Genomic DNA, 57,021 nt, shown 5'->3' with positions numbered 1-57,021 from the left:
ATTGGGTCTCCCATCGATCGCTGCTGTCGTGTTCGCGCATCGCCCGCCAGTAGGGTTCGAACACGAACCGGTTCTCGATCATCGTGCGGATCGGACCAGTGAACTTCTGGAACGCCGCGTCCTGCAGGCGGCCTTGGTGATCGTTGGCCAGCACTCTGCCGATGAACCCGCGCGTCTGCTCGCGCTCGCTTTGTTCGAAGCCGAAGTCCGCCGCATAGGCGGCATTCAATGAGATCCACAGAAAGATGAACTGCGCGTCCAAGTCCGCCGTTTCCTGCTCGGCCCGCGCCAGCCAGCTGATCGCGCGATGGATCCTCACCCGCAGGTTCTCGGGCTGGTTATCCCTGACTTGTCGGTGTTTGGCCTTGAGCGCTTCCGCATTGAACGTCATGACATTTCCCCCTGGACCTGTCGCAGTGTGTGAGACGTCTTTGCTGCATCGTCGCACCTGATGTCAACCACAAGGGGAGAGTGACATGAGCGACCGCAGCCACATCAGCGTGATCCTGGACCGCACGGGGTCCATGCAGGACATTCGCGATGACGTCGTCGGGGGATTCAACGCATTCCTCGCAGCCCAGCAGGCCAGCCCCGAACCGGCGACGTTTACCTTGGTGCAATTCGACTCCCAAGATCCGTACGAGGTGCTGCACCGCGGCGTCGCCATTGCCGATGTGCCCCCGCTCACCTTGGCGCAGTACGTGCCTCGGGGCACAACGCCGCTCTACGACGCCATGGGACAGGGCATCCTCGAGCTGGAGGCGGGCTTGGCAGGGATGGCTGACGATGAGCGGCCCAACAAAGTGATCTTCGTGGTGGTCACCGATGGGCAGGAGAATGCCAGCCGCGAGTTTGATCGGGCCCGTGTGACCAAGTTGATCGCAGCGAAGAAGAAGCTCGGCTGGGATTTCGTTTTCCTCAGCGCTGATCTTGAAGCATTCGAAGATGCGGAGCGCATGGGGGTTGAACTCTCGTCCCGGCTGATGTTCAACAAGTCCAAGCAGGGCAACGATCGAGCCTGGTCAGCGGCCTCAGCGAGGATTCTCGATCGGCGGTCCGGCGTTTCGGCGTGTGTTGCTTTCGATGAGGTGGATCGGAAAGCTCAGGACGATCCGGACTAGCGGTTATGAAGCACGAACGGGTCGTGTCGCCGGACTTGCTGCGCGAGATCCGGCGCCAATTCCGGCTCGACTGGGCCGGGCACCATGGCTTCCCGCACTGGGCGCGCGTCTATCGCCATGGCCTATACGTTGGCCGGGCGGTGGGCGCGGATCTGCGCGTCGTCGAGTTGTTCGCCTTCCTGCATGACTCGCAGCGGGAGAACGAGTACACCGATCCCGAACACGGTTCCCGGGCGGCCGACTATGCCTGTTGGCTTCGCTCCAAAGGGCGGTTTGAGCTTGATGCGCCGGCTCTCGACTTGCTTGTGGCCGCCTGCCAAGGGCACAGCGACGGGCACCAACTGGCAGATCCGACCGTCATGGCGTGCTGGGACGCGGACAGGCTGGACCTGGGGAGGGTTGGGATCCGGCCGGACCCGCGCCGCCTGTGCACCGCTCCAGCCCGTGATCCCGGTTATCTGGCGCGTGCGTGGCGTGGTGGCGTTTCGCACCGGGACCGCATCCACCGGATGGAGCGCTAGCGTCTCCCGTCATCGCCCACAAAAAACCCCGCAGATCCGCGGGGTTGGCTGGCGTCCCGGCAATTCGCCAGGAGCTGTCGTCGTGTGGTGGCTATGGGTGGAATCGAACCACCGACCTCGGGATTATGAGTCTCGCGCTCTAACCGTCTGAGCTACATAGCCAATTTTTCAGATTTTACTACACCCGTATTGAGTGCTGTGCGCCAAACGGCTGAGCCAACTAGGCGGCGATCTTCCGCCACGAGCGCAGCGAGCCGGGAATTCTGGGCGCGCCGCCGGCCATTGTCAAACCTGACTGGACGCGGGACCGTCGCTTGTCGGATGGCGGGGGGCGTGGCAGAGTCAGAGTCAGTCCAATCCGGAGTCCGTCTCGTGATCGATCCGGACGGTTATCGACCCAATGTAGGCATCGTGCTGATGCATTCCGACGGGCGCCTGTTCTGGGCGCGGCGCGTGCATCGTGATGGCTGGCAGTTCCCGCAGGGCGGGATGAACACCGACGAGACGCCGGTCGAGGCGATGTATCGCGAGCTGCGCGAAGAGACCGGCCTGCAACCCGACCACGTCGAAGTGCTGGGTGCGACGCCGGGCTGGTTGCGCTATCGCCTGCCGCAGCGCTCCATCCGTCGCAACGATCGACTGGTGTGCATCGGCCAGAAGCAGGTGTGGTTCCTGCTCCGACTGACGGGCAAGGAGTCTGACCTGCAACTGGATGTCACCGAGAAGCCCGAGTTCGATCACTGGCGCTGGGTCGATTTCTGGTACCCGTTGGAGCACGTGGTCACGTTCAAACGGCACGTTTACGCCAGTGCCCTGCAGCATCTGGCCCCGTTTGCCCGCCACGTTGCCGGCGACCAGGCGGTACCGCCAGCAGGTCCGGTCCTGGCAGGATGGTCGCGCCATCGCAGTCGGCCGCGCCCGGCGCGGCAGCATCCGGCACGGGGCGGCAAGGGCGTATGAACCCGCGCCCGGGTCTAATTGACAATCATTCTCATTCGTAGTTAGATTGCGACCGTAGCCGATCCGGCTACCAACCCGGTCCAGTCAACGTGTACGTCTGTATCTGCAACGGCATCACCGATCACGACATCCGCCAGGCCGCCGAGGCGGGCTGCGATTCTATGGCTGAGCTGACCATGCGTACGGGCGCGGGTTCGTGCTGCGGCAGTTGCGTGGACATGGCCAGTGAACTGCTCGACGAGACCCGCGCCGCGCGTGCTCTGCCCCTTCCGGTGCTTCGACACGCCGCCTGACCAGCCAAACCGCGCGTCCTCCAAACGACACTGGTTCGCACTTGCGGCTGCACCCGGTTCGCGTTCCGCCCATCTGCGGCATGACCGTTTAGAGTGGTTTGATCCCCACGCATAACGGAGCATTGCCATGAAGGGCGACGCCAAGGTCATCGAGTTCCTCAACAAGGCGCTCTACAACGAGCTGACCGCGATCAATCAGTACTTCCTGCACGCCAAGATGCTGAAGAACTGGGGCCTCAAGGAGCTCGCCGACCACGAGTACGAAGAGTCCATCGACGAGATGAAGCACGCCGACCAGCTGGCGGAGCGGATCCTGTTCCTCGACGGGCTGCCGAACTTCCAGGCGCTGGGCAAGCTGCGCATCGGCGAGAACCCGCGCGAGGTGTTCAACTGCGACCTCGCCCTGGAGATGGACGGCTTGCCGCTTCTCCGCGACGCCATCGCCTACTGCGAAAGCGTCAGCGACTACGTCAGTCGCGAGCTGTTCGTGTCGATCCTGGCGTCCGAGGAAGAGCACGTGGACTGGATCGAAACCCAGCTTGGCCTGATGGATCGCCTGGGCGACCAGAACTACCTGCTGACCCGCACCGAGAAGTAACCGGCGCGCACCGGCGCGTCAAACGCCGCGCGTCAGCGGGGTCCCGCGGCGCCCGAGCGCCGGCGCCGGAAGATCATCCGCCATACCCACCACAGTGCCACGCCCAGCACGATGCTGGTCACCACGACCAGCCCGAAGGCCACCCATGGGTAGCTGAATACCAGTGCCAGCCCGCCCACCGTGGCGACATCCTCGGTGAGGCTGGCGGTCCAGTTCGTGACCGGCTCGGGCGAGGTATTGAGCACGGCCCGTGAGCCGGACTTGAGCGCGTGGCTGGCAAACGCCACGCCGGCGCCGGTTGCCAGTGCGCCTGCCCCGAGGCTGCCATCGGGTGACATTGCCGCTGCCGCCAGGAAGGCACCGGCCGGGATCCGCAGCACCGTGTGCAGCAGGTCGGACACGGAATCGACTCCGGGGATCTTGTCGGTGAGGAATTCCGCTGCCGCCAGCAGGCCCGAGATCCCCATCACCCAGGGCGACGCGGTGACCTCCAGGGCCTGGGGCAGGTCGAGCCAACCGAAGAATCCGGCCAGGCCGATCCCGAACACCGTCATATAGACGCGAACGCCGGCCAACCAGGCGAGAACTACGCCAATTGCGAACAGGTGCGCATCAGACATCGGGCAACCTCGCTAGAATCCGGGCCGGGTATGGGGAAAACAGAAACCACACGTTATGTGATCGTGCCGCATCGGCGCGGTCGCCGCACGATGTTGCTGTCGGCGCTTGTCGCCGGCTGGCTGGGGTCACTGTTGCTTGTCTGGGCCGCCACGAGCCTGCACGCGGCGCCGCAACTGCCGGGCGTGAAGAGCGCTGCGGCTACCGCGCAAACCGAGCTGGCGGAGGCCAAGGCACGGCTGCAGGCATTGAGCCAGCGCGCGGCCACCCTGGAGCGCTCCGACCAGATCAGCCGCGTCGCCAACCGCGAGCTGCAGGAAGAACTCTCGCAGCGCGAAGAAGAGATCAGTGGCCTGCGCGCCAACCTGGCCTTCTATGAGCGCGTCGCCGGGCCGGCTGCCAAGCAGCGCAAGGGGCTGAATGTGCACTCGCTGGAATTCAAACCCGAGCAGGCCGGCACCTGGCGTTATCAGGCGGTGCTGACCCAGAACCTGGCTCAGGGCGCGATCAGCAGCGGCAAGCTGCGCTTCGCCATCGAGGGCGTGCGCGACGGGAAATTGGCCACCGTCGGCTGGGCCGACCTCCATCAGAACAGCGCCGCACCCGCGCAAGACTATGCGTTCCGCTACTTCCAGCAGCTCGAAGGCAGCGTCATGTTGCCTCCCGGGTTCACGCCACAGCGGGTGCGTGTCGCCCTGCGCGGCGGCAGTGCCAACGTCGACCAGGCGCTGGCATGGACCCAATCACCGCAACACGGAGAGACCTGACATGCTCAAGAAGAAGGCGAGTGTCCCCGCCAGCCAGATCGACACGCTCATCGGTGCCCAGGTGGTCATCCGCGGGGATTTCCACTTCAGCGGCGGTCTCTACGTTGAGGGCCGCGTGATTGGCAAGCTGATCGCCGACGACGGGGAGAAAGCGGTGCTCACCCTGGCCGACAACGGCATTGTGGAAGGCGAAGTGCGCGCACCGGTAATGGTGATCAACGGCACGGTGAACGGCAATGTTTACGCCACCGAACGCATCGAGCTGGGGTCCAAGGCGCGGGTGGATGGCAACGTGCACTACAAGGTGGTGCAGATGGCGGCGGGCTCGGTGTTGACCGGTCGGCTGTTGCACGTGGATTCCGAGCACGCCTACGCCGGCGACGAAGAGATGGCCGAAGCTGAAGGGATGCCCCGCCTGGCGACCGTTAACGGCTGACGCTCAAGCACCGCCGGGGTAGGCTGGCCGCAGACGCCCCGTCGGGCGGAGCGACCGATACCCCGCCATGAACTCATCCGGATCTCCTTCGGAACCCACCCCCGCCGAACCTGCCGACCCCGTGCCTACCGTTGCGTCGGACATTCCGACGGATATGCCCGCGCCCGAGCCGGAGCCCGTGCGCGAGCCGAATCCGGAGCGCAAGCCTGTGTGGGCCGCCCGGCGTGCGCCGTCTCCGATGGTGCTGTGGGTTGCGGTGGCGGTCGCGGTGCTGTTTGGTGGCTGGGGGATGTGGCGAACCCTCGGCGGCGGCGGTGACGTGCATGCGCGATTGAGCGCCAGCGAGCAGGCCAATGACGAGTTGCAGGCACGCCTGGACGAGATGCAGCAGAACGTCGCTACCTTGACGCGATCCGACCAGATCAGCCGCGACGCCAATCGCGACCTGCAGGGCGCACTGGCCGAGCGCGAAGAGGAAATCGCCGGACTGCGCGCGGACGTGGCCTTCTACGAACGTCTGGTGGGCGCGACGTCGCAGCGCCGTGGCCTGACCGTGCATGCCTTGCGGATGTCCCCGCAGAACGACAACGCCTGGGAGTTCCAGACCACGCTGACCCAGAACCTCAACCGCGGCGCGGTCAGCAGCGGGCGGCTGAGCCTGGCCATCGAAGGCACCCTGGACGGCAAGCGCGAGGAACTGGTCTGGAGCGACCTGCGCCAGGGCGACGACGCCGACGGCACGCCGTTCTCATTCAAGTACTTCCAGCAGATCAAGGGCGACGTGTTCCTGCCCGACGGATTTTCCCCGGTACGGGTGACGGTGAAGCTGCAGCCCAGATCGGGCTCGCCGATCACCGAGTCCTTCAACTGGTCGGAGGTCATCGGCAACGGCCCGCAGGGCGGTGTCGCACCCGCCGAAGCTGACTGAAGCGGGCGCAACGCGGCGGCGAGCTTGAATGCCTGCAGGTAACCCCCCATCCTGAGCGGATGGACAGTCAGTTTATTCCGATGCCGGGCCTCGACAGCGCCCCGGGCTACCAGTCGCTCGACAATGCGCTGCAGTTCACCTCCGCCGCCGCCGCGAAAGCCGCCGAGCTGGTGGCCGAGGAAGGCAACCCCGCGCTCAAGCTGCGCGTGTTCATCCAGGGTGGCGGTTGCTCGGGCTTCCAGTACGGCTTCGAGTTTGACGAGGAGCAGGCCGACGACGATCTGGCGGTGAAAACCGACGCCGCGACCTTGCTGGTAGACCCGCTGAGCCTGCAATACCTGATGGGCGCAGTGGTCGATTACACCGAAAGCCTGCACGGCGCGCAGTTCGTGATCCGTAATCCGAACGCGAAGACCACCTGCGGCTGCGGCTCGTCCTTCGCCGCGTGACGGGCGACGGGGCGCCGTTCGCATTCGTTGAATCGGGCGCTTTTGGCGAGATCGACGCCGCGTTCCGTCGCGGTGAGCCCGGGCTTTTGCCCGATGGCGACCAATCCGAGTGCCACGGGGCGCTGGACCGTGCCGACCGCCTGCGTGGCGATCCCGCCGCGCTGGCCGCGCTCTGGGCCGATGCCCGCGTGCTGCTGCTGGATGACGATGGCCGCGCGCTTGCGCAAGCCGACGGCAGCCTGTTCGCGCCCACCGGTATGCAGATCAGCCAGGGACCCGGCGGCACCGGCGCGGCGATCTTCCTTGGCATCGATGGCGGTGGGCGCGGCTGGTTCAGCCTGGACGCGAAGTTGGTGGCCTTGCACGCACCCCGACGCATCGATCTGCGGACCGCGGCCGCCGAATGGCCGGCGTTCGAATCTGGCGTGTATGCGCAGGCGCGTGCTCTGCAGCATTGGCGCAGCCGCTACCGCTACTGCAATGTCTGCGCCGGAGAGATCGGCTTCGAACGCGGTGGTTGGCTCGGCCGCTGCAACAGTTGCGGACAGGACCATTATCCGCGTACCGACCCGGCAGTGATCGTTGCCGTGACCGACGGCGAGCGTTTGTTGCTGGGTCGCCAGCCGGGATGGGCGCCGCGCAGGTATTCGGTGCTGGCCGGCTTCGTTGAGCCCGGCGAGACCCTGGAGCAGACCGTCGCCCGCGAGGTCATGGAGGAGTCGGGGGTGCGCGTGCGCGCGTGCCGCTACCTCGCCTCGCAGCCGTGGCCGTTTCCCGGTCAGTTGATGCTGGGCTTCATCGCCCTGGCTCATCCCGATGAGCCGCAGGTCGATGACGAGCTGGAAGATGCGCGCTGGTTCAGTGTGGACGAGGTGCGTGCAGCCACCGCCGGTGACATCGACGACGGGGTGAGCCTGCGCCTGTCGCCCACCATCTCGATCTCGCGCTGGTTGACCAACTGCTGGCTGCGGACAATGCACGCCAGGCGCGCGGACCGGCCACGCTGAGTGTTGCCGGTCGTTCGGCAGCGATCGGCGTTGCGCGTCCGGCGCCCGCACTGCCGTTAGAATCGGGAACTGTGCGCAGTCGAAGCGCGGCGTGCATCGCGCGACGTGAGCCGCACCCCGTGAATCCGGAGGAAGCCAGCCAATGTCCATCACCCTGATCGCCACCATCGTGGCGCTCGTCCTGGGCCATCTGGCACCGTCGTTTGCGGCCACCGCCCGCAATTTTCGCTGGTATCGCGACCTGATCATCTGGTGCAACGGCCGCTTCGGCGAGGACGGGTTCTGGCGGGGTCGCTGGGGTGTCGTGCTGGTGCTGTTGCCGCCGGTGCTGGTCATCGCCCTGCTGCAGGCGGCGTTGGACGGAGGGCTGTGGGGGATGGCCGGCCTGTTGTTCGGTACGGCGGTGTTGTTCCTGTCCTGGGGGCCGCGTGATCTGGACCGCGATGTCGATGCCATCCTGGACGCACCCGACCGCACGAGCCGGCGCGAGCGCATCGCGCAGATGGTGGCCGAGGCGCAAACCCCCGGCGGTGGCTCCGGGCTGGTGGAGGCGGTGTTCCGCAACGCTCTGCGACGCTGGTTCGGCGTGCTGTTCTGGTTCCTGGTACTCGGCCCAGTTGGCGCGATCGCCTATCGCCTGAGCGTGCTCGCCGCAGTCGGCCCAATCGCCGGTGACGTGCCGTCCACGACCCGCGAGGGCGCGCGCGTCTGGCTGGCCATACTGGAGTGGCCGGTGGCGCAGTTGATGACCCTGGCACTGGCGCTGGTGGGCAACTTCGATGGTGTGCTGAGCGCGTGGCGCAACGCTGAGGGTGCCTCGTTGCAGCTCAGCAGCCGGTTCCTGGGCGCCGCAGCACGGGCCAGCGTCAACAGTGAGCTGAGCGAGCAGGGCGATGTCTGGGTGTCGGACGAGGAAGACACCGAGAGCGGCATCATTGCGCCCGCCGTAGGCATCGCGCCGCCGGACCTGCCTGAGCTACGCGACGCTATGAGTCTGGTCTGGCGCAGCCTGCTGGCGTGGCTGGCGGTCCTGGCGCTGTTCGTGATTGCCGGCTTCGTCAGCTGACCAAACCGGGCCCCGAACCGTCCTCAGGCGTTATCGCCGCGCAATTCGCGGACCTTCGCCTCCAGCATCGCGGCATCCACCTCAGCGCCGTCCATGGGCGCCGCGGCAACCACCTCGACCCGGGCGCGGAAGCCGCGCGGCGCGCGCATCCGGCCCAGCGCACCGGCCTCGGCATGCGCGCTGCGCCGGCTCCACATGCTCGTCCACATGCCGCGCAGCGCCATCGGGATGACCGGCACAGGGCGGCGCTCGAGGACTTTCTCGAGCCCGGACTTGAACGTGGCGATTTCCCCATCGCGGGTCAGCGAACCCTCCGGGAAGATGCAGACTATCTCGCCTTCCGCCAGCGCCGCGTCGATCTCATCGAATGCGCGCTGCATCAGCGCTGGATTCTCGCGCGCACCGGCAATCGGGATCGCCTTCGCGGTGCGGAAGAACCAGTGCATCACCGGTACGTTGTAGATCCGGTGATACATCACGAAGCGCACCGGCCGCGGGATGCAGGCCGCCAGGATCAGGGCGTCCATATAACTGACGTGGTTGCACACCACCAGCGCGGCGCCCTCGTCGGGGATGTGGTCGATGCCGCTGGGCCGCAGCCGGTATAGCGTGCGCACCAGCATCCAGCTCAGGAAGCGCATCAGGAACTCGGGCACGATGGTGAAGATCCACAGCGCCACCGCCGCGTTGGCGATTGCCAGCGCCAGGAACACCTGCGGGATGGTGAGATCGGGCATCGGCACCCGCACGCCGCCCAGCTCGAACGACGGCAGTTGCAGGGTCAATCCGAGCACCGCGGCGAGCACGATGAAGCCGGAGTTCTGGATGTTCAACCCGGCGAACACGCGCGACATTTCCGACTTGGGCGTGCGGCTCTGGATCAGCGCGAACAGCGGCACCACGAAGAAGCCGGTGAACAGGCCGATGCCGAGCAGGTCGATCGTGGTCCGCCAGCCGCCCGGCTGCGCCAGGAAGCCTGCGACGTCCAGTCCGGACAGGCTCGCTGCACCGGGACGCGCGAGCGCCAGATCGAGCAGGAACGCGGTCATGCCAAACGCGCCCAACGGCACCAGCCCGATCTCGACCGTGCGCGCCGACAGCTTCTCGCACAGCATCGAGCCGACCCCGGTACCCACCGAGAACATCGCCAACGCGAAGATGTACAGCGTCGCCGATCCGCCCAGATTGACCTCGGCGTAGGTCGGCAGTTGCGAGGTCAGCACGGTGCCGACAAACCAGAACCACGACACCCCGAGCACCGCGTTGCGCACCGCCAACTGCTTCTTGGCCAGTCGCAGTACCGCAAAGGATTCCGGGATCGGGTTCCAGTTGATCTTCAGGCCGGGCTCGCCGGCGCCGGCGGGCGGGATCGCCCGACTGACCAGGTTGCCGGTGATGGCAAGAGCGATCACCAGTGCGCTGGCGACCCACGGCCCGTTGTCACCGGCGGCGTTGAACACCATGCCGCCGATGATCATGCCGCCGAGGATCGCGATGGATGTGCCCATCTCGACCAGCCCGTTGCCGCCGGTCAGTTCGCGCGGGTGCAGCACCGCCGGCAGGATCGAGTACTTCACCGGACCGAACAGGGTCGACTGCAGCCCGGTGCAGAACAGCGCGACCAGCAGAACGGTCAGGTTCTGGGTCATGAAGCCGACCGCGGCCAGCGACATGATCGCGATCTCCATCGCGGTGGTGATCCGGATCAGCTTGGACTTCTCGACCTTCTCGGCGATCTGTCCGGCGAGGGCCGAAAAAAGGAAGTACGGCAGGATGAACAGCGCCGGCGCCAGGTTGGTGTACAGCGTCTTGTCGGCGCTGCTGACCCCCAGCCAGAACAGCATGCCGATGATGGCCTGCCGGTAGACGTTGTCGTTGAACGCGCCCAGCGCCTGGGTCAGGAAGAACGGCAGAAAGCGGCGTTCGCGCAGCAGGCCGTACTGGCTGTGCGAGCCGCTGGGCGGTGGATCAAGCGGCGTTCCGTCTGCCATGAAAGTCCCCGAAAGAATGCCGGCGAGCCTAGCAGACCGATCCGGTGGTCCGGCCCGTGAGTGCAGGGACGGTCGCCGTCGCCCGGTTACCGGGCGGGGTCAGTCGCGGGCGATCGCCCGCCAGCCGATATCGCGACGATGGAACTCACCCTCCCAGCTGATCCGGTCGACGAGTTGGTAGGCATTGCGTTGGGCCGCCGCGACATCCTCGCCCAAGGCGCACACACACAGCACCCGGCCGCCGGCGGTCACGATGTTGCCGTCGACCAGCCTGGTGCCGCCATGGAATACCTTGCTGACGCCAGCGTCGGTGTCCGGGTTTGGGGTCGCCGCAGGCAGATGGATCACGTCGCCGGTGCGCGGGGTCTCGGGGTAATTCGCCGCCGCCATCACCACGCCCAGCGACGGACGTGGGTCCCATTGCGCCTGCACCTGATCCAGACGCTCATCGATGCCGGCCTCGATCAGGTCCAACAGATCCGACTGCAGCCGCAGCATGATCGGCTGGGTTTCCGGGTCGCCGAAACGGACGTTGAACTCGATCACCTTCGGCGCGCCGTCGGCGTCGATCATCAGTCCGGCATAGAGGAAGCCGGTGAACGGAATGCCGTCGGCCGCCATGCCGCGCACGGTCGGCTCGACCACCTCGCGCATCACCCTCGCGTGGACTTCATCGGTGACCACCGGCGCGGGCGAGTAGGCGCCCATGCCACCGGTGTTGGGGCCGGTGTCGCCATCGGCGACGCGCTTGTGGTCCTGGCTGGTGGCCATCGGCAGCGCGGTGACGCCGTCCACGAGGGAAATAAAGCTGGCCTCCTCACCGTCGAGGAACTCCTCGATCACCACCCGCGCGCCGGCCGCGCCGAACGCGTTGCCTTCGAGCATGTCGATGATGGCCGCCTCGGCCTCGGCCAGCGTCATCGCGACGATCACGCCCTTGCCTGCGGCCAGACCATCGGCCTTGATCACGATTGGCGCGCCCTTCTCGCGCACGTAGGCCAGCGCGGGACCCACTTCCGTGTGCACGGCGTAGTACGCGGTGGGGATGCCGTGGCGGGCGAGGAAGTCCTTCGCGAACGCCTTGCTGCCTTCCAGCTGCGCGGCGGCGGCGCTGGGGCCGAAGATGCGCTGCCCGGCGGCGCGGAAGCGGTCGACCACGCCGGCGACCAGCGGCGCCTCGGGCCCGACCACGGTCACGTCAACGCTTTCTCGGGTGGCGAGCTCGAGCAGGCCGTCGATGTCGGTTGCGGCCAAGGCGACGTTGCGGCACTTGGCCTCGGTCCCGGTGCCCGCATTGCCCGGAGCGACCAGCACCTCGGAGACGCGCGCTGACCGGGCCAGTTTCCACGCCAGTGCGTGCTCACGGCCGCCGGAGCCGATGACGAGGATTTTCATTGCGGTGGGTTCCTTGACGCGTGGCCGGCGATTTTACCCGACCCGATCGACGGACGGCCGGGGTGCGCACAACGATGCCAGCGCAGTGCGTATATCCGGGTAGTCGAAGACAAAACCCGAGGCGGTCAGCGCGGTGGGCACCACCCGCTGGCCTTCCAGGACGAGATCGGACTGCTCGCCCAGCGCCATGCGCAGTGGCCATGCAGGTGCGGGCAGCAACGCGGGTCGATGGAGTACGCGGGCCACGGCGCTCGCGAAGGCGGCTTGATGGATCGCGCCGGGGGCGACGAAGTTGTAGGCGTGCACGGCCGCGGGCGACGCGTTGTCCGCGTCGTCTTCGTCAGCCTTGCCGCGCGGCCAGAGATGGGCCATGCCGCGCAGCAGGTCCCGGATGTGGATCCAGGACAACCACTGCCGCCCGGTTCCCGTTCGGCCGCCCAGCCCGAGCTTGAAGGGCAGCAGCATCATCGGCAGCGCGCCCTGGTGCCCCAGGACGAGTCCGAAGCGCATGCACGCCACGCGCACGCCGTGGTCAGCGGCCTTGGCCGCTTCCGCCTCCCACGCCTGGCACAACAGCGACATGAAGACCGGCTGCGGCGGACTGTTTTCCGACAGTGGCGTGTCGTCACCCTGGCGCTGAACACCGTAATAGCCGATCGCCGAGCCGTTCAGCAGGAGCGCCGGCTTGCGCGTGCTGCGCGCGATCCACTCCACCAGGCTGCGCGTGGTGCCGACCCGGCTCTGCAGCAATGCTTCCTTTCGCCGCTCCGACCAGCGCGCTCCGAGGATCCGCGCGCCGGCCAGGTTAACAATGACGTCGACGCGATGATCACCCGGCAGCGATGCCATGCTGCCGATGGCCGTGACACGACCATCGAATGTCGAGAGCGCCCGCCCCGGATCACGCGACAGCACGGTCACCGTGTGGCCGTCGTCCAGCAGGGCTCGAACCAGCTCCTGGCCGATAAAGCCGGTCGCTCCGGTCACCAGAACGTGCTGCCCGTCATCGGCGAATCTGATCGGTGTCACTGGCTGCTCCGTTCGCGCGAGAGGACGGGTGGGATTGGGCGCCCGACAGACTTGTCGCCGATGGCCACCCAGGCCGCCCGCCTTCTGTATATCAGCAACGCAGCAGTGGGCACGTGTGGGGTGCCACCGCCGGCCCCACACGTCTTTGCGGGGAATCCCCACTCGACACGTGCCTGCTGGCCGCCCGGGATGCGCCCACCTTGGATGCAAGGCGCTCACCACTGCCCTAGTATTGAGCCGTCTATGGAGAGGCACATGAGCAGCGGAGTATCTGTTCCCCAGGCCGTTCTGGCCGCATTGTCCCGGTATCGTGACGCCGAGCGCCTGTACGCGCTGTCGGTGGACGGCGCGTCCGCCGATCTTATCGTGGAGCGCTGGCAGGGCCGCGAGAGCCTCTCGCAGGGCTTCGAGTGGTGGATTGACGCGCTTTCAACCGATGCCGGTCTGGACCTCGACGCGCTGCTCGGCCAATCGGCCACGTTGTCGACCCGCGCCGCCGATGGCGGACGCATCCCAAGGTCAGGATTGATCCGCCAGGCCGAGTGCGTGGGCAGCGATGGTGGTCTGGCCCGGTACCGGCTGTGTCTGGTCCCCTGGACCTGGCTGCTCACCCAAGGCCGCCACAGCCGGGTGTTCCAGGACCGCAGCGTGCTGGAGATTGTCGAGGCGGTGTTCGATGACTACGCGCCGCTGGCCAACTGGCAGGTTGCCGATGAGGTCGGCCCGTTCCTGGCCGAGGTGCGCCCGCGCAGCTATTGCGTCCAGTACCGCGAATCCGATTTCGACTTCATCAGCCGGTTGCTGGCCGAGGAAGGTCTGGGCTGGCGGCTGCAGGAGTCCGGCAAGGGCAGTCACGAGCTGGTGTTGTTCGCGCGCAGTGGCAACGGTCCCGAAGACGCGGCGGCCGCCAGTGGTGGCGGCATCCGCTTCCACCGCAGCGATGCGACCGAGTCCAGCGATACAGTCCAGGCGATCGGCGCGCAGCATTCGATCGCGGCCACCGACATCACCCTGCTCAGTCACGACTACAAAAGCATGTCGCTGGCGGCCAGCGTTCCGTTGGATGAAAACGCCACCGATGTGCGTCTGGAGTCGTATGACCCCACCAGCGCCTACAGTTTTTCCAGCCAAACAGAGGCCACGCGCTATGCCGGGTTGCTGGCCGATGCGGCGCGCGCGCACAGCGCGCGCTGGGTCGGCCGCTCGACGGTGCGCAGCTTTCGCGCCGGCCAGTGGTTCGCGCTCACCCAGGCACCGGTAAGCGGTGAGGCGCCGCCGGAGCTGTTGCTGGTGGAGATCCGTCAGGCCGGTATCAACAACCTGCCCGATGCCGTGCGCGACGGAATATCGGAGTTGGGCGCCGCCCCGCCGATGGCGGATGGCGATGCCGTTGCGGCCGACACGGGCCGAGCGGAGTCACTCTCGACCGGCACTGGCGGCTCGAGCGCGCTCGCCGCGGATTGGACCGGAGTGGACGCAAAGAACTGGCAAGCGCTCTGGGCGCAGGCCGAAGCGGTTGGTTACGCCAACACATTCATCGCCGTGCCTCGCGAGCTGCCGTGGCGATCGGTGCTGGCCGATGAGACCGGTCTGCGCGTCAATCCGCGTCCGACGGCACCCGGTTATCAGAGCGCCATCGTGGTCGGCGCCGACGCGTCGCCGCATGCCGCGGGGGTGACAGAGCTGCATTCCGACGCATTGGGCCGGGTGCGGGTGCGCTTCCATTTCCAGAGCGATCAAGCCGCGTCCACTGCCGCCGACAGCTGCTGGCTGCGTGTCGCCCAGCGCTACGCCGGGCCGGGGGTTGGCAGCCAGTTCCTGCCGCGTATCGGCCAGGAAGTGCTGGTGGGCTTCCTGGACGGCGACATCGACCGGCCGATGGTGGTCGGTGCGCTGTACAACGGTCAGGGCGAGGGCGGCATTGCGCCGACCCCGGGTGGCGCCTCGGCTTCCAGCGATGCCAACGATCTGTTTGCCCAGGCCGGAGACCACCGGCCCAGCGCGCAAGGCAACCGCGCCGGCGGCAACGCGCCCGCTTGGCACGGAATAAGCGCGGACACCGACGGCCACCGTAACGCCGCGGCAATGAGCGGGTTCAAATCGAAGGAATTCGGCGGCGACGGTCACAACCGCCTTGTGTTTGACGACACCGATGGCCAGCTGCGCCTGCAACTGGCGACCACCCATGCCGCCACCCAGCTCAATCTGGGACATCTGATCCATCAGGCCGATAACTACCGCGGCAGCTTCCGCGGCGAAGGTTTCGAGCTGCGCACCGATCAGTGGGGCGCGGTACGCGGGGAGCGCGGCCTGTGGATCAGCGCCGCCGCCAATGATGCCGAGGCGCCGGCCGGCGAGCATGTGGCCACGCTGGCCCTGCTGAGGCAGGCCAGCCAACTGGCTGGTTCGTTCAACGAGATGGCCACCACCCACCACACCGTTCGTCTGGCAGCGCATCAAGGTGCCGTCACGGCGAACGCGTCCCGGCTGGTCGAGGACCACGCACCGTTGGAGGCGCTGCTGGCGAGCGCGGGGACCGTTGTAACCGGAGAGGAATTTGACGCCGGCGTGGAAGAGGCACCCGACCGCAGCCCGGCTGGCGGCGAGGACCGCGTCCCGCACAGTGGCGACCCAATCCTCGGTCTGACCGCCCCGGCCGGCATCGGCATGGTCGCCGGACAAAGCCTGCACTGGAGCGCCGGAGAAACCCTGACCGTCGCCAGCGGTGAAGCCAGCAACCTGGCCATTGCCGGCGACCTGCGCATCCACGCCGGCCAGGCGATCGGCTGGCTCGCTGGCGCGGTAGAGGGCAACGTCACCAGCGAGCCTGCTTTGGCGCTCGTGACCGCCGAAGGCGAGTTGGACATTCAGGCGCAAAAGGACGAGATCAAGCTCCAGTCGCGCGATCAACTTAAGGTTGTCAGCGCAAACGCCGAGGTCGATCTCGCCGCCGGCAAGACCGTGCGCATGGCCACCAGCGGCGGGGCGAGCATCACCATCGAAGGCGGGAATATCGTCATTGAATGCCCCGGCAATGTCACCGTTCACGCGGCGAAAAAGTCCTTTATCGGGCCGGCCCAGCTCAGCCGGGAGATGAACAGCTGGCCGGAAACGAAATTTGACCAGAACTACGTCGTACGCCATCGCGCGACCGACGAGCCCATGGCCAACACCCGGGTGGAACTGACCCGTGCCGACGGCGCGCGCATGTCGCTGGTCACCGACGCTGAGGGCAAGCTACCGATACAGAAAGGTCTGGGCCCGGAGAAGGTTGTAATCAAGATCCTCGGAAAGGAATGAAGCAGGCATGCCACGGACGGAAGACGAAATCAGGATTGGCTCCCATGAAACCGACGGGAAGGGGAGTCCGTTAACCCACACAACGCTGAGCCCGACCACCGACACCCGACAGCGGGCCATCCTTGCCCAGCCCACCGCCGTGATCCCGATCATTTTCTTGCCGGGGATCATGGGTACCAACCTCAAATCCAATACAGGCTCCAAAGTCTGGCGGCCGCCCAATACCGACGGCGTGTTCCCGATCCTTGGTGCTATGGGCCAGATGTTCGCCTACGTGTTTCGTGGGCCCGCAACCCGGCAACGGATGCTGGATCCGAGCAAAGTGGAGGTGGATGACCGAGGGTCCATCGATACAGATGGCGCGCTTAAAAAATCCGTCGCAAAGGATCGTGGCTGGGGTGCGGTGATGCGCTCGTCATACCACCCTGTAATGGCGCTGATGCAGAAGCGCCTCAACAACATCATGGAAGCCGGAGGGTTGCTGGAGTGGTGGAATGAAAACGGAACGCGCAGTCCGGGCGACTACGGGGACGAAAAGGCGGGTCCAGCCCTCAGCGGTGACGATTTCAAGCACGCTGCAAGCTATCGTTACGAAGTGTGGGGCGGCGGCTACAACTGGCTGCAGTCCAACGAGGATTCTGGACAGGACTTGATCGATTACATCGATGACGTCGTACTTGCTCATCACCGATCGAAAGGGCAAGACGTGAAGAAGGTAATCCTGGTGACCCACTCGATGGGTGGCCTTGTCGGCCGAGCGATTGCCCGGGTCCACGAGTACGGCAAGCTGCTCGGGGTAGTGCACGGCGTCATGCCCGCCACCGGCGCGCCTGCCACGTATCACCATTGTCGGTGTGGCTACGACGGCGTCTCCCAGATAATCCTGGGACGAAATGCCAAGGAGGTCACCGCCATCGTCGGCAACGCCCCTGGAGCCCTGGAGTTACTTCCCAGCGCAGACTACGGGGAGGGGCGTGCCTGGCTGAAGTTGGGTGGACCTGAAAACAACCCGTCGCATGCGCTCCCGATATCCGACCCATACACCGAGATCTATCACAGCAGGGAATGGTACGGACTGGTTCCGCAGGAAAGCTTGGATATGCTCGATCCTGCGAGCTTACATAATGAACCGGAATTCGACGGGGCTGAAGCGATCGGGTTTGAACGATTCACGCGGCTTTTGAATGATACCCAATGCTTCCATGAGTCAATCTCGGGTAAATACCCCCAGCCTGCATTTGTGCACTATGGGGCTGACGACAGGTTGCATGGCTGGGCCGATGTTCACTGGCAAGGACCTCAGCTGCCCTCTTTGAACGGGATGACGCGCGGCGAGGACAATGGTAACGGGAAGCTCAGCCTCAAAATTGGCGAAAAAGTAATCCCGTTGAATTTCGGGGAGGCGAGTCAGCCGGGCGATGGCACGGTTCCCACCATTTCTGGAGAAGCTCCCCTCCAATCGGGGGTGTCTGCAAGCTTCAGGCAGGGGAATCAAGGGTCAGGCGCGTTCGTCGCAACCAACGAAAAAGGCAAGAATAAAGGTTACGACCATCAAGACAGTTACAACGATTCGCGCAGCCAGTGGGCGACACTTGTCAGTGTGGCGAGTATTTCGTTGGAGGCAGACTGGGCATGAAACGTTGCAAACTTGCAATATCCGCTTTTGCTGTAGCTATGGTTGTCTCAATAGCGATGCCCGTAGCTGCCCGACAAGGATCAAAAATGACAAAAAGTGACCATGGACAATTGGCTACACACTGTTACGGCCGCCACTTGCTTGATTTGCCCTTGCGCAGCAAAACCTCGACAAGTTTCATCGTCGGCGGAGCTGCCGTTGAAACGACCCGTGGATTCGATACGAAGGAGTTTGTCGCATTTGTAGACGCGACCGAAAAGCGTCTACGATCGGAACCTCACAAAACTCGTGCGTTTATGCTTCGCGATCGCGTCGACTTTCAGCCTGATCGCATTTTGCTCTCCTCATGGTTCAGTCCGAACAGTACGGCAACAAATAAAGACACGCTTTATGCTCTGATGGCCGACGCGTCTGTCATGCACGTATTTTCCGTTGAGGGAAGTGGCAGCAACCCCGAAAGGGCAAAGGAATACATGCGACGCCTATCGAGAAACCTGAGTTATCGAGCGGCCGGGGAAGTCCCGACAGCACCAGGCTTTTGCATCGATCAAGGGCTGGTTACGTTGAGCAAGCTCAACAAGGAAGAAGTGACTGCGGGTATCCGCATTCGCGGGATGCCGGGGCTCTCGCTGGGCTTTATGTCCTATGTCACCGGCGCACCCGACAAGCCGCTGCTGCGCCGAAATTCGAGAATTCCGCCCGGCTACGAAGGCACGGCGGCCGGAATGAAGACGCTGCGCCGCGGAGACCGCAACATCGGTCCAATCAAGGGACAGGAGTTGCTTGTCCGGGGAGATGCAGGCGGCAAGCGCAGTTACGAGTTCCTGTGGGAAAGCCAGGGAGAGAAAGCATCGATCGAGCACCCGTTTCTCTCATTGCGCATGTCAACCACTGACGAGACGGACGAGAACGGCGAGATCATGGATGCGCCGTTCAATGACGACGCAGAGGCGCTGGCCTTGTGGGATTCGATCCTGGGCACCCTTCGCCTGCGACCGGGCGCGATCAATCCCGGTGGTGCCGATCTTCGATAGGCGGGCAGTTTTGGGGAGTTCGTGTCGGACGCGGGATGCTTGAGCGGGCATCATGCCGCTCATGCTCGTACCCCCGCCGCTGCACGCATCATCCATCAGTCGCCGCGCGATCGCGCGGCAGGCGTGGCCGATCATCCTTGCCAACGCGGCGGTGCCGACGCTGGGGCTGATCGATACCGCTGTAATCGGCCATTACGGCAGTGCCGCGGAGCTGGGCGCTCTTGCGCTGGGCGCGCTGCTGTTCAACTTCGTCTACTGGAGTTTCGGGTTCCTGCGCATGGGAACGACGGGCTTCACCGCGCAGGCGGCAGGCGCTGGCGACGAGGCGGAAGTCCGTGCCACCGTAGGGCGCGCGGTCCTGTTGGCCGTCGGCCTGGGAGTGGCATTGATGCTGCTGCAGGGCCCGACAACCCGGGTGTACTTCGGGCTGATGGACGGCAGCCAGGAGGTGGAATCGATATCCGCGGCCTATTTCCGGGCGCGCATCTGGGGCGCGCCGGCGGCGCTGACCCTGTTTGTCTGCAGCGGCTTGCTGATTGGGCTCGGGCACAGCCGGACATTGCTGGGCGTGCAATTGCTGTTGAACGGCTTGAATGCCGGGCTCGACATCTGGCTGGCGGGCGCACTCGGAATGGGAGCCCGCGGTATCGGGCTTGGCACCGCCCTCGCGGAGTGGCTTACCTGCGGCGTTGCAGTATTGGTGGTCGTGCGTCTGCTCCGGGCGCGGCATCTTGATAGCGAGCCATTTCTGCCTTGGGTGCGGATCCGCAGCCTGGGCCGACTGCGTCAGGCGATGGCCGCCAACGGCGACATCATGGTGCGCACCTTATGCCTGCTGTTCGGTTTTGGCTGGTTCGCCAATGCCGGTGCCCGCTTTGGCGATGTGACGCTCGCCGCCAACCACATCCTCCTGCAGCTGGTGTCGTTCAGCGCCTTCTTCCTGGACGGCTTCGCATTCGTGGCCGAGGCGCTGGTCGGTGCTGCCTGGGGTGCGCGGGATAGGGCCGGGCTCTCCCGGGTCGTCCGCCTGAGCAGCGAACTGGCCGCGGGTACCGCGTTGGCTCTGGCCGCGTTGATCCTGTTGTTCGGAGCAGTTGCGGTGGCCGGATTGACCACCCTGCCGGCGGTGCGCGAGGTAGCCATTGCCCATCTTCCGTGGACGGCGCTGTACGTCATGCTGTCGGTTGCGGCGTTCCAGCTGGATGGCGTGTTCATCGGCGCCACGCGAACGCGTGAGATGCGCAACGCCAGCCTGCTGTCACTCGCCGTCTACCTGCTGGCCGCTTGGCCCATGACCGCCTTGTGGGGCAATCACGGGCTCTGGGCCGCGTTCGTGGTGTTCGTGGTGGCCCGGGCGCTGGCGCTGATGCCCTACTACCGGAAGCTGACTACCAGCCCGGTACTCAATGGCGGAAGTGCCGCACTCCGGTGAAGACCATGGCGATACCGTGCTCGTCCGCGGCCGCGATCACTTCCTTGTCGCGCATCGATCCGCCCGGCTGGATGACCGCCTTGATGCCGGCCGCCGCCGCCGCATCGATACCGTCGCGGAAGGGGAAGAACGCGTCGCTGGCCATCACCGAACCTGGGACCGACAGACCCGCTTCCTCGGCCTTCAGTCCGGCGATCTTTGCCGATACCACGCGGCTCATCTGGCCTGCGCCGATGCCGATGCTGCGCAGGTCGCGGGCGTAGACGATCGCATTGGATTTGACGTACTTGGCGACGTGCCAGGCGAACATCAGGTCGTCCAGCTGGGCCGCGGTGGGCGCCACGGTCGAGACCACGGTGAGCTCGTCGCGACCAACCTGGCGGTTGTCGGCAGACTGCATCAGCAGTCCCGAGCCGATGCGCTTGAGGTCGAAATCGTTTCGCCCATCGCCGTGGGGGATCTTCAATACGCGCACGTTGGCCTTTTTGGCGCAGTAGTCCAGTGCACCCTGCTCGTAGTCAGGGGCGATGAGCACTTCCACGAACTGGCGGTCGAGGATCGCCTTCGCCGTCGCTTCGTCCAGGGTGTGGTTGAACGCCAGGATGCCGCCGAACGCCGACGTCGGGTCGGTTGCGAAGGCGGCGTCGTAGGCCTCGGCGTTGCTGGCCGCGACCGCGACGCCACACGGGTTGGCGTGTTTGACAATGACGCAGGCCGGCGCATCGAACTGGCGCACGCATTCCCACGCAGCATCGGCGTCGGCCAGGTTGTTGTAGCTGAGCTCCTTGCCCTGCAACTGGGAAAAGGTTGCCAGCGTGCCCGGCAGCGGGTGCGGGTCGCGGTAGAAGGCGCCGTGCTGGTGCGGGTTCTCGCCGTAGCGCAGGTCCATCACCTTGATGAGGTTGCTGTTCTCCTGCGCCGGGAACACGGAGCGGCTGCCATCCTCTGTGATCGAGGACAGATAGTTGCTGATGCAGGCGTCGTAGGCGGCGACCCTGTTGAACGCGGCTACCGAGAGCGCGAAGCGGGTTCTTGCCGACAGCGCGCCTTGGTTGTCCGCCAGCTCGGCAAGCAGCGCGTCGTACTGGGCAGGATCGGTCGCGACCGCGACGCGGGCGTAGTTCTTCGCCGCCGAGCGCAGCATCGCCGGACCGCCGATATCGATGTTCTCGATGATGTCTTCCATCGAGCTGTCGGGGTTGGCCGAGACCTGCTCGAATGGATACAGGTTCAGCACAAGCACGTCGATTGCATCGATGCCGTGCTCGGCCATCACCGCGTCGTCGGTGCCTGCGCGGCCCAACAGGCCGCCGTGGATCATCGGGTGCAGGGTCTTGACCCGTCCGTCCATCATCTCCGGAAAGCCGGTTGCCTCGGACACGTCGGTCACCGCCAGGCCTGCTTCGCGGATCGCCTTGGCAGTGCCGCCGGTGGACAGCAGTTGCACGCCATGGGCGGTCAAGGCGCTGGCGAGATCGATCAGGCCGGTCTTGTCAGACACGGAAAGCAGGGCACGGCGAACGGGAACAAGGTCGGTCATTGCGGGCACGGGAGCTGCGGTGGGGCAGCTATTGTACGGTCGTCGGTCGCCGCCTATACCAGGCCGTATTCGCGCAGCTTTTTGCGCAGGGTGGCGCGGTGGATGCCCAGCATCGCCGCGGCGCGGCTCTGGTTGCCCTCGCAGTGGGTCAGGACTTCGGCGAACAGGGGGATTTCCAGCTCGCGCAGGGCGATCTCGTAGAGGTCGGCGTTCGCGCTGCCATCCAGATCGCGCAGGTAACGACGGATCGACGTGGCGACGTGATCGCGTAGGGGAACCCGGTTGCCGGAGCGGATGGTGTCGGTGCGAGTGGTTGCTGCATTCAAGTCGTGTCCCCCCAGACAGTGACCGCCTGTCGCTTACGATGCGCCGCGTTGTGCGGGGCGACGACAGTCGGTGAGTCTAGCCTGCGCGGCCGCGCGACAAAACCCGCAGCGGCGTTTTTCATCGAAAATCGAAGTTGAAGGCGACGATCGGGGTCGCCGGTTCCGCGATCCGGAACGACACACTGGCACTCTGGCCGGCGGCGAGTTCCCCGTCGTGCGCGGCATCGGAATGGTAATCAGCCGGCTGCAACATCCGTGCGGCCACGGCCTGACCATTGATGTCGGTAAGCTGCAGGTAGAGGACGGGCCAGGCCTGCGGCAGAGCAGCATCGTTACGGAAGCTGGCGCTGACGCTGAGCACGCCGGGCTCTCCGGAGACCGGCCGGACGTCGCGCGCGAGCATCGTGTAGGCCGCCGGCTGGTGCCACAGCGGCACCTCGCAGGCCAGCGCCGCACACACGCTGGCGATGACGGGGCGCCAGCGCGCACTGGCCGCCAGGTCGGCCCGCTGCAGCAAGAGCAGCTGCAGGATCAGAAGTGCTCCAAGCACGCCGACCGCGACGATCCATGGCCAGCGCGCTCCGTCGGGGCGGGGCGGGGTACCGATGGCGCGCAGGAAGCTGGGCCGCCGGTGGGCAGCGCGCGATTGGTCCACTATCGAGGCGCTCCCTCCCATGGCAGCAGGCGGCGACGTGGTTGACCCTGCGCCCGCCGCGGACTCCAGGTCGGGAATACGTGGCGTCGCAGCAGGCTGCGGGTTCTCGCGATGATCGGCCGGGGGTCCTGGAGGCGCGGCCCGGCGCGAGGGCGCGCTGACAGAATCGGCCTGGGCGTCAAAACGCGTGCGGTCGGGCGTCGCTTCCTTCGTATCCCCGGCATCGGTCTGTGCGGGATCCACAGCGTCGGCAGTCAGTACCTCCGCGTCGAGTGATTTGCCGCAACGCGGGCACGGCTGCGATGGGTCCCCGCGACCGACGATGAGCGCGACCAGAAAACCGCAGTGGGGGCAGGGCACGAACATCGCCGCAGTTTAGCCGAGCGGCGCGGGCGAGTGACTGCCTGCAGTGATGGATCGGATCAATCGGGCGCGGGCGCTTGCGTCAGCTCCGACGCACGCCGTCGATGCGGACCCAGTCATCCAGCCGGGCGACCTGCAGTTGCTCGAAAGCACCCTCGAACCTCGCGATGACCTCTTCCTCCTGTCCGGCGAGGATGCCGGAGAGCGCGATCCGGCCGCCGGGGGATACGCGCGCGGCGAGCTCGTCGGCCAGCGATATCAGCGCGGAGGCGAGGATGTTGGCGACCACCACGGGATAGCGCATCTCGGTGGGCTCATCCTCGGGCAGATATACGGTCAAGCGCTCGCCCACGCTGTTGCGCTCCGCGTTGTCGGCGGTGGCGGTCAGGGCCTGGGGGTCGTTGTCGACGCCGACCGCACCGGCTGCGCCGAGCTTCAACGCGGCCAGGGCCAGGATGCCGGAGCCGCAACCGAAATCCAGCACCGTTGCGCCGTCCAGCGCACCGAGGCCTGCCAGACCGTCCAGCCACTGCAGGCACAGGGCCGTGGTCTGGTGGGTGCCCGAGCCGAATGCCAGGCCGGGGTCCAACCGAACCACGGCGCTGCCGTCGCGGTCGGCGCCGGCCGGCAGTTCATGGTTCCACGGCACGATCCACGTCCGTTCTCCGAATTTCAGCGGCTCGTACTGGTCCATCCAGGCCCGTTCCCAATCCTGGTCGGCGACCTCGCGGAACTCGACATGTGACCAGTCGATCCCGTCATCAGCCGCCTCCAGCGCGTGAAGCAGCAGCTCGCGCGGGGTGGAGCCGGGAAACAGCGCGGTCAGCGAAAGCTCGGCCCACAGCGGCATCGCGCCGACGCCGGGCTCGAAGATCGCCTCCTCGTCGGGCGCGTCGGCGTGGGCGTCGCTGAGGGTGACCGCAAGCGCGCCGACGTTTTCCAGCGCCCGCTCATAGCGGGGCTGTTCGGCTTCCGTGCACGGCAGGGTGAGTTCAAGGAAAGGCATGGTCGGCTCAGCTGATCGCCAGCGACTTCTCCTTTTGTTCCTTCAGGCGTCGCTCCAGATAGTGGATGTTCTGCCCGCCCTGCTGGAAGCCGACGTCGGCCAGGATGCGTTGCTGCAAGGGGATGTTGGTCTTGATGCCGTCGATCACCATCTCGCTGAGCGCCACCCGCATGCGGGCGATGGCGGTCTCGCGGTCGGGGCCGTGAACGATCAGCTTGGCGATCATCGAGTCGTAGTTCGGCGGCACGCGATAGCCGGCATACAGATGGCTGTCCACGCGCACGCCCGGACCGCCGGGAACGTGGAAATCCGTGACCAGGCCGGGGCTGGGCATGAAGGTGTCGGGGTCCTCGGCGTTGATCCGGCACTCGATGGCGTGGCCGGTGAACACGATGTCTTCCTGCTTCAGACGCAGCTTCTGGCCACTGGCGATCATCAGTTGCTCGCGGATCAGGTCGATGCCGGTAACCATCTCGGTGACCGGGTGCTCGACCTGGATGCGGGTGTTCATCTCGATGAAGTAGAAGCGGCCGTTCTCGTAAAGGAACTCGAACGTGCCCGCGCCGCGGTAGTCGATGCGGATGCAGGCATCCACGCAGACCTTGCCGATTTCTGCGCGCTGCTCGTCGGTGATGCCCGGTGCCGGGGCCTCCTCGACCACCTTCTGGTGGCGGCGCTGCATCGAGCAATCGCGCTCGCCCAGGTGGATGGCGTTGCCCTGGCCGTCGGCGAGAACCTGGATCTCCACGTGGCGCGGATTCTCCAGGAATTTCTCCATGTAGACCATGTCGTTGCCGAAGGTGGCCTTGGCCTCGGCCTTGGTCGTCTGGATGGCGTTCACCAGCGCCGCCTCGGTGTGGACCACGCGCATGCCGCGACCGCCGCCGCCGCCGGAGGCCTTGACGATCACCGGATAGCCGATCTCGCGGGCAATCTTGATGTTGGTCTGCGGGTCGTCGCCCAGCGGGCCATCGCTGCCGGGCACGCAGGGAACGCCGGCTTCCTTCATCGCGCGGATCGCGGCGACCTTGTCGCCCATCAGGCGGATGGTCTCGGCCTTGGGGCCGATGAAGATGAAGCCCGACTCCTCGACCCGTTCGGCGAAGTCCGCGTTCTCGGCCAGGAAGCCGTAACCGGGGTGGATCGCCTGGGCGTCGGTGACCTCGGCGGCGGAGATCAGCGAGGCCATGTTGAGGTAGCTGTCGGGCGATGGTGCCGGGCCGATGCAGACCGACTCGTCGGCCATCGCGACGTGCTTGAGGTTGCGGTCGACGGTGGAGTGCACCGCAACGGTATGGATGCCCAGGGCGTGACAGGCGCGCAGGATGCGCAGCGCAATCTCACCCCGATTGGCGATGACGACTTTGTCCAGCATCGCCACGGCCTCAGCCGATCACGAACAGGGGCTGGTCGAATTCGACCGGCTGACCATTCTCGGCGACCACCTTGACGATGGTCCCGGATGCGTCGGCTTCGATCGGGTTGAACATCTTCATCGCCTCGATGATGCCGATGGTCTCGCCCGCGGTGACCGTCTGGCCCACCGTCACGAACGCCGGCTTGTCTGGCGCCGGCGATGCGTAGAACGTGCCGACCATGGGCGCGCGCACGACATGTCCGTCGGGCAGGTCGTTTCCTGCCGGCGCACTGCCGCCGGTGGCGGCCTCGACCGGCGAGGCCATCGGCATCGCTGGCGGGGCGGCAACGGCCTGCTGCGGCGCAGTCGCCATGATGGTGCCGCGCGGTGAGCGCGCCAGGCGGACGGACTCCTCGCCTTCCTTGATCTCGATCTCGGCCAGGTTGGACTCTTCCAGCAGATCGATGAGTTTCTTGATTTTGCGCAGGTCCATGGGAGGTCCTCAGGTAGTTATGTCGGTTGGCCGCGCGGGGCGGCCGAAGGAGGTTCAGGCCGGCGTCGCCGCCAGTCGATGCAGTGCGGCATCCAGCGCGCAGCGGTAGCCGGCGGGGCCCAGCCCGGCGATCACGCCGACGGCCAGGTCGCTGAAATAGCTCGTGTGGCGGAAGGGCTCGCGGGCATGCGGATTGGACAGGTGGATCTCGTAAAACGGTAGCGCCACCGCGGCGAGCGCGTCGCGAAGGGCGATGCTGGTATGGGTGAACGCCGCGGGGTTGATCAGGATCACCGCCGTACCATCGCTGCGCGCCGCCTGGATGCGGTCGACCAGCACGTGCTCGGCATTTGACTGCAGACTGTCGAATTCATGGCCCGCGGTCTCCGCGATGCCGCGCAGTTCCGCGTCGATCGCTGCGAGCGTGATGTGGCCATAGATCTCCGGCTCGCGTTCGCCGAGCAGGTTCAGGTTTGGGCCATGCAGGACCAGCAGTTTTGCCATGGGGCTGCCGCAGTGGAAAGCACGGAAGTGTGGCCGAGTGACACCGCAGTGTCCAGAAAATACGGGGTCATTCGCCGAAGTTACGTTGTTTTAATCGGCCGTTTGAATTCTGGCGTGAGGGCAGCCGTCTGGATCACGGGCCTCATTGAGCAGCCCAGGAATCGATTTCGCCATCCCGGAACGGGCCGACCTTCTGTTTCAGCAGACGGCCCTGCGCGTCGACCAGAACCGAATAGGGCAGGACACCCTTCACGTTGCCCAGTTGCACGCCCGCATCGGCGGGGCCGGCCGCATCGATCAGGATCGGGTAGCGCACCGGTACGCGCTCAAGGAAGGCGCGCACCGCGTCGGCGTCGTCCAGCGCAATGCCGACCACCTGGGTGCCTTGGTCCCCCTGCTGGCCGGCGAAACGGTCCAGTTCGGGCATCTCCTCGATGCACGGCCCGCACCAGCTGGCCCACAGGTTGATCAGTTGCGGGCGGCCAGCATGCGCCTGCGGCAATTGCATCAGCCGGCCATCCAGCCCGGGCAGCTCCAGCGTCGGGATCGGCTGGCCCCGGCGCGCGATGGCCAGCCCGGCCGGTGGGGTCGGCGCGGTGGCGGCCAGTACGTCCTGGAGTGCGCGCTGGCCGATCTCGGTGCGCATCAGCGGCGCCGGCGGGTTCAGCCAGATGCTGAGTGCGACGCCAAGCAACGCCGCGAGCGCTGCGGCAAGCACGATTTTGCTGTTCTGGCCCATTCAGAACGCTTCCACGGCCGCATCGGCCAACGCCTGGTGGACGATGTCGGGGGTCAGCACGGTGGGCAGGATCTGCCCCTCGCCGCCGCCGCGCGGAAACACCACGTACAGCGGCACGCCCACCGCGTTGTGGCGCTGCAGGAACGCGGTAAGCGTCGGATCGACGTTGGTCCAGTCACCGACCAGGTACGCCGCGTCGGCATCGTCGAGCGCGCGCTTGAATCCATCGCGCCCCAGCACCGTCTTCTCGTTCGCCTTGCAGGTAACGCACCAGTCGGCGGTCATGTTCACGAACACCACCCGGTTGGCGGCGCGCAGGTCGGCCAGGCGTTGCTCACTGAAGGGCACCTTCACCAGCTGGTCTTCGCCAACTGCGGTGTGCTCCAGCACCTTTTCCGGCACGGGGTGGGTATGGATCAGCCACAGCGTCCAGCCCGCCCCCAGCAGCGCGATCACCGCCAGCGACGTCGCCCAGGGGCGCAGGTTGACCCGCGAGTGGTTCCAGGCCCAGGCGCCCAACGCCACCAGGACCGCCGCGACCATCCACAGGCCAACCGCGTCAGCGCCCAGTTGCTTGGCCAACACCCAGGCGAGCCACACGGCGGTCAAGTAGAGCGGGAAGGCCATGATCTGCTTGAAGGTTTCCATCCAAGCGCCCGGGCGCGGCAGGGCGCGGGCCAGGGCAGGCACGAAACCGATCAGCAGGAAGGGCAGCGCCAGGCCAAGTCCGAGGGCGAGAAACACCGCCAGCGCGGTGGCGGCCGGCGCAGTGAATGCCCAGGCCAGCGCCGCGCCCATGAACGGCGCGGTGCACGGTGTGGCGACCACAACCGCCAGTACGCCGGTGAAGAAGTCCCCCGCCGGACCGGAGCGCGTGGTCAGGCCGTGGCCCGCTCCGGTCCAGCGGCCGGCCAGTTGCCAGACTCCGGACATGCTCAGGCCGAGCGCCAGCATCAGCAGCGCGAGCAGCGCGACCACCAGGGGTTGCTGCAACTGGAAGCCCCAGCCCAGCGCCAGTCCGGCCTGCCGCAGACCCAGGGCCAAGGCGCCCAGTGCCGCGAAGCTGACCATCACGCCGGCGGTATACCAGAGCGCCTGCTTGCGCGCCGCACCCTGCGCATGGCCGTTGCCTGCCAACGACAGCACCTTCAGTGACAGCACCGGCAGCACACACGGCATCAGGTTGAGGATCAGGCCACCGATGAGCGCGAACACGAGGATCAGCAACAGGCCGGGTACGGAGTCGGGTGCGGCCGCGGCCGCGTCCGTGCTCGGCGACGCCGGCGACGCGTTGGCGCCAGCGACGTCCGCGTCGGATGGTCCGTTGTTTGCCAGCGCTTCAATAGACGCGCTCGCGTCGCCCACAACGCCCGCGTCGGTGTCGCCTGCCTCCGGCAGTTCCGGGCCGTTGTCAGGTTGTGCCCCGATTGCGTCATCGCCTGCCGCCGGGATGGACTGCTTACCGGGCGCGTCAGCGGCGGTTTTTGCGGTGGCGTTCACCGTCCCTGAGGGCAGGTCGATCTCGACCTTGCGGGTCATCGGCGGGTAGCAGATGCCGTCGTTCTGGCAGCCCTGGAAGGTGGCCGTCAGCTTGACCGTCGCGGCGTCCGCGCGCTCACGCAACAGTGGGACGGGCACGTCGATCTGGTCGAAATACACCACCACATCGCCGAAATGCTCGTCGCGATGCTGGCGCCCGTTCGGCCAGCGCGGTTTGCCCAGGGCGATGCCGCCGTCGGCCGACTCCAGGGTCAGACGGGTATTGTCGCGATACAGGTAATAGCCCGATGCCGGGCTGAAGCGGAGCAGCAAAGTGTCGCCATCACCGGCGATCGCTTCGAAGCCGAAGGCCTGCTCGGCCGGCAGGGGCATGGCGTCGACGCCGCCCGCGCCGCCGGGAAACAGCGCATTGCCGCCCAGGCCGCCGGTGGCCAGTGGCTTGCCCAGAAGGCTCGCGCCCTTGTTGCCTGCGGTGGCCGGGCGGCTGGCCGGTGGAACCGAGGGAAGTGCCACGGTCAGCTTGCGTGTCTGCGGCGGGTAACAGATGCCCGCGTCGGCGCAGCCCTGGTATTTGACCGTCAGCGTGGTGCTTGCGCCCCGGGCATCGCCCGGCAGTTGGGCGGTCAAGCGCTTGCGGTAGGTTTCCACCTTGCCGAAGAATTCGTCTTCGTGTGGCTCGCCGGGCGGCAGTTGCAGGTCGCCGGCCGCAAACCCGGCATCACTGGTCACCGAGGTGCGGTGGCGATACAGGTAGTACCCGTCAGCGATCTTCCAGTGGATGGCGACGGCGCCGTGGTCACTGGCCCGGGCGTCCACGGCAAAGGCTTCGTCGACGGGCAACAGGTCGTCGGCATCGACGGCTGCCACCGCCGGAAACGCCAGGCCGGCCAGCAGCGCAAGACCGGTCAGGCCTGCGACAACGCGGCGCCCCAGGCGGGCGCGTGTTGGGTCGCTGAAGACGGAGGACGGGAAGAGGTTGGGGGTCTGGCGTTTGCGCGGTTCAGTCATCATCTCGGGTCTGTTCTACGACCCAATCCAGGTAGGGGGCGAGTCCGCCGACGGCTTCGACCGCGATCAGCTCGGGAAGTTCATAGGGGTGCAAGGCGCGGACCCGGGCGGTCAGCGCGTCCAGCTGCTCTGTGGTCGTTTTGATCATCAGCAGTACTTCGTTGCCCTGCTCGACCCGGCCCTCCCAGCGGTAAGTGGACCGGACGCCGGGCATTTCGCTCACGCACGCAGCCAGACGTTCGGCCACCAGCGCACGGGCCAGGACGTCGGCGCTGGCTGCATCGGGACAGGTGCAATACGCGATCAGGACAGGCATGGTCCTGATTGTACCGAGGGCAGCGCGGCGACGTTCGCGCGCTCGTCCATGATGGTCGAGCGCCTCATGGCGCGGACCTGCGGTCCTTAAAGGGTCTGCCGGTGTCCGGATCCCGCGCCCGGCGTCGTCTTGAGTGGGATGGAGTCAGCGGCTTCGCTGTTGCTGGCGGCTGGCCGACATGCGATGTACCTGGATGCACAAGGAGAGCTGGACGATGGACACACCGATGCCACACAAAAACGGAGTCACCCTCGCCGTTCTGGGCGGCGCACTGGCGATGATGACCCTCCCGGCCTGCGCTGCTGACGCAGCCGCGGGTTTTGCAAGCGCGCCGGGCTACGTCGAGGTTGAATTCGACAACCTGCAGTGGGACGACTATTACACCGCCGAACGCTTTCCCGGCCAGGGTGATTCCGTATTCATGCCCGACGCCGACCTCATCGCGCCGGTCCGCGCGCTGCTGCTGATGGAGAACCAGGAAGGGTCGCTGCCGCATGCCCGCTACAGGGTGACCTATGACCTGCACAGCGATGCCAACGACCAGGACGGGGGCACCAGCGAGGTTGAAATCACCCGCATCAACCTGGGTCCGGCGTTTCGCGAGCAGGCGTTGGAGGGCGTCCCGGCCGAACACCACGCGCCACCCGAGGCGTTCGGCGTGGGGCCCCATGTCAGCTGGCGCTTCCAGATGGCGCCGATCCAGGGCATGACGGCCCATGTCGTCCAGGCTGGGCGCAAGGAGCTGTCCGATGCCGACGTCGCAGGTCTGGATTGCCTGGGCGCGCCGTGCGCACAGCTCGAATCGGCCGAAGGTCCCGCGGGCAACTGGGAGGAGCGCGAGCAGCCAGCACCCAGCGTCGACTATCGCGCCGTCACCGTTGAAGGCCCCGATCCGGCCTATGTCGTGGACCAGATGCTGGGCGTGATGCTGGGCGAGGATGGCGCCCAGCCCACCGGACCGGCCGTTCCCGGGAGAGATCCCCGGATCACCATGGTGGTCTCCGTCAACGCCGGCGGCCAGGACGTCATGACCACCGGACTGGGGCGCAACTCGGTCGTGTATGACGACGCGATCGGCACGGTCTGGGTGCGCTCGTGGCAGCAAAGCGACACGCCGGGCGAGATCAGCGAGCTGCAAGTGCCTAGAGCGCGTTGAAACAAGCATTCATTAAATACGGCCGGCAGCGACAGCCGGCCGCACCCCAAGGAGCGTCAAGGATGAAGGTTTCAGTCATTGCATCGGCCATCGTCGCCGCATCGATCGTGATCGGCGGTGGCTGCGCGGCCGAAAACGGCAGCGCGGTACCTGCAAAAGTGGCCGCCGAGGCCAAGCGTCAGGCCGCCGCCGTCACCTTCCCGCGGGTGGTGATCCCCACCGACGCGGGAGAGTTCTGGTTTCAGCCCGCCTCGTGCTCGGTGGGCGAAGAGGACGGCTCGCAGGTCTTCACCATCCACGGCCCGGGCAAGGGGCCCGACGGCAAGCCGGTCTACGTCGATATTGATGGCGCGGACCAGGGGCCGATGGGCGACACGGACGTGCGGATCCACGTCGGCGTCGATGCGAAGTTCAAACACGGCGATCCCGCGTGGATCTTCAACGCCGCGGTGGCCCACGGCTTCGACGTTCCCGCATCCGTGGCCCGCGTCGACGGGGACGTGGTCGTGCTGAGCGGCCTCATTTTCAGCGCCGACGGAGACAGTCGGCTGGAGGTCACTGGGCCGGTCCGGATCGATTGCAGTCGCTGATCCTGCGGGCGGCCTGATCGCGCGCTATTACCATTGTTGCCAGACCCATAACGTGAACCTATGGAAAACATGACGTAATTGGGCAACAATGGCCCCGGGCTGACAGGAGTTGGCCATCGACAAGGGGTCAGGTGTGGGGGGAGGGGCACAGGACGTGCCGTGCTGGATGCCAATCCCGAACCAGAAGGAGCGCGTTCCGTCAGGACGTGCTCCTTCTTTTTTTGCGCCACACGCAGCAGCAGCCACCTGGCGCAGAAAAATCTTCGCCACGGCCCTTGAATCCCCGCCCACGTGCCCCATCTTCAGTCGCAGTCCCGGTTCGCCGGGCATGCCCGCGACGGCCTGCAGGCCAGCAGGGCATTGCAAACAAACGTAATCCGGATTTTTCAACCATCTACGAGGTTGCTGCAAATGAATATCAAGCCGCTGTTCGACCGCGTGGTCATCAAACGCATGGAAGAGGAAAAGATGTCCGCGGGCGGCATCGTCATCCCTGATTCGGCCACTGAAAAGCCGATCAAGGGCGAAGTCATCGCCGTGGGCGCTGGCAAGGCACTGGACAACGGCAGCGTCCGCGCGCCGCAGGTCAAGGTGGGCGACAAGGTGCTGTTCGGCAAGTACAGCGGCACCGAGGTCAAGCTGGACGGCACCGACCTGCTGGTGGTCAAGGAAGACGACATTTTCGCGATCCTGGGCTGATCCGGGCGTCTTCGGCCACACCGGCCACATCTTTTTTTCCACTATTCCTGTTTTGAGGTTCTAGATCATGGCTGCCAAGGAAATTCGTTTCGGCGAAGACGCGCGCTCCAAGATGCTGCGCGGTGTCAACACGCTCGCCAATGCCGTCAAGGCGACTCTCGGCCCGAAGGGTCGCAACGTCGTGCTCGACAAGAGCTACGGTGCCCCCACGATCACCAAGGACGGCGTGTCCGTCGCCAAGGAGATCGAGCTGGCCGACAAGTTCGAGAACATGGGCGCGCAGATGGTGAAGGAAGTCGCCTCGCGCACGTCCGATGATGCCGGCGACGGCACCACCACCGCGACCGTGCTTGCCCAGGCGTTCATCCGCGAGGGCATGAAGGCGGTTGCCGCCGGCATGAACCCGATGGACCTGAAGCGCGGTATCGACAAGGCCGTCACCGGCGCCGTCGCCGAGCTGAAGAACATCTCCAAGCCCTCGTCCAGCAGCAAGGAAATCGCCCAGGTCGGTACGATCTCGGCCAACTCGGACGCCAACATCGGTGACCTGATCGCCAAGGCGATGGACAAGGTCGGCAAGGAAGGCGTGATCACCGTGGAAGACGGTTCGGGCCTGGACAACGAGCTGGACGTGGTCGAGGGCATGCAGTTCGACCGCGGCTACCTCTCCCCGTACTTCATCAACAACCAGCAGTCCATGCAGGCCGAGCTGGATGACCCGTTCATCCTGCTGTACGACAAGAAGATCTCCAACGTCCGTGACCTGCTGCCGATCCTGGAAGGCGTGGCGAAGGCCGGCAAGCCGTTGCTGATCGTGGCCGAGGACGTCGAAGGTGAGGCCCTGGCGACCCTGGTGGTCAACACCATCCGCGGCATCGTCAAGGTCTGTGCGGTGAAGGCTCCGGGCTTCGGCGACCGTCGCAAGGCGATGCTGGAAGACATGGCCGTCCTCACCGGCGGCACCGTGATCTCCGAGGAAGTCGGCCTGGCGCTGGACAAGGCGACCATCGAAGACCTCGGCCGGGCCAAGAAAGTCCAGGTCTCCAAGGAAAACACCACAGTGATCGACGGCGCCGGCGAGACCGGTGGCATCGAAGGCCGCATCAAGCAGATCAAGGCGCAGATCGAAGAGACCTCTTCGGACTACGACCGCGAGAAGCTGCAGGAGCGCGTGGCCAAGCTGGCCGGCGGCGTTGCGGTGATCAAGGTTGGTGCGTCGACCGAGATCGAGATGAAGGAAAAGAAGGCCCGCGTTGAAGACGCCCTGCACGCCACCCGCGCCGCGGTGGAAGAAGGCGTGGTCCCGGGCGGCGGTGTTGCCCTTATCCGTGCCCTGGCTGCCATCGTCGACCTGAAAGGCGACAACGAAGACCAGAACCACGGCATCACCATCGCCCTGCGCGCGATGGAAGCCCCGCTGCGCGAGATCGTCATCAACGCCGGTGAAGAAGCCTCGGTGATCCTGAACAAGGTTCGCGAAGGCACCGGCAGCTACGGTTACAACGCGGCCAACGGCCAGTACGGCGACATGCTCGAGTTCGGCATCCTGGATCCGACCAAGGTGACCCGCACTGCGCTGCAGAACGCGGCCTCCATCGCTGGCCTGATGATCACCACCGAAGCGATGGTGGGCGAGCTGCCGAAGAAGGACGAGCCTGCAATGCAGGGCGGTGGCGACATGGGCGGTATGGGTGGCATGGGCGGAATGGGTTTCTAAGCCTGACCTCCAGCGACACCGCAACAAGGAAAAGCCCCGCTTCGGCGGGGCTTTTCTGTATCCGGTCCATCGCGTTTGCATTCACCGGGCGGGGCAGAAAATCGACTCTCGGCAATTCATGACCCCACCAGTTCAATTTTGCACTGCAGCGTGCACCCTAATAACAAATCCTTCACAGTCGACCTGCATCCCGACGTGGGGGAGGGAGCAGACCCGCTACCGGTTCGTCCGGGGCGGGTTTTTTATTGACCTCGCGGAAGTCGTCCCCGAATCAGCGAACGATGGCATTGTGCCTACGCCGTTGCTCCAGCGTGATTCACGGCTGAACGTGACGGCAGCTGCGCTGCGCGTGCATGCGAGCGACCCAGTCGGGCGTGTCGAAGCAGCTCAAGCAGTTTGAAGACGGATTGGGTTTTCAGTTGTTCACGCGGCGAGGCCACAGTCTGGCGAGACATCCGTCCATGCGGAGGGATGTATTTGTTTGTGGCGGTTGCTTATGTCGATATGAGCGTCCTGCCGGGGCAGTCGTGTCGGTGTAATGCTTGTTGTTGCCGGCTGCATGCCATCATCGCGGCATGATTCCAGCGTCCTCTTCCGTAGCCGCGGTTGCCGAGCGTGCGTTGGCGCAGCTGCAGGCAAGCCAGTTGGCGATTGGCGCAGAGTTGGACGCGCAGGCCCTGCAACGTTGCCAGCCGGTGGCAATTGCCAGTGATTTCGCGGTTGCCACGCTGATACGCCAACCTGACTTGCTGAGCCGGCTGCTGGCGGACGATGGCGAGGCACCGTTGCCGGTACCGGAGCTGCTGGCCGACCACCGCGACCAGTGGCTGTCGTTGCTGCGGCGCTATCGCACCGCCGAGTCCACCCGACTGGTCTGGCGTGATGTGCACGGGCTGGATGATGTGGATGCCACGCTGGCCGGCACCACGGCGCTGGCCGAAGTCTGTTTGCGGGTCGCACTGGAGGCGCTGGAACAGGAGTTCGTCGGTCGCCACGGCGTCCTGCGCCATGCGGACGGCAGCGCGCAGAGGCTGGTGGTGTTCGCGCTCGGCAAGCTTGGTGGCGGGGAGCTGAACTTCAGTTCCGACGTTGATCTGGTGTACGGCTATGAGCCACCTGGCGATCTGTCTGCGGTGTCCGACGGACCCCGGCCACTGTCGGCGGAACACTACTTTTCCAGGCTCGGTCAGAAGCTCGCGCGCCTGCTGGACGACGTCACGGTGGACGGTTTCTGTCATCGCGTTGACCTGCGATTGCGTCCCTACGGCAATGCCGGGCGGGTGGCTTGGTCGTTTCCGGCCATGGAACAGTATTTCCAGCGCGAGGGGCGGGACTGGGAGCGTTATGCGTGGCAGAAGGCGCGGCCGGTCGCCGGAGACCTGGCGGCGGGAGCCGCGTTCCTGGAGCTGCTGCGCCCATTTGTGTACCGGCGTTATCTGGATTACGGCGCGCTGGACGGGCTACGGGCGATGAAGGCGGCGATTGCCGCCGAAGTGGCGCGCAAGGAGCTGGACGACGATATCAAGCGCGGCCCCGGGGGCATCCGGGAGATCGAGTTCCTCGCCCAGGCGCTGCAGCTGATCCGCGGCGGTCGTGATCCCGGCCTGCGCGAGCGCTCGCTGCAGCCGGCCCTGGCTGCCTTGGTCGAGGCCGGTCAGGTGGAGGCACGGACCGGCGCACAACTGCGGGAGGCATACCTTTTCCTGCGTCATCTGGAGAACCGGCTGCAGATGTTCGCCGACCAGCAGACTCACGCCTTGCCGGTGGATCCGGTGACGCGGGTGCGGATCGCGATCGGCATGGGTTTTGCCGATTGGGACGAGCTGCGGGCCGAATTGGAGCGCCATCGCAGCATCGTGCGCGAGGAGTTCGCGGCCTTGCTGGCGCCCCGCCATGGCAACCGTAGCGAAGGCGTGCTCGCGGAGTACTGGCTGGCGCTGCCCGATGGTGGCGACATGGCGGTGCTCGCCGAAGCCGGCTTCGAGGACGCGGCCGGTGCCGACAGCCTGCTGCGTGATTTCGCCCGAAGCCCCGGCGTTGTCGCCCTGACCGACGGCACCCGTGCCCGTCTGGACCGGGTGCTGCCGGCGTTCATGGAGGGGGCTGCGCGTTCCAGCCAGCCCGCACTCGCACTGCGCCGCCTGCTGGCGCTGGTCCACAACATCCTGCGCCGCAGTGCCTACCTGGCACTGCTGGACGAGCAGCCGGCGGCCCTGGCCCGACTGGTCCGGGTGACCAGTCAAAGCGCGCTGCTCGCCGAACGCGTCGCGGTCCATCCGCTGCTGCTGGACGAGCTGCTCGACGCCAGTGTGGCCGGCGAGCTGCCGGGCCGGGCCGCGCTCATCCAGGCCTGTTCCGAGGTTGGCTTGCAGGGTGACGGCTCGGGCGCGCGCCGGGCGCGGGGCAGCGGAGATGAACCGCTGGCCGCACCCGAGGCGCGCAGCCCGGAAGACGTAGAGGCGGTGCTGAACGCGCTCAACGAAGTGCGCCAGGCTGCGAGCTTCCGCATCGCCATGGCCCATCGCGACCATCGCCAGCCGGCCGTGGAAAGTGCACGCCAGGTCGCCTGGTTGGCCGAAGGCGTGGTGAACCGCGTACTGGCGATGGCGACGCGGGAAATGATCGCCGCCCACGGGCGTCTCCCGACGACCCGGTTTGCGGTGTTCGGCTATGGCAGCCTGGGCGGCGAGGAGCTGGGGTTCGACTCGGATCTGGACCTGGTGTTCCTGTATGACACTCCACCGAGCGCAGGCGGCATCGATGCCGTGTCCGACGGCCCGCGACCGTTGGATGCCGCCCGCTGGTCCGCGCGACTGGCGCAGAAGCTGGTGGCCTTGCTCGAAGCGCCCACCCGCGCCGGTCGGCTGTACGAGGTGGACGTGCGCCTGCGGCCTGATGGCGCCAAGGGTGTGCTGGTATCCAGCCTCGCCAGCTTTGATGCCTATCAGCACGAGCGCGCATGGAACTGGGAGCACCAGGCGCTGGTACGTGCGCGGCCCATCGCCGGCGACGCCTCCCTGGCCGCGGATTTTGTCGGTGTGCGCAACGCCACGCTGTCGCGACCGCGCGAACGGGAGCAGCTGCGCGATGAAGTCTCGGCAATGCGCGCCCGCATGCGTGCCGAACTGGATCGCAGCAGGGACGGCGTGTTCGATCTCAAGCAGGGCCAGGGCGGGCTGGTGGACCTGGAGTTCGTGCTGCAATCACTGGTGCTGGAGCATGCCGCCACCCGCGCCGGCGTGCTGCGCAGGCAGGATACCCACGGGCTGATCGGCGCCATCCACGATGCGGGGATCATCGACGCGGAAACCCGCACGCAATTGCAGGCCGCCCACGAGATCCTGCTCTCGCGCAGTCTGGACTGCAGTCTGGATCGACGTCCTCGAAGGATGGTGCCCGACGCGCCGGTGGAGCGCGCCCGGGCTGCGATTGACCTGGCGGCACGCGAGCACGGGCTCGATTTCAGCCGTCGGGCTTGAGAAGCACTGGCGGAAGCGACAGCCGCTGCCTGACTTCGTCCGCAACGCGGCCGGTTTCGCGCAGCGGCGTGACCGGGAAATCCGCCAGAGCCTCGTCGTAGGCGCGCACACGACCCAGTTCGAGCAGGCGATCGACGAACCGGCGCGGACGGCCACGCAGTTGGTCCAGACCGGCGACGAACACGGGCGCCTCGGTGGCGCAGGCCTCCGACAGCATGTTGACCGACTCGGCGGTGCACACGATACGGTCCGCACAGGCCAGCAAGCCCGGGTAGGGATTGGCACCGTCGCCCGGCGGGGTGAACAACATGCCGTTGCGGCCGGCAAAATGCTTTTGCAGTCGCTCACCCAATGCCGCGGGACTGCGGCGTGAGGTCGTCGCCATGACGCAGCCGCCTGCCTCATCCACCTGGCGCATCACGTCCAGGGTCAGTGCTTCCAGCCAATCAGCGTCCAGCCCGGCGTGGGCGCTGGCACCGCCAAGCAGCAACGCGGTGCGCGGTTGCGGCAGGGTCGCCAGGGCCGTGAACCGGCGCCGTGCCTCGGCCAGCCATTGTGCGTCCACCGGATGCAGGCTGCCCAGAACGGGAATGACGTTGCTGCCCACCAGGCGATCATGTTCCGGCGCGATCACCAGGTCCCAATGCCGTGTCGCGATGCGTGGATCGAGGATCTGCACCGTGGCGCTGCCGTGGCGCCGCAGCAGCCGGGTCGCGAGCGCCGCCTGACGCCCGCAGCCGATGGCCAGCGCCGGCGGACTCGCCAGCGCATCATGGAATCGGGTGCCGAACGCATGCCCCGCGGCAACGCCTCGGGGCGCGGTCCAGCGCCACGGGGCACGCGTGTCGAGCTTCCAGTCGCGCGTCGGCATGCCCAGCGCACGCCCGAGCGCCTGTGCTTGGCGCAGGTTCCCGGCGTTGCCGTCGGTGATGGTCCAGACGCTCGGATTTTCCGCTTGGCGTTTCATCTCTGCCTGCAATACGTTCCAAAGTTGCGCCCGTGCTCGCCGCATTCCAGCGCCTACACTTGCCGGCTTGGCTGCTCCCACAGGAGCGTCGATTCCCACCGCATCCACGGAGAGATCATAAGTGGCCCAGACCCGACCCGAACCCCTCGCTCCGGCAACGCTGGACCAGCTGTTTCGTACCGCGCGCACCCACAACGAGTTGGGCGGCGAGGTCAGCGACGATACCCTCCGCCAACTCTACGATCTGGTGAAGTGGGGTCCGACCAGTGCCAACATGTCACCGGCACGCTTCGTATTCGTGAAGTCCGCGCAGGCCAAGGCGCTGCTGGAACCGGCACTGGATGAGGGCAATCACGCCAAGACCATGGCTGCCCCGGTTACCGTGATTGTCGGCTTCGACGAGGATTTCCACGAAAAGCTGCCGTACCTGTTCCCGCATACCGATGCCAAGAGCTGGTTCGTCGGCCCGCGCGAAGGCCGCAGCGCCGCGGCGTTCCGCAACGGCAGCCTGCAGGGCGCGTACCTGATCCTGGCTGCGCGGGCGCTGGGACTGGACACCGGGCCGATGTCGGGTTTTGACAACGCCAAGGTCGATGCGGCCTTTTTTGCAGGTACAGCGGTCAAGTCGAACTTCCTCGTCAATCTGGGTTATGGCAATGCCGAGAAGATCTTCCCGCGCTCGCCACGCCTTTCCTTCGAGGAGGCAGCGCGGATCGCCTGACGGTTTTTGTGATGCCCCTGCCGCCGCTGCCTGCTACCCCCCCGATGACACCCGGAGTTCTCCCATGATCAAACGTCTGCTCCTCGCCGCTGCACTCGCCACGACCGCCAATTTCGCGATCGCCGCCCCGGTCACCTATCAGCTCGATCCCAGCCACACCAACGTGATCGCCCAGTGGAGCCATTTCGGCTTCTCCAACCCCGTGGCGCATTTCGGCCAGGCCGAGGGCGTGCTGGTGTACGACGCCGACAACGTCGCCGCGTCCAGCGTCAAGGTCACTATGCCCCTGTCAGGACTGAACAGCTTCACCGCCAAGTTTGACGAGCACCTGCGTGGCACGGATTTCTTCGACGCCGCCCGGTTTCCGGTGGCGACTTTCCACAGCACCGCAGTGGAGTCGGCCGGTGAAGGCAAGCTCAAGGTCACCGGCGATCTGACGATCAAGGACAACACCCATCCCGTGGTTCTGGACGTGACCCTGAACAAAGTCGGCGAGAACATGGCCAAGCAGCCGACGATTGGTTTTGACGCCCGCGCGACGATCAAGCGCAGCGACTTTGGTGTCGGCATGTATGCGCCCGCCGTCAGCGACGAGGTCGACATCCGGATCACCACCGAGGCGTCGGTCGCCAAAGCCGGGTCGTAACGCGCAGTGATCGTTGAGCGTCCCTCCGCATCGCGCGGCCAGAGCCCGTCCGGGGCGGACGGGATCGAGCGCCGTCACAGCTTCTCCTGCGGGACCTATTACGACCCGCAATGGACGGGCTTTGGCGCGCTGCGGGTGCTCAATGAGGACCGACTCGCGCCCGGCGCGGGGTTCGCGCCTTGCCGGCGCGCCAACATGGAAGTTCTGACCTACGTTCTCTCCGGCGCGTTGGCGCATCGGGACAGCAGCGGGGAGGAACGGGTGATCCGCGCGGGCAGTTTGCTGTGGCTGGGGGCCGGCCATGGGACGCAATACCACGATTTCAACGCGTCGGGCACCGAGCCGGTGCATTTCCTGCAGGCGTGGCTGCAGCCCGACCGGGTCAACGCCGAGCCGGCCTCAGCCAGCCGGGCGGCGACGCCGGGGGAGGGATGGCAACTGCTGGCCTCACCCGACGGCCACGATGGCAGCATCGCGATCCGACAGGACGCGTGCGTGTACCGGTTGGAACTCGCCCAGGGCTCAGCGACGGTGAGGTCGCTTGCGCCGTCGCGTCGATATTGGATGCACGTTGCCGCCGGGTCGGCCCGTGTTGACGGACGCGATCTGTCCGCCGGCGACGGCCTGGGCTTCAGCGCCGGGCACGGTCCGGTCGAATTTGCCGCGGCGTGCGCCACGCCGGCCGAGCTGTTGTGGTTCGACCTGCCCGGTTGAGGCAGCTGGTAAACTGGCCTCCTTGTACCGTCCGTGATCGCCGCCATGACCGCAGTCCATGACCATCCCACCCAGGCCAACGCCGAGCGCCGTTACACCGTGACGCGCGCCGATCTGCCGTTGAGCTGCCCGACGCCGTCGATGGCGCTGTGGAACTCGCATCCACGCGTGTACCTGTCGATCGAGGAAGACCTGGAGAGCACCTGCTTCTACTGCGGCGCGCACTTCGTTCTGCAGGACTGACCCATCGCGATGCGCCCGATGACGGTGGTCCAGCTGCTGCCGGCGCTGGAATCGGGTGGGGTGGAGCGCTCAACGCTCGAAATCGCCGACGCCCTCGTGTCGGCTGGGCATCGCGCAATCGTCGTATCCGCTGGCGGCCGCCTGCTGCCGCAACTGCTCGCCCTTGGTGGTGAACACGTGAGCCTGGATATTGGCCGCAAGTCGCCACTCACGCTTTCACGCGTTCTGCCGCTGCGCCGGATGCTGCAACGCGGTGATACCGATATCGTCCACGTGCGCTCGCGGCTGCCGGCCTGGATCGCGCGCTTCGCCTTGGCCGGGATCCACCCCGCGCGCCGGCCGCGCCTGGTCTCCACCGTCCACGGCCTCAACTCGCCCTCGCGCTACAGCGCGGTGATGGTCGGCGGCGAACGGGTGATCTGCGTATCGCAGAGTGTCCGCGATTATGTAATGGCGCATTACCCTGCGACCGACACCGAACGCCTGCGGGTCATACCCCGGGGGATCGACGCGGCCGCCTTTCCGCCTGCGCCGCTGCCCGACCGCTCCGCCCGTGCCTGGGCCGCAGCACAGCACCCGGCACTGGACGGCGATGGTCCCTTGCTGCTGCTGCCCGGACGTGGCACGCGACTGAAGGGCCATGGTGATGCCGTCGAGCTGCTGGCCCGCTTGCGCGCGGACGGCCGCGATGCGCGGCTGTGGCTGCCCGGCGCCCGCGAACCGGGGCGCGAGGACTACATCGCCGAATTGGAAGGCATGGCGTCGGCCCGCGGCGTCGCCGACGCGATCGCCTTCACCGCGCCCACCGACGCGATCGCCCGCGCATACGCGGCGAGCGATCTCGTCCTCCAGCTCTCGCGCAAGCCCGAGGCATTCGGTCGCACCGTGATCGAGTCCCTGTCGGTAGGGCGTCCCGTGCTTGGCTGGGGACACGGCGGCGTCGGCGAGCTCCTGTCTCGCCTGCAGCCGGCGGGGGCGGTGCCGCCGTTTGACGCGTCCGGGCTGCACGATCGGGCGATCGCGCTGCTGGACCGCGTGACCACGCCAGCCGGTACGATGCCCGATCTATCGGATTTCACCCTGCAAGCGATGCAACAAGCGACCCTGGATGTCTATGCCGAACTCATCAACTGAACTTTCCGCTGGCATCGCGACGGGGCGCGGCGCGGCATCTGGATCTGCACCGGCGGGGCGGGCGATCCAGGGCTGGCGCTGGGCGCCGGCGTGGATCCTGGCGTATGTCGTCTTGTGGCCTGCGCCGGGTTATGCCGAAGCGATCCTGGTACTGGGTGCACTGGTGGCGGTCGTCAAACTGGTCAGCTCGCGCTTCCGCGGCGGGGTGCGACTGCTCAGTGGCGAGGCCTGGGCCCTGACCAGCGTCCTGTTTTTCGCCTACTGGCTGCCGCAGTTGGTGTCGGCAGTGGACTCCATCGATCCCGGACGGGCGCTGCGCGAAGCGGCCGTGGACCTGCGCTATCTGCCGTTCCTCTGGCTGGCAGCCGCGGCGGTCGCCAACGAACGGGGCCGGCGCACCACTTTCGGCGGCCTGGCGATCATCCTCGCGGTTTGGACAGTGGACGCGCTGATCCAGGCAGGCACTGGCACCAGCCCGCTGTTTACTGGCATCGATTCAGTCAAGCAGCTGATCAGCGGTCACCCGATGTGCAGTGCGAGCGAGGTGGCCCTCTTGGATCGCCTCAGCGGCGTGTTTGGTCCCTGCAACCTGAAGCTGGGCATCGTGCTGGCGAGCCTGTCGCCGTTCGCCCTGTACGCGGCATCCAAGCGTGCCCACATGATCGGCTGGCTGGTAGCCGCGGCCGCAATCGGCGTGGTGGTGATGCTCGCCGGGTCGCGTGCGTCGTGGATCACCTACCTGCTGGTGCTGGTGTTGTCGGGCTGGCGCCTGCTGGGTTGGAAAAAGCTGCTTGGCGTGTTCGCCGCCGGCGCGATCCTGCTGGGGTTGCTGGGCGTGGTGTCCAGCGACGTGCGCCAGCGTCTGGAACGCACCACGCACGTCTTCTCGGCCAGCGAAGACGGCGTCGATCGCGCGCTCTCCGGGCGCACCCGGATCTGGGGCGCCGCGCTGTGCATGGTCCGCGAGAATCCAATCAATGGGGTGGGCGCGCGCGGCTTCCGCGAGGCATTCCCGGCCTGCGATCCGCAAAGCGACCAACCGGCGGAATGGGGTGACGGGCCGGCCTTCCACGCGCACCAGATCGTCCTGGAGATCCTCAGCGAAACCGGATTTTTCGGCCTGCTGATGTGGCTGGCAGGCGCAGCGCTGGCCTGGCGCGCGTGGCGTTTCGCCGATGCGCAGGCGCGCGAGCGCGCGCGTCCCGCCATGCTGGCGCTGGTGGTGACCGTGTTCCCGTTGAACACCCACCTGGCGTTCTATTCGACGTTCTGGGGCGGCCTGACGCTGTTGCTCGCGGCGCTCTACGCCGGCAGCTTGTTGGCGGTGCGCAGCGCGGATGCCACGGCCACGGAGTGACTATCGCGGCTGGTAGGGTGAGCTCTCACCCGGCGGCCGGCGTTTGAAGCGCCGGTGGATCCACAGGTACTGGCTCGGCGCCTCGCGCACCATGGCCTCGATCGCCGCGTTGACCCGGGTGCTGTCGGCCACCGCGTCGCTGGAGGGGAAGTCCTCCAGCTGGGCACCCAACCGCAACACGTAGTCGGCGCCTTCACGGCGGTGGAAGAAGGGCACCACTGCGCAGCCGGTCAGTCGGGCGAACTGGTGGGTGGCGGTGATGGTGGCCGCGGGCACGCCGAAGAACGGTGCGAACACCGTGTCCTTGCCACGCATATCCTGGTCGGGCGCGTACCAGAGCAGCCCGCCCTGCTTGAGGTGGCGCATGGCGGGCCGCAGCTCGGCATTGGCGAACATCGCGCTGGCGTGGCCGAGCCGTCCGCGCTTGACCGCCCATTCCATCACCGCGCCGCGATGGCGTCGGTACATGCCAGCCAGTGGGAGGTGGTCGCACATCAGTCGGCCGCAGATTTCCAGGGTCATGAAATGGCCGGACACCAGCAGCACGCCGCGCCCGCTGGCGCGGATCGCCTCAACGGCTTCCAGGCCCTCGATGCGCACCGTTCGCCGCATCGGCTCCACCGATCCCCACCAGGCGCGCGCGAATTCGAACAGGCCGATGCCCAGGTCACGGAAGTTGTCCCGCAGCAGGCTTTCGCGCTCCGCCTCATCCATCGCGGGAAAGCACAAAGCGAGATTGGTCTGCGCCGCGCGCCGGCGGTCGCCGGCAACACGCAATGCGAGCGCGCCGACAGCGGCGCCCAGCGCCCGCTGCAAGCCCCACGGCAGGCGCGCGGCGACTAGCAGCACGCCCAGTCCCAGCCACGCCGGCCAGTGGCGCAGACCCAGCGGCGCCGGGCCGGGAGATGTGGGGCTCGCGACGCTGCGGTCGCGTTCACGCGGAGGGGGTGTTGGAGCCATGCGATGGATTCTACCGGGCTCGTGGCACGCGAGCCGCCCGCCTCGGCAACGCTCCGCCGAGCCGGCACGCGCGGGGGTTACAGTATCCTCAGCCGATGCGAACAGACCTGATCGAGCGCCTTCTGCGCGGCCTGTATTCGACCGCGTTGTACCTGCTGGTGCCGCTGACGGTTTACCACCTGATCTGGCGGGGCTTTCGCCAGCCCAGCTACTTCCAGCGCTGGAACGAGCGCTACGCGCGTTACGCCGATTCCCCACATGCCAGCACCCTGTGGCTGCACGCGGTGTCCGTGGGCGAGGTCAACGCTGCGGTGCCGCTGGTGAATGCGCTCCGCCGTGGCCGGCCTGACCTGCACCTGCTGGTGACCACGATCACGCCCACCGGCTCCGAACGCGTCCGCGCGCTGTGGGGGCATGACGTGGAGCATGTCTACCTGCCGTATGACCTGCCCGGCGCGGTGGCCCGGTTCCTGCGCCACTACCGGCCGCGAGCCGCGCTGATCATGGAAACCGAACTATGGCCGAACCTGCTGTTCGGTTGCCGCGACCATGGCGTGCCGGCCTACATCCTCAACGCGCGCCTCTCCGAACGATCATTGCGCGGCTACCGGGTGCTCGCGCCGCTGGTGGGCCGGGCGCTGCGTACCGTGACCATGGTGGCGGCGCAATCGATGGCCGATGCGATGCGCTTCGTGCAACTGGGCGCCCGCTCCGAGCAGGTCGTCGACGTGGGCAACCTGAAATATGACGTGATGGTGCCCGAGGGCCTGGAGGATTTTGCCGCGTCCTGCCGGGCCCATTGCGGGCGCCGACCGGTGTGGATTGCCGCCAGCACGCACGAGGACGAGGAGGCTGCGGTGATCTCCATCCACCGGAGGCTGCGCGAGCGCTATCCGGACCTGCTGCTGTTGTGGGCGCCGCGCCACCCGGAACGCTTCCGGGTGGTCGCCGAGCACGCGCGCACGTCCGGCTGGCAGGTTTCCACCCGCTCACGGGCGCAGTGGCCCTCGGCCGGCGATGCAGTGTTCGTCATCGACACGCTGGGCGAACTGCTGCATTTCTACGCGTGCGCGGACGTGGCCTTTGTTGGCGGCAGCCTGCAGGACGTGGGTGGGCACAACCTGCTGGAGCCGGCGGCGGCGGGTACCGCCATCGTCACCGGCCCCCACCTGCACAACTTTGCCGAAATCTCGCGCCAACTCGACGAGGCCGGCGCATTGCGGATCGGCGCCGACCCGATCGGCGTCGGCGGCGCGCTGGAAGAACTACTGGGCGACCCGGCGATGCGACGGCAGATGACCGCAGCCGGCCGGATGTTGGTGGAGTCAGGGCGCGGCGCGTTGGCCCAGACCCTGGTGCTGCTGGGCCCGGCGCTGGCACCCAAGCAGCATGATGCGGCCTAGCGCTGGATTGGCGACGCCACTTCGGCCTCGGCGTTCACCGTCAGCAGGCGGTTGATGTTCTGGACGTCGCCCACGTCCAGGGTGCCGGCGGCTTCGGCCAGCACCAGCCGCTGCTGCAGGTGGTTGTAGCGGGCGAGCGCGAATTCCTGCTGGGCGGCGAACAGGTTGCGCTGGTTCACCAGCACGTCCAGCACCGTGCGGGTGCCCACCTCCAGACCGACCTGCGACGCATCGTAGGCGGCCTGGGCTGAGACCAGCGCCAAGCGCCGTGCTTCCACTTCGCTGACGCCCGCAACCAGCGTCTGGTAGGCGTTGCGGGTGTTGCGCTCCAGCGCGCGTCGCTGCTGCTCGAGCTGGTCGCTGGCGACGTCGCGCTGGGCGATGGCCTGGCGTACGCGTGACTGGGTCGCGCCGCCGGAGAAGATCGGCACCGACAGGGTGACGCCCACCTGCGGGCCCCGGCTTTCGTTGTCGATCGGGCGGGTCGCCGAACCTGGCAGGCCGGTGGCGCTGAAGGTGTTCTCGCCCCACGTCTTGCCGTCCGAATAGCCGCCGCCCAGGTAGAGCGTCGGCCAGTGGCCGGAGCGCGCGGTGCCAACGTCGGCCTCGGCCGACTGGACCTGCAGCTCCTTGGCCCGCAACGCGGGGTTGTTTTCCATGGCGGTCTGGACCCAACCGTCTGCCCCTTCGGCGACCGGCAACTCGGGCTGGAAATCCTGTGGCAGTCCCTTCAGGTTGCTCACCGGCACACCGGTGATCTCGGTCAGCGCCTGATAGGCGTCCGCCACGTAGTTGCGGGCGACGATGGTGTTGGCCCGCGCACTGTCGAACTGGGCGCGCGCCTCATGCACATCGGTGATCGGGGCCAGGCCGACCTCGAGCCGCTTGGAGGCGAAGTCGAACTGTTTTTGCAGCGCCTGCTCGGCCGCTTCGGCAGCGGCCAGGGTTTCCAGCTGCACCAGTACGTTGAAGTAGGCCGCCGACGTGCGGGTGATGAGGCTCTTGCCCGCGGCATCGACCTGGAAGTCGCTGGCGCGGCTGAGCGCTTTCTGGCTGTCGAGCATGGTGAAACGGGCACGGTCGAAGATCATCTGATCGATGTTCACGCCGAATCGTCGGGTCGTGGTCTCGGTCTCGACATCGCCCGTGAAGCTGATCGGTACTCCGGTTACCGGGTCGAACTGGTTCTGGGTTGCTGGCCCCTCGCTGCGACTGCGGTTGTAGGAGGCGCTGCCGTTGATCTGCGGCAGCATCGCCGCCCGTGCCTGCACCGCGCCCTCGCGGGTCGCCAGTCGACCGGATTCGGCCGCGGCGAACTGCGGATCACCGGCACGTGCCAGCTCATAGGTCTGGAGCAGGTCCTCGGCCGCAGCGGTGGCGGGAAGGAGCGCGACGACGAGGGCGAGTACGAGTGGGCGGGTGATCATGCGGAGTCCTTGCGATCAGAATTCGAAGGCGGGTACGGGAGCGGCACCGGCCAGATAGGGAATGTCGGTCTCGAACAACGATTCAATGCGCGATCCGTTGACGTGCGCATGGACCAGAACGGTTTCCATGACCGGCGACCGGCCGCGCACGATGAGCATGCGGCCGCCCGGCTTGAGCCACTCCAGGAACGACAACGGAATGGTGTCCACCGCGCCGGTGACGCACACCGCATCGAACTGGCGCGCGGGGCGATAGGAGAATGCGTCCGTGTGGAGCACTTCGACGTTGGCGATCGCGCGCGCCGTCAGGTTGGCGCGACCCAGCTCGGCCAGCTCGGCGTGCTTCTCGATGCTGACCACGTCACGCGCGAGGCGCGACAGGCACGCGGTGAGGTAGCCGCTGCCGGTGCCGATCTCGAGCACGTCCTCGTCGGGCTGCAACAGCAATCCCTGTAGCATGCGCCCCTGGATGACCGGCTTGAGCATCACCTCGCCCTGCGGCAACGGCAGGTTGGTATCGGTGTAAGCCAGGTTGCGGTGCGCCGCCGGTACGAACGGCTCGCGCGGCATGGTCGCCAACACGTCCAGAACCCGTGCGTCGAGCACGTTCCACGGACGAATCTGCTGTTCGACCATCAAGTCCCTGGCCGCGGCGTAATCAATCATGCTCATTGGATCGAATCTCGGGCTATTCGTGTCAACCGCTTATTGTACTGGTGCTTCAGCCACAGCATCACTGCCCCGGCGCGGCCCGCGGAGTGCCGGAAGTCACCGCGACCAAGGTCACGGCTGCGGCGTGCGCGGGTCGGCGGCACCGTAGGCGCGCAGGAACATGTCCACCGCCGAGGCGACGTGGACGGCGACATCGTCCTCGGCAAGCCCTTCCAGGCCCAGCAGCAGCCGGGCGTGCGCGTCGCCTTTGAGCAGCGCCAGCAACTGGCTTGCCGCACGTGAAAGCGCTGTCTCGTCGCCCGGATCCAGGCGCAACTCCCCGCTGGCGGCGCGCCGCTGCAGCAGCGTGGTCAATTCCTCGTTGATGCGCGCCGGGCCGGCGTCCCAGAACGTGGTGACCACGGGTGAGCCGGCCAGTTGGGGCGCCGACAACATGCGCAAAGCGGAAATGGCTTCGGCACTGCTCGCCATCGTATGGAATGCGTGGGCGATCTCCAGCAGGCGGTCCCGCAGGTGGACGCCGGAGGAGCGCTCAAACAGTGCGTGCGGGACCTGCTGCTCGCAGTATGAGGCCACCGCCGCGGCAAACAGCTTCTCCTTGTCTCCGAAGTGGCTGTACACGGTGAGTTTGGAGACCGTGGCAACCGCGGCGATCTGATCCATGCTCACGCCGTCGAAACCGTCCTGCAGGAAAAGTGTTCGTGCCGCGTCCAGGATGGCAGCGCGTTTGGCCGGGTCCTTGGGACGTCCAGGCCCGACAGCATTCGGCTGTTTTGACCGGCGAGGGGAGGCAGGTCCGGCGCCGCTGTCGCCGCGGGAGTGCGAGTCGTTCATGACCTAATACTAGACTGGGGAGTTTTATATTTATACAGTGCGTGCCAATCCAACCGTAAAACCCGGGAATCGATCCGACATGCGCAGCCGTATCCGAACCGGTCGTTCCACATCCGTGCTGTCCCATGTCGCCGCCACGCTATTGGTGATGCTTGTCGCTGCTTGCAGCGGGGGCGATGCGGGCCCGCAGGAGAAGCCCCCGGTGCTGGTGGTGTTGCCAGGTGCCGGAACCGCGACGGAAATGTCGCTTACCGGCGAGATCCGCGCGCGTGAGGAGAGCCCGCTGTCGTTCCGGATCGGGGGCAACCTGCTCGAGCGGCGGGTCGATGTCGGTGATCACGTAAGCGAAGGCGATGTGCTGGCCACGCTGGATCCCGACGACCAGCAGGCCCAGGCGACTGCCGCCCGGGCCAAGCTGGCGGCGCTGGAAGCCGACCTGCGCCGGACGCGCGCCGATCAGGCCCGCTACGCGCAACTGGCCAAGGACCAGCTGGTCAGCCGTTCCAACATGGATGCGCAGAATGCCGCCGCCGAAGCCGCGCAGGGGCAGGTTGATGCCGCCCGCGCCGAGCTGCGCATGGCGAGCAACCAGGCCGCCTACAGCAAGCTGGTAGCGCCGGCGGACGGCGTGATTGCCAGCCGCCAGGCCGAGGCCGGGCAGGTGGTGGCTGCCGGGCAGCCGGTCTTCACCCTGGCCGCCGACGGCGCGCGCGAAATCGTCTTTGCGGTGGCGGAAAATGCCAAGGATGAGGTCCAGCCTGGCAAGGCGGTGCAGGTGGAGGTCTGGTCGCAACCCGGCAAGCAGTGGCCTGGCACCGTGCGCGAAGTGTCACCTTCGGCCGATCCGGCATCGAGGACGTTCGCTGCCAGGGCCACCGTGGATGCACCCGAAGGTGCACTGCAACTGGGACAGAGCGCGCGTGTGCTGATCCCGACGAACACCGAAGGTGGCGCGAAGTTCAGCATCCCGCTCACCGCATTGCAGCGACACGGCGATGGCGTCGCGGTGTTCGTGGTCGATCGCGCCAGTTCGACCCTGAAGTTTCAGCCCATCGCGATCGGGCCCTACGGCAACGAGAGCGTGCCGGTACTCGACGGCCTGGCGAAGGATGACTGGGTGGTCGCCGCCGGCGGGCACCTGTTGCGCGAGGGTCAGGAGGTTGCGCCGGTGGATCGTGACAACCGGCCGCTGGGCAACTGACCGTGACGCGATTCAATCTTTCCGCGTGGGCCCTGCGCCATCGCAGCCTGGTGGTTTACATGATGATGGTGGTGGCAATCGCCGGCACCTTCTCCTATCTCAAGCTGGGTCGCAGCGAGGATCCGGCGTTCACGTTCAAGGTCATGGTGGTCCACACCGTGTGGCCGGGCGCAACCGCCGAACAGGTGGGCCGGCAGGTCACCGAACGCATCGAGCGCAAGCTGATGGAGACCGGAGAGTACGAGTTCATCCGCTCCTACTCGCGCGCCGGCGAGTCGCAGGTGATCTTCGCCGCGCGTGACGCGATGCCGTCCTCGCAGGTGCCCGAGCTGTTCTACCAGGTGCGCAAGAAGATCAGCGACCTGCGGCCGGAGCTGCCTTCCGACATCGTTGGTCCGTTCTTCAATGACGAGTTTGGCGACACCTTCGGCAACATCTATGCATTGACCGGCGAGGGCTTCGACTACGCCGTGATGAAGGACTACGCCGACCGCATCCAGCTGGCGCTGCAGAAGGTGCCGGACGTCGGCAAGATCGAGCTGTTCGGCGTCCAGGACGAGAAGATCTGGATCGAGCTGTCCAACACCAAGCTGGCCACGCTGGGTGTGTCGGCCGCGGCGGTGCAGGACGCCCTGCAGCAGCAGAACGCGGTGGTGCCCGGTGGGTTTTTCGAGACCGCCAGCAGCCGCGTGCCGGTTCGGGTCAGCGGCCAGTTCGAGTCGGTCGAGCAGATCCGCCAGTTTCCGATCCGGGTCGGCGATCGCACGTTTCAGCTCGGCGACGTGGCCACGGTAGAGCGTGGCTTTTCCGATCCGGCCCAGCCGGGCATGCGGTTCATGGGCAAGGACGCGATCGGCATCGGCGTGGCGATGCGCGACGGCGGCGACATCCTCGCGCTGGGAAAGACCCTGGAGACCGAATTTGCGCAGCTGCAGCGCACGCTGCCGGTGGGCATGGCGCTGCACAAGGTGTCCGACCAGCCGGCGGCGGTGAAGGAGTCGGTCGGCGAATTCGTCCGCGTGCTCGCCGAGGCGGTGGCGATCGTGCTGCTGGTCAGCTTCCTGTCACTGGGATTCCGTACCGGCCTGGTGGTCGCGCTGTCGATCCCGCTGGTGCTGGCCATGACCTTCATGGTGATGCAGATCTTCGGCGTCGGCCTGCACAAGATCTCGCTTGGCGCGCTGGTGCTGGCGCTCGGGCTGATGGTGGATGACGCGATCATTGCCGTGGAGATGATGGCGATCAAGATGGAGCAGGGCTTCGATCGCTTGAAGGCGGCGGCGTTCGCGTGGGAGTCGACCGCGTTCCCGATGCTGACCGGCACCCTGATCACCGCTGCCGGCTTCCTGCCGATCGCCACGGCCGCGTCGAGTGTCGGCGAATACACCCGCTCGCTGTTCGAGGTGGTGACCATCGCGCTGCTGGTGTCGTGGATCGCCGCGGTGATGTTCGTGCCGTTCCTCGGCGACAAGTTGTTGCCGCACATCGAGCGCGGCGCCAATGGCCATGCGGCCGCGCCCAAGCCCGGCTCGCTGGCGGCACGCTGGCATGCGCGCCGGCAGCGCTGGGCCGATCGTCATCCGGCATTCGCCGACGTGCTGGCCCCGCTGCCGCAGGATGCCGAGCAACCGCATGATCCGTACGGTACCCGCTTCTACCAGCGCTTCCGCAGCTTGGTGGTGTGGTGCGTGTGCCATCGCTGGGCGGTGATCGTGGTCACGATCGCCGCGTTCGTCCTGTCGCTGCTGATGTTCCGCTTCGTGCCCCAGCAGTTTTTCCCCGAGTCGGTGCGCCCCGAGCTGATGGTCGACATGGAGCTCGCCGAGGGCAGCTCGCTGCGTGCGACCCGTACCCAGGCCGAGCGCCTGGAAGCGCTGTTGGCCGAGCGCGAGGACCTGACCAACTACACCGCCTACATCGGTACCGGTTCGCCGCGTTTCTATCTGCCTTTGGATCAGCAACTGCCGTCGGCCAACTTCGCCCAGTTCGTGCTGATGCCCGAGAGCCTGGAGGCGCGCGAGGCAGTGCGCAGCTGGATGATCGACGAGGTCGTGCCGCGCTTCCCGGACCTGCAGCTGCGTGTGACCCGGCTGGAAAACGGTCCGCCGGTCGGCTATCCGGTGCAGTTCCGCGTCTCCGGTGAACACATCGACCAGGTGCGCAGGATCGCCTACGCCGTGCGCGACGAGATCCGCAACAACCCGCACGTGGCCAACGTCAACCTGGACTGGGACGAGCCGGGCAAGGTCGTGCGCCTGCAGGTCGATCAGGCCCGCGCGCGCGCCCTGGGCATCACCTCGGCGCAGTTGTCGCAGGTGCTCAGTGGCTCGCTGTCGGGCATCCAGGTGAGCACCTACCGCGAGGGCAACCAGCTGATTGGCATGGCCCTGCGCGGAGGTGAGGACGAGCCGATCGCGCTGGACCAGCTGGCGACCCTGATGGTGCCCACCGCCAGCGGCCAGAGCGTGCCGCTGTCCCAGGTCGCCACGCTGGAGTACGGCTTCGAGGAAGGCATCATCTGGCACCGCGACCGCAAGCCGACCATGACGGTGCGCGCCGACATCTACGACGGCACCCAGCCGGCGTCGGTGATGGCGCAGATCTCGCCCACGCTCGACGGCATCCGCGACGAACTGCCGTACGGCTATTCGATCGACGTGGGCGGCGCGGTGGAGGATTCCGCGCGCGGCCAGGACTCGATTGCTGCCGGCGTGCCGCTGTTCCTGTTTGTCGTGTTCACCCTGCTGATGGTGCAGCTGCGCAGCTTCTCACGCAGCTTCATGGTCCTGCTGACCGCGCCGCTGGGCATGATCGGGGTGACCTTGTTCCTGCTCGTATTCCGGGTGCCGTTCGGCTTTGTCGCGATGCTGGGCACGATCGCGCTGTCGGGGATGATCATGCGCAACTCGGTGATCCTGGTGGACCAGATCGAGCAGGACCGGCGCGATGGGCACGAGACCTGGGATGCCATCGTGGAGGCGACGGTACGTCGTTTCCGGCCAATCGTGTTGACCGCACTGGCCGCGATTCTGGCGATGATCCCGCTGTCGCGCAGTGCCTTCTTCGGCCCGATGGCGGTGGCGATCATGGGCGGGTTGTTGGTGGCGACGGTGTTGACATTGCTGTTTCTGCCGGCGCTGTATGCGGCCTGGTTCCGGGTCAAGGTGCCCGAGTCTGGGACAATGCGGCGGTAAGCCCCCATCCGCCACCGACCTATCCGACGGACAACTGCCATGACCCAATCCCTGCGTATCGCCCTGGCCCAGTTCGATTTTGCGGTCGGCGCGGTGGATGAAAACGCTGACCTGATCGTGGAGCTGATCGAGCAGGCACGCGACGATCACGGCGCCGACCTGGTGCTGTTCCCCGAGCTGGCGGTGTCGGGCTACCCGCCCCAGGACCTGCTGATGCGGCCCGGCTTCCTGCGCGCGTGTGAGGGCGCGATGGAACGGATCGCCGCGGCGGCGACCGGGATTACCGTCGTCGTTGGCTGGCCGGAATCGGTCGGGTCTGTGGTTTACAACGCCGCCAGCATCCTCCGCGACGGGCGGATCGAGCAGACCTATCGCAAGCGCAAGCTGCCCAACCACGCCGGGTTTGACGAGCGGCGCTATTTCGTCGTCGATCCCGACGTCGGCGACTGCGTGTTCGAGATCGACGGTGTCAGGCTGGGCCTGCTGATAGGCGAAGACGTCCTGTTCCAGGAGCCGATCGCTTCCACCGTCGCGGCAGGTGCCCAACTGGTGCTGTCGATCAATGCCTCGCCGTTCGAACACGACCTGCACGGGCGGCGCGACCAGGTGCTGGAGGACGCGGCTCGTGCCAACGCCGTGCCGATCGCCTATGTCAATTGCGTGGGAGGTCAGGACTCGGTGGTGTTTGACGGTGCCTGCCTGGTCGCTGATGGCGATGGCTGCGTGCATCCGGCGGCGTCCGCCTTCACCGAGCAGTGGCTGGTGGTGGATTTCGAGCCGACCAGCAAGCGCTTCCACCCGGTGCTCTGGCAGCAGGATGGCGACGAAAGCCGCGACGCGCTGGCCTGGCGCGCCGTGGTCACCGCGACCCGCGATTACTATCGCAAGAACGGTTTCCAGAAGGCCTGGGTCGGCCTGTCCGGCGGCCTTGACTCGGCGGTCGTGCTGGCGATCGCGGTGGACGCCTTGGGCGCCGACAACGTCACCGCGGTGCGGATGCCCTCGCGCTACACCGTCAGCCTGTCCAACGACCTGGCCGCCGAACAGTGCGAAGAGCAGGGCGTGGAGCTGCTGAGCGTGCCCATCGAGAAGCCGTTCCAAGGTTATCTGGACGCGCTGGATGACGTTTTCGAAGGCCAGGCGGTGGACACCACCGAGGAAAACCTGCAATCGCGGATCCGTGGCGCGATCCTGATGGCGCTGAGCAACAAGTTCGGCGGTCTGGTGCTGACCACCGGCAACAAGAGCGAGTACGCGGTCGGTTATTCGACCATCTACGGCGACATGGCCGGCGGCTTCGCCCCGATCAAGGATCTCTACAAGAGCGAGGTGTTCCAACTCGCGCGCTGGCGCAACACCGTCGGCGATCCGGTCGTGCCCGTGGGCGTGATCGAACGCCCGCCGTCGGCCGAACTGCGCGCCGACCAGAAGGACGAGGATTCCCTGCCGCCCTACGACGTGCTCGACGCGATCCTGCGTCGCACCATCGACCAGGAGCAGTCACGCGACGAGGTCGTACGGGCCGGTTTCGATGCGGCAACCGTCGATCGCGTGCTGCACCTGATCCGGATCAGCGAGTGGAAGCGCCATCAGGCCGCGCCGGGACCGAAACTGTCGCGGCGCGCGTTTGGTGGTGAGCGGCGGTATCCGATCAGTAATGGGTTTCGGGAGTAGGGTGCGGATAGATTCACCCCCTGATGATGGAGTTCATTATGTTCAATCCTGCAGACTTCAGACTCGATAATCAGGTGGCGGTGGTCACTGGCGGTGGTGCCGGGATTGGACGAGCCATTGCTGAAACGATGGGCGCGGCCGGGGCAGCGGTCATGGTCAGTGACTTGGATGCAGAGGCTGCGGCCGCGGTCGCCAAGGGGATCGAGAGTCAAGGCGGCACCGCTGCCAGCATGGCCTGCAATGTGACCATCGAGGACGATCTTGCCCAGCTCGTGCGAACGACGGTGGAGCGCTTTGGCAAGTCGACGGTACTGGTCAGCAACGCCGGCGGTGGCGGACCCAAACCGTTCGAGATGCCCATGGCGGATTTCCGTCGTGCCTTTGACCTCAATGTGTTTTCGCTGTTCCGTCTCGCACAGCTCGCGGCGCCGGAGATGGAGAAGGCAGGTGGAGGGGCGATCCTGGCGATTACCTCCATGGCCGGTGAGAACAAGAACCAGCGCATGGCCGCTTATGGCGCTTCAAAGGCAGCGACGAACCACCTCATCCGCAATATCGCGTTCGATCTCGGCCCCATGGGTATCCGCGTCAACGGCATCGCGCCCGGCGCGACCCGCACGGCCGCGCTGGAGTCGGTGCTGAACGATGAGATCGAGAAGACCATGTTGCTTCACACCCCGATCCATCGATTGGGGGAGCCACAGGACATGGCTAACGCCGCACTGTTCCTGTGCTCACCAGCAGCGAGCTGGATCAGCGGCCAAATCCTGACGGTGTCGGGTGGTGGCGTGCAGGAGCTTGACTAAGCGTAGATCTTGAGCGTGCGCGTTGTCTCGAATGATCTGATGCGTGGTGTGGCCGTGGACGGTGGCGGAGAGAGGCCAGCACCGGGCCGCATCTGGCGCACCTCAAGTGACAGCGGAGTTGTTTGGCGTCACCGACTCACTGATCCAGAGGTCACCTCCGATGGGCGAGAACGCAAGCCAACGTCGGACAAAACACGCTTCCCAAAGCGATCGCGGTCGGGGTCGTCCTGTTGCTGATCTTCCTAGCCACCTTTAGGCGTTGAGCGATCGCCTGGCGCCGGCATGCTCAGGGGTAATCGTGTCGAGCTCTGCGGTAACACCGCTAATGGCCGATCTTGACCCAAAGCGGTCTCCCGCATCTGATAGTGCGGTCGCTGGCTCTGGATCCTGATAGAGCCTCAGAGCAGCCATTCAACCCATCCCGCTGGGTTCCTCTACCGAAGGCAGTCAATCACGGAAACGCCATTCGCGTTGACCTCAACTCAAACAGCGCTTTCGTTGCGCGATATTCGCACCACGGGAGACATTTTTTGTGGCATTTGCGTCCGACGTCAAAGCGCATTCGCCGCGTCATAGGCAGTTTTGGTCGCGTATGAAATATCGGCGACTTCGCGGCAGTCCCCGACCATGACAACCTCGACGCCTTGCTCAATCAGCGCTGCAGTGTCGAATGTGACAGGGCGAGCGCCGCTGGCGATGACAACACTGTCGCAGGGTATTTTCACAACCTTGCCGTCCTGGTCCGTGCAGACCAGTTGGCCCATCGCAATTTCCAACACCTTGTGCCCCGTGTATTGCTCCACCCCGAGCTTTCTGTAATTTTCAAGCATGGTGGGTAAAACAGTGGTGCTCAGGCCGTTGGCAATCTGCCCCTGCATTTCGACGACGGAGACCTTGTAACCCTGCGCGCCAAGGTGCTCTGCGGTCTCGCAGCCAACCACCCCGCCACCCACAATTGCCACGCTCCCGGATACCTCCTGCTCTCCTGCAAGCACCTTCCACGCATCCCGCACATTCGGCCCATGGACGCCACGGATCG

Annotated in this window: 53 protein-coding genes and 1 tRNA gene (2 of these 54 only partly in view); 32 read left to right on the top strand and 22 right to left on the bottom strand. The window is 66.3% G+C overall.

Annotation, left to right across the window (positions count from 1 at the left end; translation table 11 throughout):
* Positions 1-391, bottom strand: the 5' portion of a protein-coding gene (locus KZ491_RS10360) for a HEPN domain-containing protein (RefSeq protein WP_222565779.1). The gene continues 269 nt to the left of window position 1, outside the view; the window shows 391 of its 660 coding nt (coding positions 1-391); its start codon is at positions 389-391; its stop codon lies off the left edge, out of view.
* Between the two features lie 85 nt (positions 392-476).
* Between KZ491_RS10360 and KZ491_RS10355 the strand changes: the two genes are divergently transcribed.
* Both KZ491_RS10355 and KZ491_RS10350 read left to right on the top strand, forming a co-directional pair.
* On the top strand, positions 477-1,121 hold the full coding sequence (locus tag KZ491_RS10355) for a vWA domain-containing protein (protein ID WP_222565778.1): 645 nt from the start codon (positions 477-479) through the stop codon (positions 1,119-1,121).
* A 5-nt stretch (positions 1,122-1,126) separates the two neighbouring features.
* Positions 1,127-1,642, top strand: coding sequence for an HD domain-containing protein (locus KZ491_RS10350; RefSeq protein ID WP_222565777.1), 516 nt, complete (start codon positions 1,127-1,129; stop codon positions 1,640-1,642).
* Between the two features lie 85 nt (positions 1,643-1,727).
* Here the strand turns inward: KZ491_RS10350 and KZ491_RS10345 are convergent.
* Positions 1,728-1,804 (bottom strand) — tRNA-Met (locus tag KZ491_RS10345).
* A 210-nt stretch (positions 1,805-2,014) separates the two neighbouring features.
* Here KZ491_RS10345 and KZ491_RS10340 point away from each other — a divergent pair.
* From KZ491_RS10340 to bfr, 3 genes are all read left to right on the top strand, one after another.
* Positions 2,015-2,602, top strand: coding sequence for an RNA pyrophosphohydrolase (locus KZ491_RS10340; RefSeq protein WP_222565776.1), 588 nt, complete (start codon positions 2,015-2,017; stop codon positions 2,600-2,602).
* Between the two features lie 89 nt (positions 2,603-2,691).
* Positions 2,692-2,895: a bacterioferritin-associated ferredoxin gene (locus KZ491_RS10335; protein WP_222565775.1), complete on the top strand. Its 204-nt coding sequence runs from the start codon at positions 2,692-2,694 to the stop codon at positions 2,893-2,895.
* A 127-nt stretch (positions 2,896-3,022) separates the two neighbouring features.
* Positions 3,023-3,493 carry a bacterioferritin gene (gene bfr, locus KZ491_RS10330; RefSeq protein WP_222565774.1) on the top strand — a complete coding sequence of 157 codons (471 nt, stop codon included), beginning with the start codon at positions 3,023-3,025 and terminating at the stop codon, positions 3,491-3,493.
* Positions 3,494-3,525: 32 nt separating this feature from the next.
* Here bfr and KZ491_RS10325 read toward each other — a convergent pair whose 3' ends face one another.
* Complete coding sequence (locus KZ491_RS10325) at positions 3,526-4,113, bottom strand: DUF4126 domain-containing protein (RefSeq protein ID WP_222565773.1); 588 nt, start codon at positions 4,111-4,113, stop codon at positions 3,526-3,528.
* 30 nt (positions 4,114-4,143) lie between these two features.
* On the opposite strand from KZ491_RS10325, the gene KZ491_RS10320 reads away from it, so the two are divergent.
* From KZ491_RS10320 to KZ491_RS10295, 6 genes are all read left to right on the top strand, one after another.
* Complete coding sequence (locus KZ491_RS10320) at positions 4,144-4,878, top strand: DUF6776 family protein (protein ID WP_222565772.1); 735 nt, start codon at positions 4,144-4,146, stop codon at positions 4,876-4,878.
* Position 4,879: 1 nt separating this feature from the next.
* Positions 4,880-5,314: a bactofilin family protein gene (locus tag KZ491_RS10315; protein ID WP_222565771.1), complete on the top strand. Its 435-nt coding sequence runs from the start codon at positions 4,880-4,882 to the stop codon at positions 5,312-5,314.
* A 154-nt stretch (positions 5,315-5,468) separates the two neighbouring features.
* Positions 5,469-6,242, top strand: a complete 774-nt coding sequence (locus KZ491_RS10310; RefSeq protein ID WP_222565770.1) for a DUF6776 family protein — start codon at positions 5,469-5,471, stop codon at positions 6,240-6,242.
* Between the two features lie 80 nt (positions 6,243-6,322).
* Positions 6,323-6,691 (top strand): iron-sulfur cluster insertion protein ErpA, encoded by a 369-nt coding sequence (gene erpA / locus KZ491_RS10305; RefSeq protein ID WP_246606754.1) that lies wholly within the window; start codon positions 6,323-6,325, stop codon positions 6,689-6,691.
* 86 nt (positions 6,692-6,777) lie between these two features.
* On the top strand, positions 6,778-7,698 hold the full coding sequence (gene nudC, locus KZ491_RS10300) for an NAD(+) diphosphatase (protein ID WP_222565944.1): 921 nt from the start codon (positions 6,778-6,780) through the stop codon (positions 7,696-7,698).
* 142 nt (positions 7,699-7,840) lie between these two features.
* Positions 7,841-8,764, top strand: a complete 924-nt coding sequence (locus tag KZ491_RS10295; RefSeq protein ID WP_222565769.1) for a cobalamin biosynthesis protein — start codon at positions 7,841-7,843, stop codon at positions 8,762-8,764.
* Positions 8,765-8,787: 23 nt separating this feature from the next.
* On the opposite strand, the gene KZ491_RS10290 is transcribed toward KZ491_RS10295, so the two are convergent.
* The 3 genes from KZ491_RS10290 to KZ491_RS10280 form a co-directional block, all read right to left on the bottom strand.
* A complete protein-coding gene (locus KZ491_RS10290) occupies positions 8,788-10,755 on the bottom strand; it encodes an MFS transporter (RefSeq protein ID WP_222565768.1) in 1,968 nt (655 codons plus the stop codon).
* 99 nt (positions 10,756-10,854) lie between these two features.
* A complete protein-coding gene (gene purD, locus KZ491_RS10285; RefSeq protein ID WP_222565767.1) occupies positions 10,855-12,150 on the bottom strand; it encodes a phosphoribosylamine--glycine ligase in 1,296 nt (431 codons plus the stop codon).
* A 33-nt stretch (positions 12,151-12,183) separates the two neighbouring features.
* Positions 12,184-13,179: a TIGR01777 family oxidoreductase gene (locus KZ491_RS10280; RefSeq protein WP_222565766.1), complete on the bottom strand. Its 996-nt coding sequence runs from the start codon at positions 13,177-13,179 to the stop codon at positions 12,184-12,186.
* 255 nt (positions 13,180-13,434) lie between these two features.
* Between KZ491_RS10280 and KZ491_RS10275 the strand changes: the two genes are divergently transcribed.
* The 4 genes from KZ491_RS10275 to KZ491_RS10260 all read left to right on the top strand — a co-directional run bounded on the left by KZ491_RS10275 (position 13,435) and on the right by KZ491_RS10260 (position 20,581).
* Positions 13,435-16,479, top strand: a complete 3,045-nt coding sequence (locus KZ491_RS10275; protein WP_222565765.1) for a type VI secretion system Vgr family protein — start codon at positions 13,435-13,437, stop codon at positions 16,477-16,479.
* A 7-nt stretch (positions 16,480-16,486) separates the two neighbouring features.
* Positions 16,487-18,115: an esterase/lipase family protein gene (locus KZ491_RS10270; RefSeq protein ID WP_222565764.1), complete on the top strand. Its 1,629-nt coding sequence runs from the start codon at positions 16,487-16,489 to the stop codon at positions 18,113-18,115.
* Positions 18,116-18,201: 86 nt separating this feature from the next.
* On the top strand, positions 18,202-19,149 hold the full coding sequence (locus KZ491_RS10265) for a T6SS immunity protein Tli4 family protein (RefSeq protein WP_222565763.1): 948 nt from the start codon (positions 18,202-18,204) through the stop codon (positions 19,147-19,149).
* A 52-nt stretch (positions 19,150-19,201) separates the two neighbouring features.
* On the top strand, positions 19,202-20,581 hold the full coding sequence (locus KZ491_RS10260) for an MATE family efflux transporter (RefSeq protein ID WP_246606752.1): 1,380 nt from the start codon (positions 19,202-19,204) through the stop codon (positions 20,579-20,581).
* Here the strand turns inward: KZ491_RS10260 and purH are convergent.
* The 10 genes from purH to cutA form a co-directional block, all read right to left on the bottom strand.
* A complete protein-coding gene (gene purH / locus KZ491_RS10255) occupies positions 20,553-22,121 on the bottom strand; it encodes a bifunctional phosphoribosylaminoimidazolecarboxamide formyltransferase/IMP cyclohydrolase (RefSeq protein ID WP_222565762.1) in 1,569 nt (522 codons plus the stop codon). The genes KZ491_RS10260 and purH overlap by 29 nt on opposite strands.
* Positions 22,122-22,174: 53 nt before the next feature.
* On the bottom strand, positions 22,175-22,447 hold the full coding sequence (fis, locus tag KZ491_RS10250) for a DNA-binding transcriptional regulator Fis (RefSeq protein WP_222565761.1): 273 nt from the start codon (positions 22,445-22,447) through the stop codon (positions 22,175-22,177).
* Between the two features lie 118 nt (positions 22,448-22,565).
* The gene (locus KZ491_RS10245; protein WP_222565760.1) at positions 22,566-23,102 is read right to left on the bottom strand and encodes a DUF3426 domain-containing protein; all 537 of its coding nucleotides are present in this window, start codon (positions 23,100-23,102) and stop codon (positions 22,566-22,568) included.
* 445 nt (positions 23,103-23,547) lie between these two features.
* Entirely contained in the window at positions 23,548-24,471 is a 924-nt protein-coding gene (prmA, locus tag KZ491_RS10240; protein WP_222565759.1) for a 50S ribosomal protein L11 methyltransferase, read from the bottom strand.
* 7 nt (positions 24,472-24,478) lie between these two features.
* The gene (gene accC / locus KZ491_RS10235; protein ID WP_222565758.1) at positions 24,479-25,846 is read right to left on the bottom strand and encodes an acetyl-CoA carboxylase biotin carboxylase subunit; all 1,368 of its coding nucleotides are present in this window, start codon (positions 25,844-25,846) and stop codon (positions 24,479-24,481) included.
* A 10-nt stretch (positions 25,847-25,856) separates the two neighbouring features.
* Positions 25,857-26,321 (bottom strand): acetyl-CoA carboxylase biotin carboxyl carrier protein, encoded by a 465-nt coding sequence (gene accB, locus KZ491_RS10230; RefSeq protein ID WP_222565757.1) that lies wholly within the window; start codon positions 26,319-26,321, stop codon positions 25,857-25,859.
* Positions 26,322-26,375: 54 nt separating this feature from the next.
* Entirely contained in the window at positions 26,376-26,825 is a 450-nt protein-coding gene (aroQ, locus tag KZ491_RS10225; protein ID WP_222565756.1) for a type II 3-dehydroquinate dehydratase, read from the bottom strand.
* A 142-nt stretch (positions 26,826-26,967) separates the two neighbouring features.
* The gene (locus KZ491_RS10220) at positions 26,968-27,564 is read right to left on the bottom strand and encodes a TlpA family protein disulfide reductase (RefSeq protein ID WP_222565755.1); all 597 of its coding nucleotides are present in this window, start codon (positions 27,562-27,564) and stop codon (positions 26,968-26,970) included.
* Entirely contained in the window at positions 27,565-30,075 is a 2,511-nt protein-coding gene (locus KZ491_RS10215; RefSeq protein ID WP_246606751.1) for a protein-disulfide reductase DsbD family protein, read from the bottom strand. It abuts the gene before it with no gap.
* Positions 30,065-30,388, bottom strand: a complete 324-nt coding sequence (gene cutA / locus KZ491_RS10210; protein ID WP_222565754.1) for a divalent-cation tolerance protein CutA — start codon at positions 30,386-30,388, stop codon at positions 30,065-30,067. The genes KZ491_RS10215 and cutA overlap by 11 nt, the downstream gene beginning before the upstream one ends.
* A gap of 226 nt (positions 30,389-30,614) precedes the next feature.
* Here cutA and KZ491_RS10205 point away from each other — a divergent pair, with 226 nt between their 5' ends.
* From KZ491_RS10205 to glnE, 6 genes are all read left to right on the top strand, one after another.
* Positions 30,615-31,544, top strand: coding sequence for a hypothetical protein (locus tag KZ491_RS10205; RefSeq protein ID WP_222565753.1), 930 nt, complete (start codon positions 30,615-30,617; stop codon positions 31,542-31,544).
* Between the two features lie 62 nt (positions 31,545-31,606).
* Positions 31,607-32,134 carry a hypothetical protein gene (locus KZ491_RS10200; protein ID WP_222565752.1) on the top strand — a complete coding sequence of 176 codons (528 nt, stop codon included), beginning with the start codon at positions 31,607-31,609 and terminating at the stop codon, positions 32,132-32,134.
* A 411-nt stretch (positions 32,135-32,545) separates the two neighbouring features.
* Entirely contained in the window at positions 32,546-32,833 is a 288-nt protein-coding gene (gene groES / locus KZ491_RS10195; protein WP_222565751.1) for a co-chaperone GroES, read from the top strand.
* A gap of 67 nt (positions 32,834-32,900) precedes the next feature.
* Positions 32,901-34,550 (top strand): chaperonin GroEL, encoded by a 1,650-nt coding sequence (gene groL, locus KZ491_RS10190; RefSeq protein ID WP_043959235.1) that lies wholly within the window; start codon positions 32,901-32,903, stop codon positions 34,548-34,550.
* Positions 34,551-34,903: 353 nt separating this feature from the next.
* Positions 34,904-35,089: a LysR family transcriptional regulator gene (locus KZ491_RS12980; RefSeq protein ID WP_425493141.1), complete on the top strand. Its 186-nt coding sequence runs from the start codon at positions 34,904-34,906 to the stop codon at positions 35,087-35,089.
* 36 nt (positions 35,090-35,125) lie between these two features.
* The gene (glnE, locus tag KZ491_RS10185) at positions 35,126-38,029 is read left to right on the top strand and encodes a bifunctional [glutamate--ammonia ligase]-adenylyl-L-tyrosine phosphorylase/[glutamate--ammonia-ligase] adenylyltransferase (protein WP_222565750.1); all 2,904 of its coding nucleotides are present in this window, start codon (positions 35,126-35,128) and stop codon (positions 38,027-38,029) included.
* On the opposite strand, the gene KZ491_RS10180 is transcribed toward glnE, so the two are convergent.
* A complete protein-coding gene (locus tag KZ491_RS10180; RefSeq protein ID WP_222565749.1) occupies positions 38,013-38,996 on the bottom strand; it encodes a mitochondrial fission ELM1 family protein in 984 nt (327 codons plus the stop codon). The genes glnE and KZ491_RS10180 overlap by 17 nt on opposite strands.
* A 121-nt stretch (positions 38,997-39,117) precedes the next feature.
* Between KZ491_RS10180 and KZ491_RS10175 the strand changes: the two genes are divergently transcribed.
* The 6 genes from KZ491_RS10175 to KZ491_RS10150 all read left to right on the top strand — a co-directional run bounded on the left by KZ491_RS10175 (position 39,118) and on the right by KZ491_RS10150 (position 43,811).
* Positions 39,118-39,717, top strand: a complete 600-nt coding sequence (locus KZ491_RS10175; protein ID WP_222565748.1) for a malonic semialdehyde reductase — start codon at positions 39,118-39,120, stop codon at positions 39,715-39,717.
* A gap of 64 nt (positions 39,718-39,781) precedes the next feature.
* Positions 39,782-40,363, top strand: coding sequence for a YceI family protein (locus KZ491_RS10170; protein ID WP_246606750.1), 582 nt, complete (start codon positions 39,782-39,784; stop codon positions 40,361-40,363).
* Between the two features lie 6 nt (positions 40,364-40,369).
* Complete coding sequence (locus KZ491_RS12890) at positions 40,370-41,077, top strand: pirin family protein (RefSeq protein WP_222565746.1); 708 nt, start codon at positions 40,370-40,372, stop codon at positions 41,075-41,077.
* A gap of 45 nt (positions 41,078-41,122) precedes the next feature.
* Positions 41,123-41,320, top strand: coding sequence for a zinc-finger domain-containing protein (locus KZ491_RS10160; protein WP_193985766.1), 198 nt, complete (start codon positions 41,123-41,125; stop codon positions 41,318-41,320).
* A gap of 9 nt (positions 41,321-41,329) precedes the next feature.
* A complete protein-coding gene (locus KZ491_RS10155; RefSeq protein WP_222565745.1) occupies positions 41,330-42,454 on the top strand; it encodes a glycosyltransferase in 1,125 nt (374 codons plus the stop codon).
* A complete protein-coding gene (locus tag KZ491_RS10150) occupies positions 42,435-43,811 on the top strand; it encodes an O-antigen ligase family protein (RefSeq protein ID WP_222565744.1) in 1,377 nt (458 codons plus the stop codon). The genes KZ491_RS10155 and KZ491_RS10150 overlap by 20 nt, the downstream gene beginning before the upstream one ends.
* Here KZ491_RS10150 and lpxL read toward each other — a convergent pair whose 3' ends face one another.
* A complete protein-coding gene (gene lpxL / locus KZ491_RS10145) occupies positions 43,812-44,771 on the bottom strand; it encodes an LpxL/LpxP family Kdo(2)-lipid IV(A) lauroyl/palmitoleoyl acyltransferase (RefSeq protein WP_222565743.1) in 960 nt (319 codons plus the stop codon).
* Positions 44,772-44,866: 95 nt separating this feature from the next.
* Between lpxL and waaA the strand changes: the two genes are divergently transcribed.
* Positions 44,867-46,174 (top strand): lipid IV(A) 3-deoxy-D-manno-octulosonic acid transferase, encoded by a 1,308-nt coding sequence (gene waaA, locus KZ491_RS10140; RefSeq protein WP_222565742.1) that lies wholly within the window; start codon positions 44,867-44,869, stop codon positions 46,172-46,174.
* On the opposite strand, the gene KZ491_RS10135 is transcribed toward waaA, so the two are convergent.
* The 3 genes from KZ491_RS10135 to KZ491_RS10125 form a co-directional block, all read right to left on the bottom strand.
* On the bottom strand, positions 46,171-47,601 hold the full coding sequence (locus KZ491_RS10135; protein ID WP_222565741.1) for a TolC family outer membrane protein: 1,431 nt from the start codon (positions 47,599-47,601) through the stop codon (positions 46,171-46,173). The genes waaA and KZ491_RS10135 overlap by 4 nt on opposite strands.
* A 15-nt stretch (positions 47,602-47,616) precedes the next feature.
* Positions 47,617-48,273, bottom strand: coding sequence for a protein-L-isoaspartate O-methyltransferase family protein (locus tag KZ491_RS10130; protein ID WP_222565740.1), 657 nt, complete (start codon positions 48,271-48,273; stop codon positions 47,617-47,619).
* 111 nt (positions 48,274-48,384) lie between these two features.
* Complete coding sequence (locus KZ491_RS10125) at positions 48,385-49,107, bottom strand: TetR/AcrR family transcriptional regulator (protein WP_222565739.1); 723 nt, start codon at positions 49,105-49,107, stop codon at positions 48,385-48,387.
* Between the two features lie 79 nt (positions 49,108-49,186).
* Between KZ491_RS10125 and KZ491_RS10120 the strand changes: the two genes are divergently transcribed.
* Genes KZ491_RS10120 through hdhA form a run of 4 tightly spaced genes read left to right on the top strand, consistent with a single transcriptional unit; the run spans position 49,187 to position 55,982 of the window.
* Positions 49,187-50,308, top strand: coding sequence for an efflux RND transporter periplasmic adaptor subunit (locus KZ491_RS10120; RefSeq protein ID WP_222565738.1), 1,122 nt, complete (start codon positions 49,187-49,189; stop codon positions 50,306-50,308).
* A gap of 2 nt (positions 50,309-50,310) precedes the next feature.
* Entirely contained in the window at positions 50,311-53,502 is a 3,192-nt protein-coding gene (locus tag KZ491_RS10115) for an efflux RND transporter permease subunit (RefSeq protein ID WP_222565737.1), read from the top strand.
* 39 nt (positions 53,503-53,541) lie between these two features.
* Complete coding sequence (locus KZ491_RS10110; RefSeq protein WP_222565736.1) at positions 53,542-55,176, top strand: NAD+ synthase; 1,635 nt, start codon at positions 53,542-53,544, stop codon at positions 55,174-55,176.
* Between the two features lie 23 nt (positions 55,177-55,199).
* Positions 55,200-55,982: a 7-alpha-hydroxysteroid dehydrogenase gene (hdhA, locus tag KZ491_RS10105; RefSeq protein ID WP_246606747.1), complete on the top strand. Its 783-nt coding sequence runs from the start codon at positions 55,200-55,202 to the stop codon at positions 55,980-55,982.
* 551 nt (positions 55,983-56,533) lie between these two features.
* On the opposite strand, the gene bilR is transcribed toward hdhA, so the two are convergent.
* Positions 56,534-57,021, bottom strand: partial view of a bilirubin reductase, long form gene (gene bilR / locus KZ491_RS10100; protein ID WP_222565735.1) — the 3' end only. It continues 1,432 nt past the right edge of the window; only the last 488 of its 1,920 coding nucleotides appear in the window; its start codon lies off the right edge, out of view; it ends in the stop codon at positions 56,534-56,536.

The organism is Novilysobacter antarcticus, from assembly GCF_019802285.1.
Classification (GTDB): domain Bacteria; phylum Pseudomonadota; class Gammaproteobacteria; order Xanthomonadales; family Xanthomonadaceae; genus Novilysobacter; species Novilysobacter antarcticus.
Note: the sequence above shows the minus strand (reverse complement) of the source record. Positions and strands in the feature narration are given on the sequence as shown.

Bases quoted from the DNA above. Each gene is read 5' to 3' on its own strand.
- KZ491_RS10275 (WP_222565765.1), top strand. From the start codon at position 13,435: ATGAGCAGCGGAGTATCTGTTCCCCAGGCCGTTCTGGCCGCATTGTCC.
- KZ491_RS10150 (WP_222565744.1), top strand. From the start codon at position 42,435: ATGCCGAACTCATCAACTGAACTTTCCGCTGGCATCGCGACGGGGCGC.
- KZ491_RS10350 (WP_222565777.1), top strand. From the start codon at position 1,127: ATGAAGCACGAACGGGTCGTGTCGCCGGACTTGCTGCGCGAGATCCGG.
- KZ491_RS10315 (WP_222565771.1), top strand. From the start codon at position 4,880: ATGCTCAAGAAGAAGGCGAGTGTCCCCGCCAGCCAGATCGACACGCTC.
- purH (WP_222565762.1), bottom strand. From the start codon at position 22,121: ATGACCGACCTTGTTCCCGTTCGCCGTGCCCTGCTTTCCGTGTCTGAC.
- accB (WP_222565757.1), bottom strand. From the start codon at position 26,321: ATGGACCTGCGCAAAATCAAGAAACTCATCGATCTGCTGGAAGAGTCC.
- KZ491_RS12980 (WP_425493141.1), top strand. From the start codon at position 34,904: ATGCGAGCGACCCAGTCGGGCGTGTCGAAGCAGCTCAAGCAGTTTGAA.
- KZ491_RS10270 (WP_222565764.1), top strand. From the start codon at position 16,487: ATGCCACGGACGGAAGACGAAATCAGGATTGGCTCCCATGAAACCGAC.
- aroQ (WP_222565756.1), bottom strand. From the start codon at position 26,825: ATGGCAAAACTGCTGGTCCTGCATGGCCCAAACCTGAACCTGCTCGGC.
- KZ491_RS10170 (WP_246606750.1), top strand. From the start codon at position 39,782: ATGATCAAACGTCTGCTCCTCGCCGCTGCACTCGCCACGACCGCCAAT.
- KZ491_RS10320 (WP_222565772.1), top strand. From the start codon at position 4,144: ATGGGGAAAACAGAAACCACACGTTATGTGATCGTGCCGCATCGGCGC.
- KZ491_RS10120 (WP_222565738.1), top strand. From the start codon at position 49,187: ATGCGCAGCCGTATCCGAACCGGTCGTTCCACATCCGTGCTGTCCCAT.
- waaA (WP_222565742.1), top strand. From the start codon at position 44,867: ATGCGAACAGACCTGATCGAGCGCCTTCTGCGCGGCCTGTATTCGACC.
- cutA (WP_222565754.1), bottom strand. From the start codon at position 30,388: ATGCCTGTCCTGATCGCGTATTGCACCTGTCCCGATGCAGCCAGCGCC.
- KZ491_RS10265 (WP_222565763.1), top strand. From the start codon at position 18,202: ATGACAAAAAGTGACCATGGACAATTGGCTACACACTGTTACGGCCGC.
- KZ491_RS10355 (WP_222565778.1), top strand. From the start codon at position 477: ATGAGCGACCGCAGCCACATCAGCGTGATCCTGGACCGCACGGGGTCC.
- groES (WP_222565751.1), top strand. From the start codon at position 32,546: ATGAATATCAAGCCGCTGTTCGACCGCGTGGTCATCAAACGCATGGAA.
- groL (WP_043959235.1), top strand. From the start codon at position 32,901: ATGGCTGCCAAGGAAATTCGTTTCGGCGAAGACGCGCGCTCCAAGATG.
- KZ491_RS10200 (WP_222565752.1), top strand. From the start codon at position 31,607: ATGAAGGTTTCAGTCATTGCATCGGCCATCGTCGCCGCATCGATCGTG.
- purD (WP_222565767.1), bottom strand. From the start codon at position 12,150: ATGAAAATCCTCGTCATCGGCTCCGGCGGCCGTGAGCACGCACTGGCG.
- erpA (WP_246606754.1), top strand. From the start codon at position 6,323: ATGCCGGGCCTCGACAGCGCCCCGGGCTACCAGTCGCTCGACAATGCG.
- lpxL (WP_222565743.1), bottom strand. From the start codon at position 44,771: ATGGCTCCAACACCCCCTCCGCGTGAACGCGACCGCAGCGTCGCGAGC.
- KZ491_RS10110 (WP_222565736.1), top strand. From the start codon at position 53,542: ATGACCCAATCCCTGCGTATCGCCCTGGCCCAGTTCGATTTTGCGGTC.
- KZ491_RS10325 (WP_222565773.1), bottom strand. From the start codon at position 4,113: ATGTCTGATGCGCACCTGTTCGCAATTGGCGTAGTTCTCGCCTGGTTG.
- KZ491_RS10205 (WP_222565753.1), top strand. From the start codon at position 30,615: ATGCCACACAAAAACGGAGTCACCCTCGCCGTTCTGGGCGGCGCACTG.
- KZ491_RS10130 (WP_222565740.1), bottom strand. From the start codon at position 48,273: ATGAGCATGATTGATTACGCCGCGGCCAGGGACTTGATGGTCGAACAG.
- KZ491_RS10215 (WP_246606751.1), bottom strand. From the start codon at position 30,075: ATGATGACTGAACCGCGCAAACGCCAGACCCCCAACCTCTTCCCGTCC.
- accC (WP_222565758.1), bottom strand. From the start codon at position 25,846: ATGCTGGACAAAGTCGTCATCGCCAATCGGGGTGAGATTGCGCTGCGC.
- KZ491_RS10155 (WP_222565745.1), top strand. From the start codon at position 41,330: ATGCGCCCGATGACGGTGGTCCAGCTGCTGCCGGCGCTGGAATCGGGT.
- hdhA (WP_246606747.1), top strand. From the start codon at position 55,200: ATGATGGAGTTCATTATGTTCAATCCTGCAGACTTCAGACTCGATAAT.
- KZ491_RS10260 (WP_246606752.1), top strand. From the start codon at position 19,202: ATGCCGCTCATGCTCGTACCCCCGCCGCTGCACGCATCATCCATCAGT.
- prmA (WP_222565759.1), bottom strand. From the start codon at position 24,471: ATGCCTTTCCTTGAACTCACCCTGCCGTGCACGGAAGCCGAACAGCCC.
- KZ491_RS10310 (WP_222565770.1), top strand. From the start codon at position 5,469: ATGCCCGCGCCCGAGCCGGAGCCCGTGCGCGAGCCGAATCCGGAGCGC.
- KZ491_RS10290 (WP_222565768.1), bottom strand. From the start codon at position 10,755: ATGGCAGACGGAACGCCGCTTGATCCACCGCCCAGCGGCTCGCACAGC.
- KZ491_RS10295 (WP_222565769.1), top strand. From the start codon at position 7,841: ATGTCCATCACCCTGATCGCCACCATCGTGGCGCTCGTCCTGGGCCAT.
- KZ491_RS10160 (WP_193985766.1), top strand. From the start codon at position 41,123: ATGACCGCAGTCCATGACCATCCCACCCAGGCCAACGCCGAGCGCCGT.
- KZ491_RS10135 (WP_222565741.1), bottom strand. From the start codon at position 47,601: ATGATCACCCGCCCACTCGTACTCGCCCTCGTCGTCGCGCTCCTTCCC.
- KZ491_RS10180 (WP_222565749.1), bottom strand. From the start codon at position 38,996: ATGAAACGCCAAGCGGAAAATCCGAGCGTCTGGACCATCACCGACGGC.
- bfr (WP_222565774.1), top strand. From the start codon at position 3,023: ATGAAGGGCGACGCCAAGGTCATCGAGTTCCTCAACAAGGCGCTCTAC.
- KZ491_RS10220 (WP_222565755.1), bottom strand. From the start codon at position 27,564: ATGGGCCAGAACAGCAAAATCGTGCTTGCCGCAGCGCTCGCGGCGTTG.
- glnE (WP_222565750.1), top strand. From the start codon at position 35,126: ATGATTCCAGCGTCCTCTTCCGTAGCCGCGGTTGCCGAGCGTGCGTTG.
- KZ491_RS10125 (WP_222565739.1), bottom strand. From the start codon at position 49,107: ATGAACGACTCGCACTCCCGCGGCGACAGCGGCGCCGGACCTGCCTCC.